This window comes from Arthrobacter sp. Edens01, from assembly GCF_001307035.1.
Lineage (GTDB): Bacteria > Actinomycetota > Actinomycetes > Actinomycetales > Micrococcaceae > Arthrobacter_B.
This window is the reverse complement of record NZ_LKIU01000005.1, coordinates 1,253,254-1,310,205: the sequence shown is the minus strand read 5'-3', so window position 1 is coordinate 1,310,205 and position 56,952 is coordinate 1,253,254. Positions and strand designations below refer to the sequence as shown.

Genomic DNA, 56,952 nt, shown 5'->3' with positions numbered 1-56,952 from the left:
GATCCGCTGACGCTTCCGCCCGAAATTACTGCACCGTTGGCCACGATCGAATCCACCGCGGTCCCGGGCTGGGACGAGGAATCCCGAACGAACTTTGCGGGCGGGGAAATGCTCTGCCGGGTGTAGATGGGCCACTGCAGGTTGTACAGGTTGAAGGACGGGACCGGGGAAATCAGGTCCATGTGCGCGTCGTAGTAGGAATCCAGGGTACCTACGTCACGCCAGTAGCGCTGGTCCCGTTCGGTGGCCCCGGGAATGATGTTCTCGGTGAAGTCGTAGACGTTTGCCTGGCCCCGTTCCACGAACCACGGGATGATGTCCCCGCCCATGTCGTGCTTGGTGATCAGGCGTTCCGCGTCCACCCGCAGGGCTTCAACCAGTGCGTCAGTGGTGAAGACGTAGTTGCCCATGGACGCCAGGAAGCTCCCGGGATCATCCGGCAGTCCGGGCGTGCTGGAGGGCTTCTCGACGAACGCCGCGATCCGGCCCGGATCGGAGGGATCAGTTTCAATCACGCCGAACTGGTCCGCCATGGCCAGCGGCTGCCGGACGGCAGCAACGCTGCACGGGGCTCCGGAGGCAATGTGGGCTTCCACCATCTGGGAAAAGTCCATCCGGTAGACGTGGTCCGCACCGATCACGACGACGATGTCCGGCCGCGCGTCGTCGATCAGGTTCATGGACTGGAACAGCGCATTGGCGCTGCCCAGGAACCAGCTCTTGCCCACCCGCTGCTGCGCGGGAACCGAGGCAACGTAGTTCTGGAGCTGCGTGGACAGCCGCCAGGTCTCTGAGATGTGCCGGTCCAGGCTGTGCGACTTGTACTGGGTCAGCACGACTATCTGCAGATAGCCGGAGTTGACCAGGTTCGACAGCGCGAAATCAATGAGCCGGTACTTGCCGGCAAAAGGCACCGCTGGTTTCGCCCGGTCAGCGGTAAGCGGCATAAGCCGTTTACCCTCGCCTCCTGCAAGCACTACGGACAGGACTTTCTTCGGTGCCATGTGTCTGCTCCTGACTGCTCCCGGGTTGCGGGAGAAACTGTTTTGCCTTGCCGGACTGGAAGCTTGCTGTCCATCACACTAGATCACCACGCGCGATGTGCACTACGTTGATCAAGTGCGAGTAGATATCGTTTCCAAGGAATTTCCCCCTGAGATCTACGGCGGGGCCGGAGTGCACGTCGCTGAACTCAGCCGTGTGCTGGCCAGCCGGGTTGACCTGCAGGTTCATTGTTTCGGTACGCCCCGGGAGGCCGATTACCACGGCGCCCGGGTCCAGGCATATCCGGTGCCTGCGGAGCTTGGCGCTGCCAATGCGGCGGTGCAGACGCTTGGCACCGACCTGGACATGCTGCAGGGGCTGGCGGGCACGGACCTGATCCATTCGCACACGTGGTACGCCAACATGGCCGGCCACCTGGGCTCACTGCTGTACGGCGTACCCCACGTCCTGAGTGCGCACAGCCTGGAGCCGCTGCGGCCCTGGAAAGCCGAACAGCTCGGCGGCGGTTATGCCTTGTCCTCCTGGGTGGAGAAGACAGCCTACGACGCCGCTTCCGCCATCATTGCCGTCTCCGAGGGGATGCGGAAAGACATCCTGCGCGCCTATCCGGAGGTCACACCCGGCAAGGTCCGGGTGGTGCACAACGGGATCGACACGGAGCAGTGGCGCCCCGAGCATGATCCGGAGGCAGTCCGCGCCCTGGGTATCGACCCCGATGCGCCGTCCGTGGTGTTCGTCGGACGCAACACGCGGCAGAAGGGCGTTCCCTACCTGCTTCGGGCCGCGGCCCTGCTGCCTGCCGGCGTCCAGGTTGTCCTGTGCCTGGGAGCGGCGGACACCCCGGAGCTGGCAGCTGAAACGGCAGTACTGATCGAGGAGCTCACCCGCTCCCGCACCGGCGTCGTGGTCATTGAGCGCATGCTGCCGCGCAGTGAACTCATTCGGGTGCTCAGTTCCGCAACAGTCTTTGCCTGCCCGTCCATCTATGAACCGCTGGGAATCGTGAACCTGGAAGCCATGGCCTGCGGTACCGCCGTCGTCGCCAGTGCCACTGGCGGCATTCCGGAAGTCGTCGACGACGGTGTGACGGGTCTTCTGGTACCGATCGAACAGGTGCAGGACGGAACCGGAACTCCGCTGGATCCCGAAGTCTTCGTCCGTGATTTCGCCGCGGCACTGACGGTTGTCGTCACAGACCCGGAACGCGCCCGGGAGATGGGGGAGTCCGGCAGGCAGCGTGCCGCCCGGCACTTCTCCTGGGATGCCATTGCCGAGGCGACCCTGAAGGTCTACCGGTCAGTGCTTCCCTAAGGATCCTTCCGAGCTGAACAAGCGAAAGACCCGGCATCCGATGCTGCACCGGATGCCGGGTCTTCCGCTTTCGAAGCGGCGGCTGTCAGCGCTTGCCCTTTGCTGCCTGCTTCCTGCGCTGGATCAGGATCTTCTCGTCCACCGGTGCAGCTCCGGAGGCCCGGAGCAGCCGCTGGTACTCCATTGATTCATCCTGGCGCTCCTTTTCGGCGCCCGTGGCGACGGCGGCACGCAGGTGCTCAGGCCCGTAGCCGAAGGCATTGACCAGGTCCATGGCATGCGGCCGGATCTTGGCGAGCAGGCGGTTGATGTACTCACCAAGCGTGCGGGCACGCTGTGAGGACAGCCGGCCGTGCATCAGGTACCAGGACAGGTTCTTCTCGATCAGGCCCAGGCCAAAGAGATCGCGCAGCCACGTCACCACCTGACGGGTTCCTTCGTCCTCAATGCGCTCCAGGCCGCGGGTGAATGCTTCCCACTGCAGCAGCTCGGCGTGTGCACGCGCGGCTTCGATGAGATCGTGCTGGTTCCGGTTGAACACAGCGGCGGCCTCGGCCTTGGGCAGCTTGCGGGCCTTCTGCAGCTCGCCGGCAACCTCGGCAACCATCGTGGCCACCCGGTCAGCCAGCAGGTCGTGCTGGGTGCGGGGATCGCGCAGCGCAATGGCTGACTTCTTCTCCGAACCGGTGTCGGCCACTGTCTGCACGATCTGCCGCAGGCCGGAACGGTGGAAGGTCCGCTCCGTCGCCTGTCCCACTACGTAGCGCGCCAGCACGCCGAAGTCGGCACCCTGGAATTCCTTCGCGTAGTCCGCCAGGAGGCGCTTGGCCACCAGCTGGAGCAGCACCGTGTTGTCGCCTTCGAAAGTGACGTAGATGTCCAGGTCCGCCCGCAGCGCCGTCAGCCGGTTCTCTGCAAGGAACCCTGCACCGCCCGTCGCTTCGCGGCACTCCTGCAGGGTGTCCAGCGCGTGCCAGGTGGAGAGCGACTTGAGGGCGGCGGCCAGGGTTTCCAGGTCCTGGCGGTTCTCGTCGGTGTCGTCGGCGCCGGAGAAGACGTCGTCGAACTTGGCCAGCAGCTCGTCGTGGGCAAAGGACGCCGCGTAGGTTGTGGCCAGCAGGGGCAGCAGGCGGCGCTGGTGCTGCTGGTAGTCCATCAGCACCTCTTCCACGGTGTCCGAGGCGCCGTTGAACTGGCGGCGTTCAGTGGCGTACTTGATGGCAATGTTCAGTCCGAGCTTCGAGGCGGCGACTGCGGCGCCGTCGAGGGAGACCCGGCCCTGGACCAGGGTGCCGATCATCGTGAAGAACCGCCGGCCGGGGCTATCAATGGAGGAGGTATAGGTGCCGTCTTCGGCAACGTCTCCGTAGCGGTTGAGCAGGTTGGTGCGCGGGATACGGACGTTCGAGAAGTGCAGGCGGCCGTTGTCGATTCCGTTGAGGCCGCCCTTGACGCCGTCATCCTCTCCGCCGACGCCGGGAAGGAAACCGTTCTCGTCGCGCAGCGGAACGTAGAAGGCGTGCACGCCGTGGTCCACGCCCTTGGTAATGAGGTGTGCGAAGACAACGGCAGCCTTGCCGTTCACGGCGGCGTTGCCGATGTAGTCCTTCCACGCAGCACGGAACGGAGTGTTGATGATGAACTCCTGTGCCGCCTCGTCATATTCGGCGGTGGTGGCAATACTGGAGACATCCGAACCGTGGCCGGTTTCGGTCATCGCGAAGCAGCCGGGGATTTCAAGGCTCATGATGCCCGGCAGCCACTTCTCATGGTGTTCGCGGTTGCCCAGGTGCAGGACTGCGGAGCCGAAGAGGCCCCACTGGACGCCGGCCTTGATCTGCAGGGAGGGATCGGCCACAACCAGTTCCTCGAACCCGGCGATGTTCCCGCCGTGGTTGTCCTGTCCGCCAACGTAGGCCGGGAAGGCGCGGTGGACGGCATCGGCGTCCACCAGGATCTTCAGCTGGTCCATGACCCGCAGCCGGTGCTCCGTGTGGGTCAGGCCGGCCGGGGTGTGCAGCGCGTCGGTGCCGGCGAGCTTTCGGGCCTGGAGCCGAATATCCTGCCACTTGCCCAGCAGGGCACGGCCGAGTTCCTCGACGTTGACCGTCGCCGAGTCGTCTTCGCGGATGACGGTGCTGGGGGGAAGCTGGCGCTGCGGGGTAGAGACTGATTGCGTCATTGCGTGTCCTTACTGGTCGGCGTTCGGCGCTGCGGAGGAATCCCCGCGGCTGCCATGCGCAGTGGTGGGTTCAGAAGCATCGGTGGTGTTGCGGGCGGGGGTGTCCCAGCCGATTCCGTCGAACAGCCATGCAGTCAGCTGGTCCGTCATTTCGGCTTCCGTGGGACGGTCGGGCTCGGGCGTGGCAAGCCACCGCTCTCCGGCTGCCCGAACCATGCCGAGAGCGGCTATGGGCCAGAAACCGGCTGCGGCCTGGGTCATCGAGCCGGAATCATGCCCTTCCAGGTACGCCTGCACGGCGTGGTCCATCATCTTGCTGATGTTGGCGAAGAAGTGTGAAAGCGCGACGGCGACGCCGGGTTCGCTGGTTCCCGGCGCTTCTCCGGCTGCGGAGCCGGTAACGAACGCGTACACGTTGGGGGAGGTCTGCGCCATCTGCAGGTACGCGGAGACCATGGCGCGCAGGCCCGAACGCGGTGAATCGGCACTGCGTCCGGCCGCGAGGATCTTGTCCTGCATCTGGTTGATGACCACTTCTCCCATGGCCTGCTGCAGCCCGGATTTGTCTCCGAAGTACCGGTAATACACGGACTTGGAGGTTCCGGAGGAGGCAGCGATCTCCTCCATGGAGGCCTGGGCGCCCAGGGTGTGCACGGCCCGGCGGGCAGCCCGGATCAGGGCCGTGCGGCGCTCGGTGCGGTGCGCTTCCCAGCGGACGGAGCGGCCGTCCTGGGAAGGTGTGTCTTGTTTCACTGCGGTGTTCACGATACCCAGCGTATCAGGTACGGTGGGTTACAGTAACTCTCGTCACACCACGACCCCCCAAGGAGACTGACGAATGGCTGCATCATCCACGTCCGCGCCGGCACCCGCCCCCGGCACCGGACCTGCCGTCCGCAACGCCGTCGTAATTGGCGGCAACCGCATTCCCTTCGCACGCTCCGGCGGTGCCTACGCCCACAGCTCCAACCAGGACATGCTGACCGCTGCCCTGGACGGGCTGGTAGCCCGGTTTGGCCTCCAGGACGAGAGGATCGGCACCGTCGCTGCCGGCGCCGTCCTGAAGCACTCCCGCGATTTCAACCTCACCCGGGAAGCTGTTCTCGGTTCGGCACTGTCGCCGGAAACCCCCGCCTATGACGTCCAGCAGGCCTGCGCCACCGGACTCGAAACCGTGGTCTCGCTGGCCAACAAGATCAAGCTCGGACAGCTCGACTCGGCGATTGCCGGCGGCGTCGACTCCGCCTCCGACGCACCGATCGCAGTCAGCGAAGGACTTCGCCGGGCACTGCTGGACCTCTCCCGGGCCAAGACCACCAAGCAGAAGCTCGCAGCCATCGCGAAGATCCGCCCGAAGGATCTCGCGCCCAACGCACCCACCACGGGGGAGCCGCGCACCGGACTGTCCATGGGAGAACACCAGGCGCTGACCACCGCCCAGTGGAAGATCACGCGTGAGAGCCAGGACGAACTGGCCTATAACAGCCACCGCAACCTTGCAGCAGCCTACGACCGCGGGTTCTTCGACGACCTCATCACTCCATACCGCGGACTGTCCCGGGATTCGAACCTGCGCGCGGACACCTCCATGGAAAAGCTCGCCAAGCTCAAGCCCGTCTTCGGCCGTGCCCTCGGCGACGAAGCCACCATGACCGCCGGCAACTCCACGCCCCTGACCGACGGAGCTTCCGTCGTCCTGCTTGGTTCCGAGGACTACGCACGCGAACACGACCTGCCGATGCTGGCCAACATCGTTGACGCTGAAGCCGGCGCGGTTGACTTCGTGCACGGCCGCGACGGCCTGCTGATGGCTCCTGCGTTCGCCGTTCCGCGCCTGCTGTCCCGCAACAACCTCACCTTCGCGGACTTCGACTTCTTCGAAATCCACGAAGCCTTCGCCGGAACTGTCCTCAGCACCCTGGCCGCCTGGGAAGACGACGAGTTCTGCCGCACCCGCCTGGGCCTGGACGCCCCGCTGGGCAGCATCGACCGGAGCAAGCTGAACGTCAACGGCTCCTCGCTGGCTGCCGGACACCCGTTCGCCGCCACCGGCGGGCGAATTGTTGCCTCGCTGGCCAAGATGCTGGCCGAGAAGGGATCCGGCCGCGGCCTGATTTCCATCTGTGCAGCCGGCGGGCAGGGCCTCGTCGCAATCCTGGAGGCACGCTGATTATGACGGACACCTACCTCTCGCTGGTCAACTCCGGCCTGACCAAGGAAATCGCCAAGAAGCTGGGGCTGCCCCGCCCGGCGATACTGCGGCGCTACCATCCCTCCAAACCCCTCATCCCCGGGCCGGTTCTGGTCCTGGGCAAGGGTGAAACGGCAGATTCGCTCTCCTCGCTGCTCCTCTCGTGGGACCAGGACGTCCGCAGGCACGCAACGCCCAGGGAAAAGCTCGGGGCAATCCTGATGGTGCTCGATGAGGCGGCAACACCCGAGGACCTCGGAGCCGTCAGCCTCGACGCCGGGGCCAGCCTGCGGGACCTGGCGGCCGGCGGGCGGATCGTGACCGTGTCCCGGCCAGCTGCAGAGGCCCAGGACCCGGCTGCCGCGGCCGCCCGGCAGGGCGTGGACGGCACCCTCCGCTCCCTCGCCCACGAACTCCGCGGCGGGTCCACCGCCAACGGGATAGTGCTCGCCAACGGCACCGATGCGTCCGCACCTTCAGTTGCCGCCGCCCTGCACTTCCTGCTGTCGGGCCGCAGCGCCTACGTCAGCGGGCAGTTCATCACCGTCGGCTCGGCTGCCGGTGAGATCCCGCAGGACTGGAACGCTTCCCTGGCGGGCAAGACAGCCGTCGTCACCGGCGCAGCCCGCGGCATTGGCGCATCCATTGCCCGTGTGCTGCACCGCGAAGGCGCCAATGTAATCGTGGTGGATGTTCCTGCCGCAGGTGAGCAGCTTGCGGCCGTCGCCAACGAAATCCACGGCACCGCCCTGCAGGTGGACATCACCCGCGACGACGCCGCCGACAGGATCCTGGCCCACGCCGCCGAACGCTACGGCAGGCTGGACATTGTCATCCACAACGCCGGAATCACGCGGGACAAGCTGCTGGCCAACATGGATGCCTCCCGCTGGGATTCAGTGATTGCCGTCAACGTCGCATCTCAGCTGCGGATGAACTCCCGGTTCCTGGAGTCGGAAACGTTCAGTCCCGACGGGCGGATCGTCTCCCTGGCCTCTACCAGCGGCATTGCCGGCAACCGCGGCCAGACCAACTACGCCGCTTCGAAGGCCGGCATCATCGGCATGGTCCGTGCAACCGCGCCGCTGCTGGCCCCGCGCGGCGGCTCGATCAACGCCGTCGCCCCGGGCTTTATCGAGACGGATATGACGGCGCGGATGCCCGCCCTCACCCGCCAGGTGGCCCGCCGGCTGTCCAGCCTGCAGCAGGGCGGGAAACCCGTGGACGTGGCGGAAGCGATTGCCTTCCTCGCCTCTGACGCCGCAGCAGGCGTCAACGGACAGGTCCTGCGGGTCTGCGGGCAGAATATGGTGGGGGCATGAGCGTCCAGGAACTCGAAGCCATCCCGGCGCTTGGCCGCCTCTACCTCACCGCTGCCTCAAACGCCGCGCGCAGCCGCATCTCGCCGTCCTCGGCCCCCAAGGAGCTCCCCGCGGCACGGCATACCGTGCACGGGGCGCGGGTGGACCTTTCCAGGCTGAGTGAGTTCCAGCGGCTGGTAATGCACTCTGCACAGGACACCCTCCCCTCGGGCTACGTCCACACGTTCGCGTTCCCCGTGGCCATGAGCGTCATGGCGCGCGAGGATTTCCCACTGCCGCTGCTGGGACTGGTCCACCTGCGCAACGAGGTGCAGCATTTCCGTCCCATCCACTACTCAGAGCCGCTGACCGTAACGGCCTGGGCAGAGAACCTGTCCGGACACCGTGCCGGCACCCAGGTGGACCTCATAGCTGAAGTCCGTGCCGGGGACGAGGTTGTCTGGACCGGACGATCGGTCTATCTGGCCAAGGGCGTGTTCCTGCCCAGGTTCGACCGGCCTGTGTCAACGGGGGAACGGACGGAGTTTGTTCCCCCGCTTCCCACCGCCCAGTGGCGCCTTGGAGCAGACGCGGGACGGAACTATGCCAGGGTTTCCGGCGACTTCAACCCCATCCACCTCAGCGCCCTGTCCGCGAGGGCGCTGGGACTGAAGCGCTCGATCGCCCACGGCATGTACATGGCCTCGCGCGTCATCGCAGAAACAGGTCCTGCCGTGCAGGAACCGTTCGAGTGGAGCATCGGCTTTGAGTCGCCGGTCTTCCTGCCTGCCTCCGTCAGCGTCCGCATCTCGGATGCCGGCGCCCCGGGGGAGCGCGGGACCACGAGTTTCCAGGGCTGGAACCAGCGCAGCCGGCGCCGGCACTTCCACGGCTGGGCGCGTCCGATTCCTGTGGGTGCCCCGTCCGAAGCGGGCTAGGCACGGCTGCTAAAGTTCCGGCCATGAGAACAACATCGCGCCTTGCTCACCGTGCCGCTGAACTGGACGCCGCTGATCCACTGTCCGGTTTGCGCGCGCGTTTCCTTGGCCACGATGATCCGGATGTGCCGGCCTACCTGGACGGTAATTCCCTGGGCCGGCCGCTGGCTGCCACGCTGGAACGGCTGAACGAGTTCGTTCGAAACCAGTGGGGCGGCCGGCTGATCCGTGGATGGGACGAAAGCTGGCTTGAACTGCCCCGCAGGCTCGGAGACGAACTGGGCCGCACTGTCCTTGGCGCGGCCCCGGGCCAGTGTGTTGTTGCGGACTCAACCACCGTCCTGCTCTACAAACTGGCCCGTGCCGCTGTCGAGGCAGGCGGCGACCGCACTGAAATCGTGCTGGACCGGGACAACTTTCCCACCGACCGCTACATCATGGAGGGCATCGCCGCCGAGTGCGGCCTTACCCTGCGCTGGGCAGAAGCGGATTACGACGGCGGGGTCTCACCCGAGGCGGTTGCGGAGGTCATCGGACCGCGGACGTCGCTGGTGGTCCTCAGCCATGTCGCCTACCGTTCCGGATACATCGCCGACGTTCCGGCCATCACGGACCTGGTCCACCGTGCCGGCGGGCGCGTGCTCTGGGACCTTTGCCATTCCGCCGGCTCCGTGCCGGCGGAGCTCGATGCCTGGAACGTGGACTATGCCGCCGGCTGCAGCTACAAGTACCTGAACGGCGGACCCGGCGCACCTGCGTGGGCCTATGTGGCCGCCCGGCACCAGGCGGACTTCCGCCAGCCCATCCAGGGGTGGCTGGGGGCGGGAGACCCGTTCGGCATGGCCCGGGATTACGTTCCGGCAGCCGGCATCCAGCGCGTGGTCTCCGGCACACCGCCGATTATGGGGATGCTGGCCATACAGGACATGGTGGCACTCATAGGGGAAGCCGGTATGGACGCGGTGCGGGCGAAGTCCGAGCTATTGACGGGCTTCGCAGTCGACGCCTTCGATGAAGTCCTGGCCCCGCTTGGCGCTGTGCTGGCCTCTCCGCGGGATCCTGCCCGCAGGGGCAGCCACGTCACCGTCGACCATCCCTCCTTCAGGGAGGTCACAGCGAGATTGTGGGACCAGGGGATCATCCCCGATTACCGTAATCCAAACGGTATCCGCCTCGGCCTGTCACCGCTGTCCACGTCCTTCGCGGAAACCTGGACCGGCATCGAAGCCATAGCTGCGGAGCTTGGGTCCAGGGCATAACCGCATTCGCACCCGGGGCCGCGAAGTCCGGTGCCTGGCTACTGCCCCGCCTTGACGCACAGGACCGGGCACGGTGCCTCGATCAGCACACGCTGTGCGGTGCTGCCCAGGAGGAGTTTCCCGACCGGTGTCCGGTGCCTGAGCCCAACGACGATCAGACGGCCATCCATGTGCTCCGCCGCCCGAAGGATCTCATCTGCAGGGTCATAGTCGCCCTCCGGGTGGAGGATCTCGAAGTCCTGCCCCGAGCCCCGGAGCTCCGCGGCGATGAGCTCCAGTTCGGTAGTGGCATCATCCCCGTGGCTGTGACCGTGTCCCAGGCCGCGGCCGGTGGTGCGTACGTTGACGATCAGCAGCCTGTCCTCCTGCAGCTTGGCTTCGCGGCGGGCGTGCGAAAGTGCTGCTGCTCCCTCAGGTGCGGGGACGTAACCAACTATGACGCTAGCCATGGAGTTCCTCCGGATCCGTAAAACGCGTGCGCTTGGCCTTGACCGCCCGGTTCCACAGCCAGGTGAAGAACCACAGCACCACGCCGATTGCCAGCAGCACCCCGGCGATCTGGTACTCGATCGGGTCCTGCGCCCACGGACCGATCAGGAAGGCGCAGCTGAGCGCTCCCACCCACGGCATGATGCCGGGGGAGCGGAACGTCCTGCGGGTCTGCCCCGGAGATTCACCCTCGACGGGGTCCGGCGGTGATTTTCGGAGCACCAGGCAGGCTATGTTCACCACCGTGAAGACGCAGAGCAGCAGCAGCGCTGTGGTGCCGCCAAGAGCCGAAACCGTTTCCGGTCCCATGGCGTTCGTGACCAGGATAATCAGGCCGATCGCCAGGATGGTCGTGAAGACGATCGACGCCCAGGGAGTCCGACGGCCCGGCAGCACGAGTGCCAGCAGCCGCGGCAGGACCTCCTGCCTGGACATGCCGTACAGCAGGCGGCTGGCCATCAGCATGTTGATCAGCGCTGTGTTGGCCACGGCGAAGATGGAGAGGAACGGGTAGAACACGTCAATGGGGAAGTCCGGCGCACCGGTCTGTACCACTTCCAGCAGCGGAGTCTGGCTTTCGGACAGTGTCCCTACCGGCACCACGGCCACGGCGGCGATGGACACCAGGAGATAGATGAACACCGTGATGCCCAGGCCGGTGAGCATGACCTTGGGGAAGATGCGGGCCGGGTCCCTCGTCTCCTCGGCCATGTTGACCGAGTCTTCGAAGCCGACCATGGAGAAGAACGCCAGCGACGTCGCCGCGGTCAGTGCCAGGAAAATCGACTTTCCGCCTTCCGTTTCGAAGACGACCACGCGGGAGAAGTCCACGTTGCCCTGGCCCATCGCCCAGAAGCCGATCCCAATGACGATCAGCAGCCCGGTCAGCTCCACCACCGTCAGGAACACGTTGAATTTGATGCTCTCGCCTACACCGCGCAGATTGACAAGGGCCAGCAGCAGCATAAAGCCGACTGCAATTGCAGTGACGCCAAACTGGCCCCATCCCAGGTCGAAGCCCACCAGGAAGTTCTCCGCCAGGAACTTCGCTGCTGTAGACGCCGAGGTGATGCCGGAGCAGAGGACCGCGAAAGTCACCAGGAACGTGACGAAGTGGATGCCGAACGCCTTGTGCGTATAGAGGGCAGCCCCCGCTGCCTGCGGATACTTGGTAACGAGCTCCAGGTAGGAAAGCGCAGTGATCGTTGCCACGGCAAAGGCAATCAGGATAGGCGCCCAGGCAGCCCCGCCGATCTCGCCGGCTATTCGTCCGGTCAGGGCATAGACCCCTGTGCCCAGAATGTCTCCGATGATGAAAAGCAGCAGCAGCTTGGTCCCCATGACCCTTTTAAGCTGCGGTCCGTCTCCGGGCCGCGGCGCGCCGCTGGTAGCCGTTCCCTCGCCTCCGCCGGGTGCGCTCATGCCCGGTATTCTGCGCGCGTTTGGAGTGGACCTGCAATGCGCCCTGCTGATTTCCGCGTGGCGGAGGGGCAATCAGCCGCCGGCTGCCGGACCAGGCTGGGAAGCCGGCAGGTCCGGCACCACACGAACCGTACGGATCCGGTGGTGGTCGACGTCGAGCACCCGCAGCCTGCCGCCGGGTGCCGGAACAGTGTCCCCGGGCTCTGCCATCCGGCCGAGCTGGTCGAGAATGTAGCCCGCCACAGTCTCGTACTGGCCCTCCGGTAGCTGCATCCCGGTGAGCCGGTCGAACTCCTGGAGGATCAGTCCGCCGTCGACCACCAGCTCGCCTTCGAGTGCAACGTGCTGGTCTTCCGGGTCCTTACCCGTGTCGTACTCGTCGTAGATCTCGCCCACTACCTCTTCCACAAGGTCCTCGAGCGTAACGATTCCGTCGGTGCCGCCGTATTCATCGGCGACGACCGCAATGTGGCTGTTCTCCCGGCGCATCCGTGACAGTGAGGGGACGACCGTCGCCGTTCCCGGAAGGAACAGGATGGGCCGGGCAATTTCTGCCAGCAGCATGTCCCCGGCCACCTCCGGGTCCTGCGCCAGAAGGTCACGGACGTGGACAAATCCCAGGACGTCATCCGGGGAATCGCCGATCACCGGATACCGGGAGTACGGGCGGACATGCACCCTCTCCCGGGCCTGGGCCAGTGTCAGGTCCGCGGGAAGGAATTCAACCTGGGGACGCGGACGCATAACTTCCTGCAGCAGCCGCTGCCCCGCCCCAAAGACGTCTGCGAGGATGCTCCGGCTCTCGTCGGCCAGCACTGGACTGGCTTTCACCATCTCCAGGAGCTCCTGCTGCGAGACGGGAACGTTCTTGAGGTCCGGATCCCCACCCAGGGCACGGACCACGCCATTGGTCGATACCGAAAGCAGCTTGATAACTGGACGCATGACCGCGGCGAACACTGCCAGCGGCGGCGCCAGTGCCCGGACAAATCCTTCCGCGTTCTGCATGGCCAGCCGCTTGGGCACCAGCTCGGAAAAGACGAGGGATAGGTAAGCCACTACAAGCGTCATGGCGATGAACGCCGTGGTCTGCGCCCCCGCAGCACCCAGGCCCCAGCTTTGAAGCACGGGGGACACGGCGGGTGCCAGGGCCGAAGCACCATACGCTGCGGAGAAGAATCCCGAGAGCGTAACCCCGATTTGGATGGCTGAAAGGAACAGATTGGGGTTGCGGGCCAGGTCAGCGATTCTCGCACCGCGCTTTCCCGACCCCTCCAACCGGAGAATTTGCCCTTCGCGAAGGGAAACAAGCGCCATCTCCGCCCCGGCGAAAACGCCTCCGAGCAGGATGAAGAACAGCACCAGAATGACGTTCAGGAGCGCGCTGCCGTCCATATGGCGAGGGTACCAAGGGGGAGGCCCGCGCACAGCAGCCGGGCGTTCAAGCCGGTGTGACGAGACGCACACACGCAATTGGAGACAAAAAATGCCCCCGGTCCGTAGACCGGGGGCATCCTCGATATCCTGGGACATCGATTTGTGCGCGGAGGGGGACTTGAACCCCCACCCTCAATAAGAGGACTAGCACCTCAAGCTAGCGCGTCTGCCATTCCGCCACCCGCGCTTAGGTGTCTTCCGAAGAGCGGTTTTTTGTTCCGTTTCTTCGTTTGCAACGGGAAAAACTCTAACACGGTTTCTGCGAGAACAACGAATCGGCAGAACCCGGGCCCAGTATTACGGGACTTGCTGCGGAACAGAGGGCCGCCGTCCGCGCAGGTAATCGCTAGGCTGGGGCCTAAACGCCGCCCAGCAAGGAGAGAGCCGCATGAGTATCCGTGCCGAAGACGAAGTCACACGCATCTGCCAGGAACTGATCCGCATCGACACCTCCAACTACGGCGACGGATCCGGGCCGGGTGAGCGTAAGGCTGCCGAGTATGTGGCGGCCCTCATAGAAGAGGTAGGCCTGGAAGCAGATGTCTTCGAGTCCGCGCCGGGACGTACGTCCGTGGTGACGCGGATGAGCGGCAGCGATTCCTCCCAGCCTGCACTGGTCGTCCACGGGCACCTGGATGTGGTGCCTGCACAAAAGGAAGACTGGAGCGTTGATCCGTTCAGCGGCGAAGAGCTCGACGGCCTGATCTGGGGGCGCGGCGCAGTCGACATGAAGGACATGGACGCCATGATCCTGGCCGTGATGCGGGAAATGGCCCGCACGGGAACCCGCCCCCGCAGGGACATCATCTTTGCATTCTTCGCCGATGAGGAAGCGGGCGGAAGCTACGGTGCAGGCTGGGCAGTAGAGAACCGTCCGGAGCTGTTCGACGGCGCCACAGAAGCGATCTCTGAAGTCGGAGGATTCTCGGCAACTATCGGAGGACGCCGGACCTACCTGCTGCAGACAGCAGAAAAGGGCATTTCCTGGCTAAGGCTAAAAGCCCACGGCAGGGCAGGCCACGGCTCCCAGATCAACACCGACAATGCGGTCACCCGGCTCGCCGGGGCCGTCGCACGCATCGGATCCCATGAATGGCCGATCGAACTCACTGACACGACGCGTGCCTTCCTCGACGGTGTGACGGAACTCACCGGGGTCGAATTCGACCCGGACAATCCGGAAAAGCTGCTGGCCGAGCTGGGGACCGTGGCACGGTTTGTGGGGGCGACCCTGCAGAACACCGCCAATCCCACGCTGCTGCAGGCCGGCTACAAGCACAACGTCATTCCCGGCACAGCGGAGGCGTTCATCGACGCCCGCACGCTGCCCGGACAGGAAGAGCACCTGCTCGAAGTCGTCCGTTCCCTGGCAGGGGAAGGCATTGATGTCTCCTACGAGCACAAGGATGTCTCGCTGGAAGTGCCTTTTGCCGGCGGCCTGGTGGATTCAATGGTCTCGGCACTGCAGGCAGAGGACCCCGGCGCACCCGTGCTGCCCTACACCCTCTCCGGCGGCACCGACAACAAGTCGCTGAGCCGGCTGGGCATCACCGGGTACGGATTTGCGCCGCTGCGCCTTCCCGAAGACCTGGACTTCACCGGCATGTTCCACGGGGTCGACGAACGTGTCCCGGTATATTCCCTGAAATTCGGCACCCGGGTCCTCGGCCGCCTGCTGCGCGGCTACTAGGACCAGCGAGACCCCTCTAAGGAAGGACAGAGCGTGAAATCCGCCGAAGACATCCTCACCCCCGACCTGCTTGAGCGGCTCCGCGGCCGGGCAGCGAAATACGACCAGGCCAACGCCTTCTTCACCGAGGATCTGGAAGACCTCCGCGAAGCCGGCTACCTGGCGCTTTTCTCCACTGCGGAGATGGGAGGGTCCGGCCTGGACATCCCCGGCGTCGTCGCCTGCCAGCGGCTTCTGGCGTCCGCGGCTCCCGCAACGGCACTTGCGGTGAACATGCACCTCGTGTGGTGTGGAGTGGCCCACCTGCTCTCACTGCGGGGAGACGACTCGCTGCGGTTCCTGCTCGAAGAAGCCGCAGCCGGGGAGCTGTTCGCATTTGGTGTCTCGGAGCCCGGAAACAGTGCCGTGCTTTTCGATTCCAAAACGGACGCAGTCCCTCAGGACGGCGGCGGGTACGCGTTTACCGGCCGAAAGATATTCACCAGCCTTTCCCCAGCCTGGACGCGACTGGGAATCTTCGGCAAGGACTCCTCCAACCCCGACGAGCCGCAGCTGGTGTTCGGCTTCGCGGACCGCGGCACCGGGGGCATCACCACCCTGGATGACTGGGACACCATGGGCATGCGGGCGTCCCAGTCCTGCACCACGCTGCTTGAGAACGCGGTGGTACCCGCGGGGAGGATTGTGCGTCACACACCGGTGGGGCCGCATTCGGACGCCTTTGTATTCGGGATATTCAGCCTTTTCGAGACGCTGCTGTCCGCCGTTTACGCCGGCCTGGCAGAACGCGCGCTGACGCTGGCGGGCGAGGCTGCCGGGAAACGCTCAGTGCAGGGACAGCCCGCTGCCCACGACCCGCACACCCGCTTCAGGGTTGCCGACGCGGCGATCCGTTTGGACGGGATCCTCCTCCAGCTCGACGCCGTCGCCCGGGACCTGGAGACAGGCGTGGACCACGGTGCGTTCTGGTTCCCCCGGCTCTCCGGCCTCAAGCTCCGTACGACTGATACGGCCCGGGGAATCGTGGAAACCGCCATGCAGGTGGCCGGCGGATCCGGCTACTCGAGGGGACAGGAGCTCGAGCGTCTGTACCGCGATGTGCTGGCGGGGATGTTCCACCCCTCCAGCGAAGACTCGGCGCACGATTCAATGGCCAAGGCAGTTCTGGGCCCGGTTCCCTAAGCCTGTCCCTATGCGGGTGCCGGGCCGGGTTCCGGAAGGACTATACCGTCCGGGTCACCCGCATGATCTTGCGGCGCAGCCAGTAGCGGTGGGTTCCGCCGCGGTAGATGCGGGTCCGCTGCAGCTCCCATTTGCCGTACTCGGCGTGGTCGGTGATTAGCCGGCGGGCATCAGGAAGGGACTCGTGGGGTCCTACGGAGAGGACCAGATACTCATAGTCCTTGGCGGGAGCGGTTTTGAACGAGACGTCTGGTCTCAGAATTTGTTCTCGCATTTCCATCCCATTTTGCCTCCTTTGGGGCTAACGTCTAGTCCATGAGCATAGATCCGCGCGTTGCACTCCAGTCCCTGGTTGCTGCCTTCGAAGAGCACCTCGCGGCTGCCGCCACCCGCCGCGGGGAGAAAGACCCGGCCGTGGAAGCCGCCTACCTGGCCATAGCGGACGCTTTCGAAGTCTATGAAGAGGTGCTTTACGACGCCTACGGCGAAGTGACGCCGCTCGAGATCTATGACGATGATGAGGCTGACGAGGATCTGCTGGACGAAGACGAAGAGCTCCTGCGCCGCAGCGGCCTCGACGGCGGGCCAGCTTTCGGCGCCGACCAGAATGGTATGACTTCCGGCACGGCGGCTGCACCTGACAGCCGGGAAACCTACCGGCAGACGGGCAGCGACCGCTAGCCACGGCCACGCCTGCCTCAGTGGCAGGTTCGGGTGCCCTAGAGTCGTAGGGTGAATTGGTTCGAAGCGATCTTCCTCGGTTTCCTTCAAGGCCTGACCGAGTTCCTGCCCATCTCTTCCAGCGCCCACCTGCGCATCGCCGGGGAACTCCTGCCCGGCGCCCAGGATCCGGGGGCGGCATTTACCGCCATTACCCAGCTGGGCACTGAAACCGCCGTCGCGGTGTACTTCTGGAAGGACATTGTCCGGATCGTCAAGGCCTGGTTCGGCTCCTTGTCCGGACGGGTTTCCCGTTCAGATCCTGATGCCCGGATGGGCTGGCTCATCATCGTGGGCACCCTGCCGATCGTGATACTGGGCCTGCTGTTCCAGGACCAGATCGAGTCCACGTTCCGCAGCCTGTGGATTGTCGCCACAATGCTGATTGTCTTCGGTGTGATCCTGGCGGTCGCGGACGCGGTCGGAAAACAGCAGCGCACGCTGGACCAGCTCACCTACAAACACGGCATTCTCTACGGGTTCGCCCAGGCGCTGGCCCTCATCCCCGGAGTTTCCCGCTCCGGCGGCACCATTACGGCCGGCCTGCTCATGGGCTACACCCGTGAGGCCGCCGCCCGGTATGCCTTCCTGCTCGCGATTCCGGCCGTCTTCGGCAGCGGCCTCTATCAGCTCGCGAAGTCCTGGGGCGATACCGGACCCTACGGGGGAGCGGAGACTGCCCTGGCGACCGTGGTGGCTTTTGTTGTGGGCTTCGTCATCATCGGCTGGTTCCTGCGCTACGTCTCCACCCGGAGCTACCAGCTCTTTGTCTGGTACCGCATCGGCCTTGGCGTGGCGATCTACATTGCGCTGGCCTTCGGCGTGCTGCAGCCGTAGACCGCCCGGTCCTGCCGCCCCGAAAATGAACCCCGCCTGCCAAGTAAGTAGAGTGATTACGTGATCGCCTGGAAATCCCGCCCCCTTCCTGAACTGCCCGGACATTCCCCTGAACTTGTCCTCTTTGACACGGCCCGGCGCCGCCCGGTGCCCGTCCGCCCCGGACCGGAGGCCGGACTGTATGTCTGTGGAATCACGCCGTATGACGCCACCCACATGGGGCATGCGTCCACCTACGTGGCCTTCGACCTCCTGAACCGGCAATGGCGGGACGCCGGCCACACAGTCAACTACGTCCAGAACGTCACCGACATCGACGATCCGCTCCTGGAGCGGGCCGAAGCGACCGGCGTGGACTGGACCGTCCTGGCCAAGGAACAGACGCAGCTTTTCCGTGAAGACATGGAAGCACTGAACGTCCTGGCACCGCGCAGCTACGTCGGCGCCGTTGAATCAATCGAATGGATCGTTCCGGTGGTCGAGGACCTGCTGGAACGCGGAATCGCCTACCGCGTCCCCGGAAACGGTTCAGAGCCCGACGGCGACGTGTACTTCTCGGTCGACGCGGCCCAGGCACTCGAGAAGGAAGCCCCGGATGCGTGGCGGCTCGGCCAGGTTTCGAACCTCACACCGGAACAGATGCTCCCGGTCTTCGCCGAGCGCGGGGGAGACCCGGACCGCCCGGGAAAGCGCAATCCGCTGGACGCCCTGCTCTGGCGCGTGGCCAGGACCGGCGAACCGCAGTGGCCCGGAGGATCCCTCGGCGACGGCCGCCCTGGATGGCACATTGAGTGTTCGGTCATTGCCCGCCGTTTCCTGCCGGCAAACTTCACGGTGCAGGCCGGTGGATCCGATCTGGTCTTCCCTCACCACGAGATGAGTGCGGGCCACGCCTACGCCTGCTCGGGAGAACCCCTCGCACAGGTCTACGCCCATGCAGGAATGGTGGGTCTCGACGGCGAAAAGATGAGCAAGTCACTCGGCAACCTGGTGCTTGTCTCCAAGCTCCGTGCCGAAGGCGTGGAGCCGGCCGCAATCCGCACCACACTGGCCGGACACCACTACCGCTCCGACTGGTTCTGGACTGGAGCGGACCTGGCACGTGCCGAAGAGCGGCTGAGCCGCTACCGCCAGGCGCTGGACCTCACCAACGCAGCTTCCGCGGAGCGCCTGCTGCAGCAGTTCCGCATGTCCCTTGCAGACGACCTGAACGCCCCGGCGGCCCTTGCTGCCGCTGATGAGTGGGCAGCCAGCCTCCAGGGCGCCGGCCTGACGCCGGAACCCCGGGGCGCACAGCTGGCAGCTGCGTCCTTTGACGCCCTGCTGGGGATTACCCTCCGCTAGACCTGACGGCCGGTGCCGGGCTCAGTCCCGGCGCCGCCGCTTGAGGTACCGCTCGAACTCCCGGGCAATCGATTCACCGGATGCTTCCGGCAGTTCCGCTGTGTCCTTGGCCTCTTCCAGCTGGCGGACGTAAGCGGCAATCTCCGGGTCTTCCGTAGCCAGGTCGTCGACGCCGCGTTCCCAGGCTTCAGCCTCTTCTGTCAGCACGGACGTGTCGATGGGCACCTGCAGGAGTTCTTCGATGCGGTGCAGCAGGGCCAGCTGGGCCTTGGGGGAGGGCGGCTGCCCCACGTAATGCGGCACAGCTGCCCAAAGTGAGAGTGTTGGGATGTCCGCGAGTGCGGCCACCTCGGCCAGGACACCGACGATCCCAATAGGACCCTCATATTCCGAGGGCTCAAGATCAAGATGGGACCGAAGGTCTTCCTCTTCACAGGTCGCCGTGACCGGGATGGGACGGGTGTGCGGCACATCGGCCAGCAGTGCACCGGCAAGGACCAGGCAGTCTACGTCCAGTTCCTTGGCCAAACCGATAAGTTCTGCGGTGTAGGCCCGCCATTTGTACGAGGGCTCAACACCGGTGACAAGAATCAGGTCAAGGTTCGATCCAGGCACTTCGGCCCGCGAGATCCGCGTGGTGGGCCACTTGATCCGCCGCTTGCCCGATGAAGTGCGTTCAATGGCAGGACGGGTGAACTGGAAGTCGTAGTATTCGTCGGCATCGATTCCGGCAATCTTCTCGCTGTCCCAGTACAGTGACAGGAAGTTCAGGGCGTCGCTCGCTGCCTCGCCGGCGTCGTTCCAGCCTTCGAAGGCTGCAACCATCACGGTGACCCGTTCGCCGGTGCCGCCGGCAAAGAAATCCTGGAGGCCCGCTGCCGGGCTTTTATCGGTATTACTCACGATTTCACCTTATGCCTCCGGCTGCACACTGTCAGTCCCGCACGCCGCACAAGCACGGGGCCCGCGCAATGAACCTCCGGCTGTGCCACGTAGACTTGCCTTATGCCCCTGCCTGGAACTTCAGTCCCCGGACCTGTGCCTGCGCTGCAGGCTGTGTTCTGGGACCTGGACGGAACGATCGTAGATACCGAGCCGTATTGGATTGAGGCGGAAAAGGAGCTGGTCCGCGAGCATGGCGGGACCTGGACCGACGAAGACGCGGAGGAGCTCGTAGGCCAGGCTCTGACCTACACGGCCCGCCGCCTCCAGCAGGCCGGGGTGGACCTGCCGGCCGAAGGCGTGATCACCGCGCTGACCGATCGGATCGCCCGGCGCGTCCGCCAAGAGGTCCCATGGCGTCCGGGGGCACGCGAGCTGTTGGAGGAGCTCTCCGCAAAGGGGGTTCCCTGCGCAATGGTCACCATGTCCACCGGCCCGCTTGCCCGCCTTGTAGCTGAACAGCTTCCTGCCGGAACATTCCGGCTGCTGGTCACCGGTGAAATGGTCAAGCACGGAAAGCCGCATCCCGAGCCTTATCTCCTCGCCTTCAACGAGCTCGCAGCCACCGTCCCGGGACTGTCGAAGGCACGGTGCGCAGCCCTGGAAGACTCTTATCCGGGCTACACATCGGCCCACGCAGCGGGCCTGCCCACGGTCTCCATCCCCCACTTCGTTCCCCTGCCCCCTGATCCGCAGAGACTTGAGTGGAAGACACTCGCCGGACGCTCGGTCCAGGACCTGGAAAACATCGTCTCCGCGCAGGCGGGGGCCCGCCCATGACTCAGGAACCTACCCGGACGCAGCGCAGCGAAGGCATTCCCCTGGGACGGATCGGCGGGGTGCCGGTAACCCTGGCATGGTCCTGGTTCATCATCGCGGTCGCCATTATCTTCCTGTTTGGGCCCCGTGTTGCCGCCGCGATTCCGGGCCTCGGCACCGCTGCCGCCTACGGCGTCGCTCTGGGCTATGCCCTCCTGCTGCTGCTCTCCGTCCTGGTCCACGAGCTTGCCCATGCCCTGACAGCAAAGGCCTGGAACTGGCCGACGCCAAAAATTGTGCTGACTCTCTGGGGCGGCCACACCCAGTTCGGCGACGTCCGCGCAACACCGGGCAGGTCGCTGGTGGTTGCTCTTGCCGGACCGGCAGCGAACTTCCTCCTGGCACTGATCGGCCTTGGACTGCTGCTCTTCCTGGAGCCGGGAACCGTGCCTCGGCTGCTGGCGGACATCTTCGTCTGGGCGAACCTGCTTGTTGCCGTCTTCAACGTCCTTCCGGGACTGCCACTGGACGGGGGCAGAATCGTGGAGACGATCGTCTGGAAGGCGACCGGCAGCCAGGACAAAGGCACCCTGGCGGCCGGCTGGGCCGGGCGGATCATCGCCGCAGCTCTGGCAGCCGCAATAGTGGTGCCTCCCTTCCTGCAGGGGAGGACCCCGGACTTCAGCCTCCTGCTCATAACCGCCCTGGTTTCCGGCTTCCTCTGGATGGGTGCCGGAGCAGCCATCACCAACGCCAGGATGCGGCTGCGGCTTCCCGCCGTCTCAGCCGCCGCGCTCATGGAGCCGGCCACCCAGGTGCCTTCCTGGACCGCCGTTTCAGAACTGCGGAGGCTGGCCGCTGCAGCCGGGCCGCGGACCGCACTGGTGCTCACCGCGCCAACCGGACACCCGGAGGCCGTCGTGGACAGGGGAGCGCTTTTCGCAGTACCGGACCACTTGGCTGACTCAACCCCGGCCGCTGCCGTGGCGCGTGCACTTGCGCCCGGGGCATACATCCCCAATGTGGCCAACGGGCAGGAACTGATCGCCTACCTTTCCAAGCTCGACGGCAGTGAGTACGCCGTCATTGACCGTGAGGGCACGGTGGTGGGCCTGCTGCGGCAGGAGACCGTCGTCGCCGCCATAACCGGACGCCGGCCGCAGGGCCGCCGCTCCTGACCCCGCCGGTGGAAGCGCGCTGCTCCTGCCGGCCAGACCCCGACCCCGCCTGACACGAAGGACAGCCCCCATGAACAATCCGGGTACCCCCGATTCACCCACCGCCCACGGCGCCGACATGCGCCGCGGACCCCTGCGGCCCGGCGAACGCGTCCAGCTCACCGACGAAAAGGGACGCCGAAACACCATCACCCTGACGGAGGGCGGGGCATTCCACACCCACCGCGGCTACCTCCCGCACGAAGCCGTGATCGGCGTACCCGAAGGCACCATCGTCACCAACACCACCGGCCACCAGTACCAGGTGCTGCGTCCGCTGCTCTCGGACTTCGTTCTCTCGATGCCCCGCGGTGCCGCCGTGGTCTATCCGAAGGACGCAGGCCAGATTGTCACCATGGCCGATATCTTCCCGGGTGCCCGCGTGGTGGAAGCAGGAGTCGGCTCCGGCGCCCTGAGCATCTCCCTGCTTCGTGCCGTGGGGGACACCGGATCGCTTCACTCCTATGAGCGCCGCGAGGAGTTCGCGGACATAGCCCGCGGCAACGTAGAGACCTTCTTCGGCGGCCCGCACCCCGCCTGGAACATCACCCTCGGTGACTTCCAGGACCAGGTTGTGCAGAACCAGGAGCCCGGCAGCGTGGACCGCGTGGTCCTGGACATGCTGGCGCCCTGGGAGTGCACCGATGCCGTGGCGACCGTCCTGGCTCCCGGCGGTGTCTGGATCTCCTATGTCGCCACCGTGACCCAGCTTTCCCGTACGGCTGAGGCAATCCGGGCAGACGGCCGCTTCACGGAGCCCGAAGGATGGGAATCAATGGTCCGTGGGTGGCACCTGGAAGGCCTCGCCGTCCGGCCGGACCACCGTATGGTCGCCCACACCGGATTCCTGCTTTCCGCACGGCGCCTGGCAGAAGGGGCCACCGGACTCGTGGCCAAGCGGCGTGCTTCAAAGACGGACTTCAGCCAGGAGGACCTGAACGCCTGGACGCCGGCTGCCGTAGGGGAACGCGAAGTTTCTGATAAGAAACTGCGGCGCGCGGCCAAGGATGCCAGTTCCACAATCCAGCGCGGCGCCCTTGCCAAAGCCGAGCGTTTCCAGGAGGAACACGGCGACGGAACGAACCCGGAGGACTAGCCGGGACCTTATCCGGGAAGCTGGGAAACGCAAGACCTCCCGGCCCGTGTATTGCGTGCGTCACTGCGTTATCGTCAAACGAAGGGACCTGAGCAATGAAGGCGGTCGGACAATGGTTGATGCGGAAAACACCAACGGTGCAGGGATGGACGGCGGCGGTCTGGAAAGCGGCTACGGCATGGCCAGTGCGGAGTCCCGGCAGCTGAATGTCCTGCGGGACAAGCTGCGGAATCTGGACCGCCAGCTGGCGTCCCTGACCCACAACAACGCACGTCTTGTAACCATGCTGGAGACAGCCCGGGCGGAGATCGTCCGGCTAAAGGACGCGTTGGAGAAGGAAGGGGCGACGCCGTTCAGCTTCGGCACCGTCCTTTCGGTGAACTCGCGCACGGAACCGGAACCCGGCATCACCACCACGGCCACCGTGCAGGAAAGCGTGGACATTATCCAGTCCGGGAGGAAGCTGCGGGTGGCTGTAAGCCCGCTGCTGGACCTGGGCCAGATTGTCCCGGGCCAGGAAGTGCTGCTGAACGAATCCCTCACAGTGGTGGCGGGGCTCGGGTTTGAAAAAGCGGGAGAGCTCTTCACAGTCCAGGAACTGCTGGAAGGCGATCGTGCACTGGTGGTGGGCCGGGCCGACGACGAGCGCGTCGTTCGGCTAAACGGTCCGCTGGTGAAGGAAAAGATCCGGGTGGGGGACGCCCTGACGGTGGACACGCGGATCGGCTACGCACTGGAGAAGATCCCCCGCAGCGAAGTGGAGAACCTTGTCCTGGAGGAAGTCCCGGACATTTCCTACTCGGACATTGGCGGGCTGGGCCCGCAGATCGAGCAGATACGGGACGCCGTCGAGCTTCCGTTCATGCATCCGGACCTGTACCGGGAACACGGGCTCAAAGCGCCCAAGGGCATCCTGCTTTACGGCCCTCCCGGCTGCGGCAAGACCCTGATCGCCAAGGCAGTGGCCCACTCACTTGCCGCGCGGGTCATGGAACAGACCGGCACACTGGGCACCCGGAGTTACTTCCTGAACATCAAGGGACCGGAACTGCTGGACAAGTACGTCGGCGAAACGGAACGGCACATCCGCCTGATCTTCTCCCGGGCACGTGAGAAGGCCTCAGACGGAAGCCCTGTGGTGGTCTTCTTCGACGAGATGGATTCACTCTTCCGCACCCGCGGCACCGGGGTTTCCTCCGACGTCGAAACCACCATCGTTCCGCAGCTGCTCAGTGAGATCGACGGCGTGGAGAAACTCGAAAACGTCATTGTCATCGGCGCCTCGAACCGTGAAGACATGATCGATCCGGCCATCCTGCGCCCCGGGCGCCTGGACGTGAAGATCAAGATCATGCGGCCCGACGCCGAAGGCGCAGGTGAAATCTTCGCCAAGTACCTCACACCGGACCTGCCGCTGCACCGCGACGACCTCGCGGAGCACGGCTACGACCCGGTGGCGACGGTCAAGGAGATGATCCGCCGGACGGTGGAGAAGATGTACGCGGAGGACAAGTCCAACGAGTACCTCGAGGTCACCTACGCCAACGGCGACACGGAGATGCTCTACTTCAAGGACTTCAACTCCGGTGCAGTCATTCAGAACGTGGTGGACCGGGCCAAGAAGTACGCCATCAAGGACTTCCTGACGCTCCATCAGCGCGGCCTGCGCATCGAACACCTGATGCGCGCCGTCGTCGACGAGTTCCGCGAGCATGAGGACATGCCCAACACCACCAATCCGGACGACTGGGCACGGATCTCCGGAAAGAAGGGTGAACGCATCACGTACATCCGCACCATCATCCAGGGCAAGGCCGGGCAGGAGCCGGGCCGGACCATCGAGACGACGGCCAACCCGGGGCAGTATCTGTGACGGTCCGGAGGGTAATGGGCACAGAGACCGAGTACGGGGTCCTGGCGCCGGCACTGCCAAACGCGAATGCCACCGTGCTGTCCAGCCAGGTGGTCAATGCCTACGCGGCCAGTGTCCGGGCAGGACACGGCAACCTGTCCGGCACGCGCTGGGACTACACGGACGAGGCACCGCTGAATGATGCCCGCGGGTACACGGTGCCCCGCACGGCGGCAGACCCCACCCAGCTGACGGACGCCCCGCCGGTGCTGGATGCCGAGCAGATCGCCATGGAAGGCGGCGGTCCCTCGGCCCTGTACGGGGAGGCTGAAGACAACTCCGTGCTGATGAACATGGTGCTTGGAAACGGTGCCCGTCTGTACGTTGACCATGCACATCCGGAGTATTCCTCGCCGGAGACCACCAACCCGCAGGACGCCGTGCTGTGGGACAAAGCCGGCGACGCCGTGGTGCTCACCGCCATGCGGCACATCGCCGCGACCCCTGGGTTTGCGCCGGTCCACCTGTACAAGAACAACACGGACAACAAGGGCGTTTCCTACGGTGCGCATGAGAACTACCTTGTTCCCCGCAGTGTGCCCTTTACCCGGCTGGTTGCCGGACTGCTCCCGTTCTTTGTCTCCCGCCAGGTGATCTGCGGGTCCGGCCGGGTCGGCATCGGGACGAGCAACCAGCGCAGGGGCTACCAGCTCAGCCAGCGGGCTGATTTCTTCGAAACCGAGGTCGGCCTCGAAACCACCATCCGGCGCCCGATCATCAACACCCGCGACGAGCCGCATGCTGTCGCCGAGAAGTACCGGCGCCTGCACGTGATCATTGGGGACGCCAACCTCAGCGAGGTCTCTGCGCTGCTGAAGGTGGGAACGACGTCGGCAGTCCTGTCCATGATTGAGGACGGCACGGCTCCCCAGATCGAGCTCCGGGATCCTGTAGGCGCGCTGCAGGCGATCAGCCACGATCCTTCGCTCACCACCCTGGTGGAGCTGAAGGACGGCCGGCATCTTACGGGGCTGGACCTGCAGGAAATCTATCTCGAAGCCGCCGCAGCCCACGCCCGGCGCGAAGGCGGAGCCGACGCCGCCACGGAAGACGTGCTGAGCAGGTGGAGTTCCGTGGTGGGCACCCTCAAGCGTGACCCGATGGCAGCCTCGGCACAGGTGGACTGGGTCGCGAAGCTCCGGCTGCTGCAGGCATACCGCGACCGCGACGGGCTCGACTGGAACGATGCGCGGCTTAACCTGATAGACCTCCAGTACTCGGACATGCGTCCGGAGAAGGGTCTCTACTACCGGCTGGCGGCGCGCGGCCAGATGGAACGGCTCTTTACGGACGAACAGATCGCCGCGGCAGTAACGCATCCGCCCGAAGACACCCGTGCGTACTTCCGTGGCCGGTGCATCACCCGTTTCCCCGCAGAAGTGATCGGTGCAAGCTGGGACTCCATCATCTTCGAACTGCCTTCCCGGCGCCGGCTGCAGCGCATTCCCACCCGGGAACCGCTCAGGGGAACCAGGGAACTGACGGGAGAGCTGTTCGACGTTTCCGCGGACGCGGAGGACTTTGTCACCCGACTCCTGACCGGTCCGGAGCCGACCGTGGCACCATAGGACGTAGGTCACATTCGCCAGCAAGAAAGGGCACGCATCATGGCAACCCAGGACCGCAGGAAAACCGGATCACGTCCGCAGGAAGTCGAAGAAACCGAAGAAGTTCCAACTCCCGCGGGAGAACCCGCGGAGCAGTCTTCCGCCCAGACCGAAGGTGTTGACGATCTCCTGGATGAGATCGACGGCGTGCTTGAGAACAACGCCGAAGAGTTCGTCCGCGGGTTCATCCAGAAGGGCGGGCAGTAGCGGATGACGCCAACGGATCCTGCGCACACGATGGCCGCGGCAGCGGGCTCATCATTCAGTGAACACCTCAGCCGCCACCATCCGGAGCTGCTGCCTTCGGCCCGCAGGCTCGGAACAGCCCCAGCAGGATCGGCTTCCGCGGCGGCGCCGCAGGCCACCACGATCGTCTCCCTCACCTATGCCGGCGGCGTCCTCATGGCGGGGGACAGGCGGGCCACGATGGGCAACATGATTGCCAGCCGCCACATCCGCAAGGTTTTCCCGGCGGACACCTACTCTGTGCTCGGCATCGCCGGCACCGCAGGCCTGGCGCTGGACATGATCCGGCTCTTCCAGGTGGAGCTGGAGCACTACGAGAAAATCGAAGGCACACCGATGAGCCTGGACGGCAAGTCCAACCGGCTCGCGGCCATGGTCCGGCAAAACCTGCCGCTGGCCCTGCAGGGGCTGGCAGTGATCCCGTTGTTTGCCGGATACGACACCGAACGGCACACCGGACGGATGTTCTCCTACGACGTCACGGGCGGGCGGTACGAAGAGTATGAGCACCACAGTGTGGGCTCCGGTTCCGTCTTCGCCCGGGGGGCGCTGAAAAAGCTTTGGCGGCCCGGCCTCGACCAGGACGAAGCAGTGCGGATTGCCGTTGAGTCACTTTACGACGCAGCGGACGACGATTCAGCTACCGGTGGTCCGGACATGGTCCGGCAGCTCTGGCCGGTGGTCTACGTGGTGAACTCGGCAGGAATACGCGAAATCCCGGAACGTGAACTTCACCAGCTCGCCGAAGAGCTGGTTACACGCCGCTCCATAGCCGGACGGGAGGCGTAGCAAATGACGCAGCAGTTCTACGTTTCACCCGAACAGCTGATGAAGGACCGGGCAGACTTTGCCCGGAAGGGGATCGCACGGGGCAGGTCTGTGGTGGTCCTGACCTGCCGCGACGGCATCGCGTTCGTGGCTGAGAACCCGTCTCCGTCACTCCACAAGCTCGGTGAGATCTACGACCGGATCGGGTTCGCCGCCGTCGGCAAGTACAACGAGTTCGAGAGCCTGCGGCAGGCCGGGGTGCGGTATGCCGACGTACGCGGCTACTCCTACGCCCGCGAAGACGTTTCCGCGCGCGGCCTGGCAAGTGTCTACGCGCAGAGCCTCGGTTCGGTCTTCACCGCCGAGGGCAAACCCTTCGAAGTCGAACTCGCCGTCGCCGAGGTGGGCAGGGAACCCTACTCCGATCATCTCTACCGCCTGACCTACGACGGATCGATCGCAGACGAAAGCAACTACGTGGTGATGGGCGGCCAGGCCGAGATCGTCAACGACTCCCTGGCCCGCACCTGGTCTCCGGACACGCCCTTCAGCGAAGCTATCCAGATTGCGGTAAGGGCCCTGTCCGCCACCCGGCAGGCACCCGAATCGGCGCCGGCACCGGACACGGAACCGGCGCCGGGAACCGAACTGCTCGGAGCGGGGCTGCTGGAAGTTGCAGTCCTGGACCGGGACCCGCTCTCTACCCGTGGAACCGTCAGGGCTTTCCGCAGGATAGGAACCGTTGAGCTGGACCGATTGCTGTCCAGCGCGGAAGGAGACTGATGGAGCGCAGGATCTTCGGCGTTGAAACCGAATTCGGTATTGCCTATTCGGGACCGGATTCCCGGCCGCTCTCACCGGAAGAGGTTGCACGCTACCTCTTCCGCAAGGTCGTGAGCTGGGGGCGTTCCTCGAATGTCTTCCTCACCAACGGATCCAGGCTGTATTTGGACGTTGGTTCGCATCCCGAGTACGCAACCGCAGAATGTGACGACGTAGCACAGCTGATCGCCCATGACCGCGCAGGCGAGCTTATCCTTGACGACCTCGTGGACGAAGCCGAGGAACGCCTCGCAGCGGAAGGGTTCAACGGAAGCGTCTACCTCTTCAAGAACAACACGGACTCCGCCGGGAACTCCTACGGCAGCCACGAGAATTACCTGATACCCCGGCGGCTTGAGTTCTCCCGCCTTGCGGACATCCTCATCCCGTTCCTCGTGACACGCCAGCTGCTTGTGGGTGCGGGAAAGGTGCTGCGGACCCAGTCCGGTTCGCTGTACGCCTTCTCCCAGCGGGCTGACCACATCTGGGAAGGCGTTTCTTCCGCCACCACGCGTTCACGCCCCATTATTAACACCCGCGACGAGCCCCATGCCGATGCTGAGCACTACCGCCGGCTGCACGTGATCGCCGGCGACTCCAACATGTCCGAAACGACTTCCATGCTGAAAGTCGGCTCGGTGGACCTTATGCTGCGCATGATTGAAGCCGGCGTAATCATGCGGGACCTGCGGCTGGAGAACCCAATCCGCAGCATCCGGGAAATCTCGCACGACCTCACCGGATCGGCGCCCCTGAAGCTCGCCAACGGATCAACCATGACAGCCCTCGAGGTACAGCGCATCTACCTGGACCGGGTCACTGACTTTGTGCAGGACAACGGCCCGCACAACCGGTACGTCCCCCGGATCCTGGATCTTTGGGGACGCGCACTGGATGCAGTCGAGACCGGGGATACGTCAGGCATTGACACGGAGATTGACTGGGCCATCAAGAAGAAACTGGTGGACCGCTATGCCGCACGCGCCGGGTTGGACATGGGATCGCCCCGGCTGGCCCAGATAGACCTCACCTACCACGACATTTCGCGGAAGCGCGGCCTCTTCTATCTGCTGCAGTCGCGGGGCGAAACGGCGCGCGTGGTGGACGACAGCGCCGTAAAGGAGGCGGTAGATGTTCCGCCGCAGAGCACCCGGGCAAAGCTCCGCGGTGACTTCGTCCGCCGGGCTAAGGCAGCCAACCGCGACTTCACTGTGGACTGGGTGCATCTGAAGCTCAACGATCGGGCCCAGCAGACGGTCCTGTGCAAGGATCCGTTCGCTGCCGTGGACGAGAGGGTAGAGGCGCTGCTGTCCACGCTCTAGGAACCTCTCAGGTGAAGGCGTTAGGGTTGGTCTTGCTGCCCGGTCCGGGTGCGGGTATGCCCCGCACTGTCCGCTGCCGGCAGAGACTCATTGTCCGCCACTGAAAGAAGTACTGTGCGAAAAGTACTAGCTCTGCTCCTGCCCGCCCTGCTCATGCTCACCGCATGCTCCGGAAGCGGCAGCAGCGAACCGCTCTCCTCCGTAAAGGTCAGTTCCAACGGTGACGGTGCTGTCCCGACTGTGGAATTTGATACCCCGCTGACGGCCGAAGAACCGACGCTGGTTCGGGTCAACGACGGCGACGGCGAGGAGCTGGCTGAAGGCCAGACTGCTTCCGTCCGGCTGGTGGTCCTTGACCCCGAAAGCGGTGAAGCAGGCCAGGAGACGTACACGGCCGAGGCTGCCGAAGACATTGCCGTGGATGACAGCCTTAAGCAGGGCAACGAACAGATGTACGACGCCCTTGTTGGCGCCCCTGTCGGTTCCGACTTCGCCTACTACGTGCCCGGCAACGAACAGGCCGGCACAGCCACGCAGTTCATCGTGTTCACCCTCACCGACGCACGGGACGTTCCCACCCGCGCCTGGGGCTCCGACGTTGACCCGGTTGAGGGCCAGCCCACCGTTACCCTCGACGACGACGGCAAGCCGTCCATCACCATTCCCGAGGGCGACGCTCCCACCGAACTCATTGCCCAGGAACTGAAGAAGGGCGACGGCCCCGTTGTCGAAGCCGACGACACCGTGACTGTGCAGTACCACGGCGTGAAATGGTCCGACGGCTCGGTCTTCGACTCCAGCTGGGAGCGCGGCGCACCCACGTCCTTCGGCTTGAACCAGGTCATCTCGGCCTGGACCGACGGCCTGGCCGGCAAGACGGTGGGCTCACAGATCCTGATCGTCGCACCTCCTGCCACCGCCTACGGCGCCAACGAGGGCAACGAACTCCAGAACGAGACCCTGGTCTTCGTCGTCGACATCCTGGAGACCAAGTAACCGGACAATCCGGATAAGATTGCTGGCAGTCCCATAACGAAGGAGTTCCATGTCATTCGGAAAGCGCGAATACGACCGCCAGAAGCCGGAAATCGATTTCCCGGCACACGACGCCCCCACTGACCTCGTCATCGAGGACATCATCGTCGGCGACGGCGCAGAGGCCAAAGCAGGGGACACCGTCTCCACCCACTACGTCGGGGTGGCCTTCTCCACCGGCGAAGAGTTCGACGCATCGTGGAACCGCGGCGCTCCGCTGGATTTCAAGGTTGGCATCGGCCAGGTCATCCAGGGCTGGGACCAGGGCCTGCTGGGCATGAAGGTCGGCGGACGCCGCCGCCTCGAAATCCCGGCACACCTGGCTTACGGTGACCGCGGTGCAGGATCGGCGATCGCCCCGGGTGAATCCCTGATCTTCGTCGTGGACCTCCTCGGAGTCCGCTAGGGCCAGAGCGAAGCTGTTCCGCAAAGGACGGCCGGGCGCGTCATTCCAAGACCGCCCGGCCGTCCTTTGCGCGTATCCGGGGCCCGCGGCGGTAGATTATCCCTGTGTCCCCGAAATCAGCTGAAACCCGCACCGAGCGCCTGCTCAACCTGGTCATAGCCCTGCTCTCCAGCCGGCGGGGCTTCACCAAGCAGGAACTCTTCGAAGAAATCGAGCTCTATTCCGAGGCCGCTACGCCGCAGGCAAGGGAGAAGCTCTTTGACCGGGACAAGGCCTTCCTGCGCGAGCAGGGCATTCCTGTGGAGTCGTACAGCGATGATCCGCTCTACGAGCAGGACAACGCCGCGCAGCGCTACCGGATCCGGAGCGAGGAGTACCGGCTCCCCGAAGTGTCCTTTTCTCCCGCCGAATCGGCAGTCCTGGCGCTGGCCGCCCAAATGTGGGAACAGGCTGCCCTCGGATCGGCAGCTGCCCGTGCCCTGCGCAAACTGAGGGCCCGGGGTGTGCTGGCCGAAGACGCCGCCTCAAGCCCGGTGCAGCCGGCCATCCGCACCGAGGACCCGAACTTCACACCCGTCTTCCGTGCTGTCACGGACCGCACCGCCATCTCCTTCGGCTACCGGACCTCCAACGGACAGGAATCAACCCGGAAGGTGCAGCCCTGGGGGATGGGCTCCCGTTACGGCCACTGGTACCTGGTCGGCTGGGACACGGACCGCAACGCCGAGCGGTGGTTCCGGCTCTCACGGATGACCAGTGCCGTAAAGGCTGTGAAGCAGAAAAACGGAGAGGGCTACAGCGTTCCTGCCGGCTTCGACATCCACGCGTCCCTGGCTTCACTGGACACCGTGTTCAGTCCCCAGTCCGCTGCCGTGGACGTACGCTCCGGCGCCGGAGCGGAACTGCGGCTGCGCGCCGCGGAACCGCAGGAAAGCGTGGAACTGCCTGAGCCGCGGGCCGGCCGTGACCGCCTCTGGTTCACAGTGACCGACCTTGAGACCCTTGCCTCCGACGTCGCAGCGCTTGGCGAAAGCGCGGAAGCCGTCCATCCACCAGCCCTTCGGACGGCCGTAGCCGAAGCACTGACCCGCGCATCCGTGGCGCAGGAAGCCCCCGTGCCGGAGTTCAAGGCACCCTCCGCCCCCCGGGGACAGGCTCCGAAGACGCCCGGAGCCCAGGACCGGCTGAGCAGGCTGCTGGATCTGGTGCCCTATATCCTGGCCAACCAGGGCGCCGACATGGCTGAAACCGCGGCGAAGTTCGGCGTCAGCCAGGAACAGCTGGCCTCGGACCTCAACCTGCTTTTCGTCAGCGGTCCCAGGTACTACCCCAACGGGCTGATGGACGTGAACTTCGAGACCGGCGACATCTACATCGACAATGCCGAGAACCTGTCGCAGCCGGTGCGCCTGAGCATGGAAGAGGCCGCTGCCCTCGTAGTTGGCCTGGACACCCTTGCTGCCCTGCCCGGTGCTGCACCCACAGACGCCGTCGCCAGCGCCCACGCCAAGCTGACCGAAGCCGCGGGAACCGCCGGAACCGCCGGAAACTCGCTCGCTGCGGAGCTGCTTCCCGGCGGCGCACCGCCCCGCCTTCTTGCCGAGCTCAGGACGGCGATCAGCGACAACAGGCGGCTGGCCATCCGGTACGTCGTACCCAGCCGGGACGAAGTCAGCGAGCGGCTGATCGACCCCCGCCGCATCTTCTCCGACAACAACGTCTGGTATGTGGATGCCTGGTGCGAACGCGCCCAGGCAGGACGCCTCTTCCGGGTTGACCGGATCCTTTCCCTCGCGGACGCCGGTGCCTCCCCTTCGGACGTTCCCGGGCCGCAGCCGCGCTTCCCGGAGAACCTGTTCACGCCGGCGGAGTCTGACGAGTTTGTCACAATCCGTCTCACACCAGATGCCGCCTGGGTAGCAGATGCCTACAGCGCGCAGATGCGCACCAGCCTTGATGACGGCGGCCAGGCCGTTGTGCTGCGCACGGGCAGTACCGGCTGGATCCCCGGCTTTATTGCACGTCTGGCCGGAGGCGGCGCCGTTCTTGAACCGGCTGACCTGCGGGCCGGCACCCAGGATTGGCTCGCCTCAGCCCTGGTGAACTACGCATGAACCCGGAATGAATCCCTTCCGGTCGCGGCCCGTCGCGTCGCGGGTTCGCTCCGGCGCTCCACTATGCTGGAGACATGCCTTGGTGGTCGTGGATTTTGATTTGGGTTGCACTCACAGCAGTGGCCCTGCTCTTGTATGTCCTGATCGGCTACCGGCTCTTCCGCAAGTTCATGGCGGTCCTGAGCGAAGTGCAGGCAGCCGGTTCCCGGTTGTCCTTCATCTCCGCAACGGCACCGGCCGCTCCGGAGAAGGCGTTCCAGCCCGCAGTTTTCGCGGACCCGGAGGAAGAGCGGCGTCGATATGACGAGGGTAAGGCCGTCCGGAAGGACGCCCGCCGCGAACGCCGGGTCCAGCGAAGGATCCAGCACGGCCAACCACGCGCGTGGCGCGACATTCCCGGACTCTGACATAGAATGCACGTAAACGAAAGGACACCGGCATGCGCCTAGAAGGCTGGCACATTGTCATCATCATCGTTATCGCGATCCTGCTCTTCGGTGCGCCGAAGCTGCCCGGGCTCGCGCGCAGCGTTGGCCAGTCCCTCCGGATCTTCAAGTCCGAGGTACGCCAGATGAAGGACGAAAACACCACATCCGGTGCCGACGGCGATCCGGTGGAAGGCCGCGTGGTCAACAACCCCGGCACCTCCGCGCCTCACCAGGGACCGGCTGCAGGCCACACTCCGCCGCCAGGACCAAACACCGGCAGCGGTAACCCGCCCGCCAACCCCTAGCGGCTGTGGCGCTTAAACGGGGGCGCAAATCCAACCCTGAAGGGCGGATGGCCCTCAAGGAGCATCTGAGGGAGTTCCGCAACCGGCTTTTTAAAGCGGCTATCGCAGTCGTCCTGGGCACGGTTGGCGGCTTCTTCCTCTACATGCCTGTGTTCAACGAGCTCACGCGTCCGGTGCGGGAGCTGTCCGAGGAGCAGGGACGCCTTGCCACGATCAACTTCGACGGCGTGGCTACCTCCTTCGACCAGATGATCCAGGTCTCCGTCTTCATCGGCGTGCTGGTTTCAAGCCCCTTCTGGCTCTACCAGCTGTGGGCCTTCATCACCCCAGGCCTGAAGACGAAGGAGCGCCGGGCGGCACTCGGCTTCCTGTCCGCGGCAGTTCCGCTGTTCCTCGCCGGAGTCTGGCTCGCCTGGCTCATCCTGCCCAACGCCGTCGGAGTCCTTACAGACTTCACACCGGAGGGCGCGGCCAACGTCATTACCGCCTCGGTCTACCTTGCCTTCGTGCTGCGGCTGCTGCTGGCCTTCGGCATTGCGTTCCTGATTCCCGTTGTCATGGTGGGAATGAACCTGCTGGGCCTGCTAAGCGGCAAGACGATCGTGAAGTACTGGCGAATCACGGTCTTCATCATCTGTCTTTTCGCAGCCATGGCCGCTCCGGGCGGCGATGCGCTGAGCATGTTCTATCTGGCCGCCCCGCTGCTGGTTCTCTTTGCCGTAGCCGTCGGCCTGTGCTTCATAAATGACAAGCGGCGGGTGCGGCGCAATGCGGCCCGTGAAGCGGCAGTATCCGCGGAAGCGGACAAAGCCACGAGCATCCAGGACCTCTAGCTTTCCCTGCCCGGAACCGTGGCCGGGACCGGTTCGCATTCCGCGGGGGGCGAACGGTACCGGCCACCGTCTAGGCTGGAGGTATGACATCCCCGTCTGAACGGTATCTTGCCGCCAAGGAACGCACCGGCCACGCACGAACCCGTTTGGGAATCTTCGAGCAGTCACTGGGCTTTGACCTCGATCCCTTCCAGCTGGAGGCCTGCCGGTCCGTGGAGGCCGGCCGCGGAGTCCTGGTTGCCGCACCAACAGGCGCCGGCAAAACGGTAGTTGGTGAGTTCGCCGTGTACATGGCACTCGAACGCGGACTCAAGGCCTTCTACACCACGCCCATCAAAGCGCTCAGCAACCAGAAGTACACCGAGCTTGCGGCGTCCTACGGATCCGAAAACGTCGGCCTTCTCACCGGGGACACCAGCATCAACCCGGAGGCGCCCGTGGTCGTCATGACCACCGAGGTCCTGCGCAACATGCTTTACGCCAACTCGGAGACCCTGGACGACCTGGGCTACGTGGTCATGGATGAAGTGCATTACCTCGCTGACCGGTTCCGCGGAGCCGTCTGGGAAGAGGTCATCATTCATCTCAGCTCCGACGTGCAGCTGGTCTCCCTCAGCGCCACGGTCTCGAATGCCGAGGAGTTCGGCGCCTGGCTGGACACCGTCCGGGGCGACACCGACGTCGTAGTCACTGAACACCGCCCGGTGCCGCTGTGGCAGCACGTGATGGTGGGCCGGGAAATCCTGGACCTCTTCGCCAACGACGTCACCTTCGACGAGGCCGCAGGGGACAACAGTGCAGCAGAGGGGGCGAAAGACCGCATCAAGGTGAATCCCGAGCTGCTGGAGGTGGCCCGAAGCGAGTCCCGCATGAACCACCGCGGGCGCTGGGGCGGCCCTCGCTCCGGAACCGGCGGCCGCAAGCCCGCCAACGTCAGGGGAGCCTCCGCAGGGCACACGATGACCCGGACACCCCGCGCCTCCCGCCCCCAGGTAATCAGCCAGCTGGACAAGCGCGGCCTGCTGCCCGCAATCACCTTCATCTTTTCCCGGAACGGCTGCGACGGCGCGGTGCGGCAGTGTGTGGACTCTGGCCTGGCACTGACGAACGAGGCCGAGCGTGCCGTCATTGCACGCACCGTAGACGAAGCAACCCAGGACATTCCCGAGGACGATCTGGAGATCCTTGGCTTCTGGACCTGGCGTGAGGGCCTGATCCGCGGTTTCGCGGCGCATCACGCCGGCATGCTGCCCACGTTCAAGGAAGTAGTGGAGAAACTGTTTGCCGCCGGCCTGGTCCGGGCGGTATTCGCCACGGAGACCCTGGCCCTGGGCGTGAACATGCCCGCACGCTCAGTCGTGCTGGAGAAGCTGGACAAGTTCAACGGCGAGGCACACGTCGATGTCACGGCGGGGGAGTACACCCAGCTCACCGGACGCGCCGGACGCCGGGGGATCGACGTAGAGGGCCACGCCGTCGTGCTCTGGCAGCCGGGCACCGATCCCGCCGCCGTCGCCGGCCTGGCCTCGCGCCGGACCTACCCGCTGAATTCGTCCTTCCGGCCAACGTACAACATGAGCATCAACCTGATCGCCCAGTTTGGCCGGGACCGTGCCAGGGAAATCCTTGAATCCTCCTTCGCGCAGTTCCAGGCCGACCGTTCCGTGGTTGGCCTTGCCCGTCAGGTTCGTTCCCGCGAGGAATCCCTTGCCGGCTATGAGAAGGCAATGACCTGCCACCTGGGCGATTTCACGGAGTACGCCGGTCTCCGGCGCCAGCTCTCCGACCTTGAACACACTGCGTCCCGGACCAGGGCACGAAGCCAGCGCAGCGCAGCCGCAGCTTCCCTTGAGACGCTTCGGCCGGGCGACGTGGTGGACGTTCCCGGCGGCAGGAACCCGGGCTTCGCAGTAATCCTCTCCCCGGATTCCGAGGCCCGTGAACCGCGGCCGACCATCCTGACCGAGGACAAACAGATCCGGCGCCTGCACGTCCAGGACCTCGACGGGCCGGTGGACGTGGTCTCCCAGATCCGGATCCCGAAATCGTTCAATGCACGGGCCCCGAAGGACCGGCGGGACCTGGCTTCCTCACTGCGGAACGCGCTCCGGGAACACCGCCCGCCGCGCACCGCAGGGGGCCGGGGCGCCTCCATGCACGCAGCCGGTTCGGAGCGGCAGGAGCGTGCGATTGCCGAGCTTCGGCGAAAGATGCGGGCCCACCCGTGCCACGGCTGCAGCGACCGCGAAGACCACGCGCGCTGGGCCGAGCGGTGGTGGAAGCTGCGCCGTGAGACGGACAACCTGGCGGCCCAGATCCGGGGCCGGACCAACACGATCGCCAAGACTTTCGACCGCGTCAGCGGCGTGCTGGAGCACTACGGCTATGTGCGCCCGGATGAGCAGGGAGTACTGCAGGTCACCCCGGCCGGCAGCAAACTGCGCCGGATTTACGGCGAAAAGGACCTGCTTGCTGCCCTTGGCCTGGAGAACGGCGCTTTTGACGACGTCGATGCCGTTGAGCTGGCGTGCCTTGCCACAGCGCTGGTGTACCAGCCGAAGCGTGAAGAACGCGGGCTGCGTCCCAAGATGCCCAGCGCCGTCCTTGACGGGGCAGTGGACATCCTGATCCGCCAGTGGTCCGAGCTCACCGACCTCGAGGAGGCCGAGAAACTTCCCGTAACGGGCGAGCCGGAACTGGGACTGGTCTGGCCGATGTACAAGTGGGTGCGCGGGAAGCACCTGCAGGTGGCCCTCAACGGGACCGAGCTCGCTGCCGGAGACTTCGTGCGGTGGTCCAAGCAGGTCATTGACCTGATCGACCAGCTCGCCAAGGTCCCGGATATTCCTGCGGACCTCCGCCGCCGCTGCCGTGACGCGATCGGCCTCATCCGCCGCGGCGTCGTCGCCTACTCCGCCGTCAGCGAGTAGCGGCACAGCCGCTCCTCGTCTCCTTCGATACAAACCGCACGATCCATAGAACAGGTGAGTCCTTGAACAGCACGGCCCCGGCCAATGCCCTGACCCTTTACCGCAACGGCTCGGTCTACAGCTCAGCAGACCCGTTCGCGACCGCCATGCTGGTTGACGGCGGAACCGTCGCCTGGGTCGGCTCGGAGCAGGCCGCCACGTCCATCCAGGACGACCAAATGCAGGTGGTGGACCTGCAGGGCGCCCTCGCCGCCCCCGGATTCGTCGATTCCCATGTCCACCTAACCGAGACCGGTCTTGCCGCCTCGTCCCTGGACCTCACGGGCGTGCACAGCCTCGACGGGCTGCTCGACGCCGTCGCAGCAGCTGCTCACGGCTCGCTGGGCCTGATCATCGGGCACGGCTGGGACGAGTCCGCCTGGCCTGAAGGCAGGGTCCCGACAGCAGCCGAACTCGACCGCGCTTCAGGCAACCGCCGCGTTTACCTGGCCCGGGCCGATGTGCACTGCGCCGTGGTCTCCGGAACCCTGGCTGCCGAGCTTGGGCTGGCCCGCCTGGACGGCTGGGAAGACGGCTTCGTCACCGGCGGTGCCCACGAAGCAGCCCGGGCGGTATCCCGCAGCCTTTCGCTCTCCGAGCGGGCCCGCTACCAGCGCACGGCCCTTGATCTGGCTGCCTCGCGAGGCATCGTGGCCGTGGCCGAGATGGCCGCACCGCACATTGCACCGGCAGAGGACCTGCGGCAGCTCCTTGGCCTGGAAGGCAGCATGCCGGATGCCCCTGCACCGCAGGTCCTCCCGTACTGGGGGCAGCTGGCACAGAACGAGGCCGAGCTGGCAGAGATTACGGAGGCCTTCGGCGGCCGGCTGCTGGGCCTGGCAGGAGACCTGAACATCGACGGGTCCATCGGTGCGCGGACAGCCGCACTGCGCTCTCCCTACAGCGACGCGCCGGAGACCTCCGGCAGTGTGTACCTTAGCGCCGAACAGGCAGCACGCCACCTGGAGCTGACCACCCGCGCGGGCCTGCAGGCCGGGTTCCATGTCATAGGCGATGCGGGCCTGGACACCGTTATTGGTGCCCTTCGTCTGGCTGCCGCGGCCGTAGGGGAGCAGGCACTGCGCGCTGCGCACCACCGCCTGGAGCATCTTGAGCTAAGCGACGACGCCGCCGTGGCCGAACTGGTGCGGTACGGCGTCACAGCGAGCATGCAGCCTTCCTTTGATGCTCTTTGGGGCGGGGACGGCGGCATGTATTCCCAGCGCCTGGGGGAGCGCAGCACGTCGATGAACCGGTTCGCTGCCCTGTTCTCTGCCGGGGTGCCCGTTGTGTTCGGTTCTGACGCGCCCGTAACCGGTCTGGATCCCTGGCGGACCGTCCAGGCCGCAGTGATGCATAACAGTCCGGCCGAGCGGATCTCAGCACGGGCGGCCTTCATCGCCCACACCCGTGCCGGGTGGCGCGCTGCCGGCACGGGAAACCCCATGCTGGGCCAGCTTGCACCCGGAACTCCGGCGTCCTTCGCCGTATGGGAGGCTGACGAGCTGATGGTGCAGACTCCAGACGCCTCAGTTGCTTCCTGGAGCACCGATCCCAGGGCGGGTACACCGCTCCTGCCGGCCCTGGACACTGCCGAGCTGCCCCGCTGCCTGCAGACCGTGCACCTGGGGACGGAGCTATACCGGGCACCGGATTTTAGCTAGGCCCCCGAAAAACTTTCCTGTCTCTGTCCCGGAATAACAGGGCTCTGACCTGCGTGAACGCATGAGTCACCTAGTCAGGAAACATGTTGACACTTCGTGCTCAGGACGTAGTCTAGACACACCGCGGCACGGTCCGGCATTGCCGGTACCAAGGTGCCACGGCCCGGGCACTTCGTGTGTGGGGGTGATGGCTCTTCAGACCCTTATGCGGTGCAGGGCCATCTGTTGCAACACATAGGGACAGGTTCATCCGTCAGTAGAAAACAGGTCCGGAGGCTCCGGAACTGGCCCGAAGACGGCGGAACCTGTCCCTTTGTGCGCCCGGCGCCGAAACCGCCCAAGGGCAGTACCTGGCGAAGCTCCCATATACTGGTAATCCTGCCTTCGTCCGCAGTACCCCCTCCGAGCCGCGATAAGCGCGGCTCGTGTTCGTTGAAAGGCCTTTGAGTGCGCGTTCTCACCATCATCCCCACATATAACGAGATCGAGTCGCTGCCCAAGACGCTGCAGCGGCTGCGCACCGCCGTCCCGGATTCGGACGTCCTGATTGCCGATGACAACAGTCCCGACGGCACCGGTGCCTATGCAGACCAGCAGGCGGCCCTGGACCCCAAGGTCCACGTCCTGCACCGCAAGGGCAAGGAAGGCCTGGGCGCAGCGTACATCGCAGGATTCCGGTGGGGCCTTGAAAACGGCTACGACGTCCTCGTGGAGATGGACGCCGACGGTTCACACAAGCCTGAGCAGCTCCCGCTGCTGCTGGAGGCTTCCGCCGCCGGAGCAGACCTCGTCATCGGTTCCCGCTGGGTCCCCGGAGGTTCAGTGGTGAACTGGCCCCTGCACCGCAAGCTGCTTTCCCGTGCAGGCAGCACCTACTCGCGGCTGATGCTTGGAATCCCGGTTCGGGACATCACAGCCGGATACCGCGCCTTCCGCCGCAGCACCCTCGAGAAGCTGGACCTCTCCGCGGTTGAGTCCGTGGGCTACGGCTTCCAGGTAGACATGACCTTCCGCGTGGCCCGTCTGGGGCTTCGGATAACCGAGGTGCCCATCACGTTCGTGGAGCGCGAGTTCGGGGCGTCGAAGATGAGCGGCAACATTGTCTTTGAAGCAATCGCCAACGTCACCAAGTGGGGCCTGTCTGCCCGCTGGGAGAAGCTCACCAAACGGGGTTAGACCCTGGCGGCTGCAGGCCCGATGATCCTGCAGCCGGATACGGCGAAGGCCGGCAGCCCGGGGGCTGCCGGCCTTCGCCGTATCAGTTCAATGCGCGGTATCTACTTGGAAGCCGTACGTTCCCCGCGGCGCTCACGAAGCTTATCCAGGCGGTCCTGGAGAATGACTTCGAGTTCTTCGATGCTGCGGCGCTCCAGCAGCATGTCCCAGTGCGTACGCACCGGCTTCTCATTGCTGGTGTCCGGCTTCTCACCGTCAACGAGCAGGGCTTCCTTGCCGGTCTTGGATACCCAGACCGGGGGAACCTCTGCCTCGGCAGCAAAGGTCACGAACACGCGTTCGCCGTCCTCGCAGCGGTACTCGACACGCTGGCGTGGAGCCGGCTCGACGCCGGATTCAGTCTCCATGCTCTGCGCACCCAGTCGCATACCCCGCAGGCTACGATCGCTCATTTTTTCTCCCTCATCAGTTCGAAAGACCCACCGGGTCCATCAGTAATGCCCGCTGCCCCAGCAGGGCAGCCGCTAAAGCTCATGCCGGCTGCGCACCGGACCTCATCCGTTTCAACGCGGCAGCCGCTAATCCTGTTCCCGGGAAACGCCAGCACCCCGGCAAACAGTCAATTATAGCGGCCGCCGCGCCGATCAGCGACCGGGGGACTAGGAAGCGGTGTCCCCGGTGCCCACCCGCAGCTCAGCGGGGGAGCCGGCTGCAGCAGGATTGGCCGCGCCGGCGGATCCGTTGCTCTCCGGCGATGCCGGAGCCGCCCCGGCCTTCAGGTCAGGGAGGTAGTCGCCCAGTGCCGATCCGACACCCCGCAGCGCCTCTCCAAGTTCGCTGGGGATGATCCAGAGCTTGTTCGAATCCCCCTCTGCCAGTTTCGGCAGCGTCTGCAGGTACTGGTAGGCCAGCAGCTTCTGGTCCGGGTTGCCCTTGTGAATGGCGTCAAAGACCTTCTGGATTGCCTGGGCTTCACCGTCAGCCCGCAGGATCGCCGCTTTGGCGTCGCCTTCAGCCGCAAGGATGGCTGCCTGCCGCCGGCCCTCAGCGGTGAGGATCTGGGACTGCTTGGTGCCCTCGGCGGTGAGGATGGTGGCGCGGCGTTCACGCTCGGCGCGCATCTGCTTTTCCATCGAATCCTGGATCGACAGGGGCGGCTCGATCGCCTTGAGCTCAACCCGGGAAACACGGATTCCCCAGCGTCCGGTGGCTTCGTCCAGGACTCCGCGGAGCTGGCCGTTAATCCGGTCGCGCGAAGTGAGCGCTTCTTCCAGGTTCAGTCCGCCAACCACGTTGCGCAGCGTTGTGGTAGTCAGCTGTTCAACTGCGTGAATGTAGTTGGCGATTTCGTAGGTCGCTGCCCGGGCATCAGTGACCTGGAAGTACACAACGGTGTCGATTGACACAACCAGGCTGTCCTCGGTGATGACCTGCTGCGGCGGGAAAGACACAACCTGTTCGCGCAGGTCCAGCAGTGGAAGCAGACGATCCACGAAAGGGATCAGGATGTTCAGGCCCGGATTAAGCGTCCGAAGGTACTTGCCCAGGCGTTCGACGACGCCGGCACGGGCCTGCGGAATGATCCGGATGGATTTGACGAGGATGACCAGGACAAAAATGACCAGGACAGCCAGGATGACTAGCAGGACGGTGGTTTCCATATTCCCCCTTGCATTGCGGCCGGAATGCAAGTCGCAGTCCAGCCTGGTTCTCACCCCGCACTGCGGAGCTTTACGGGGGTCCCGGACCGTGGCCGGGAACCCGTTGTGGATCTAGTGGTGTCCGGGACGGCCGCCGTCGGAACCCCGGTCCTCTGAGTGGATCCCGCCGGAGCGCAGCGGCTCAACCACCGCCGTCGCACCCTCGATGCGGGTCACGGCAACCTGCTCACCGGCCGGCAGCAGCGATCCGTCTCCGGAGCGGGCAGTCCAGGTGTCACCGCCGATTTTCACGGTGCCTGTGCGGGAACCGACGGGCTCAAGCGTGATGGCGGCTTCGCCGATGAGCCGCTCAATGTTTGAGCGCTGCTCTTTGGTGCCCGTCTTCAGGTGTTTGAGGGCTGCCGGACGGACCAGAACGATCATCAGCAGTGCAACAACGCAGAAGACCACGACCTGGAGGAAGAGCGGTGCCGAGAGCACAGCCGCGAGCATGGCCGCCAGGGCGCCCACCGAGAGCATCGCGAAGAACAGGTCAAGGGTCAGGGTCTCGATGGCTGCGAACCCCAGGAAGAGCACCAGCCAGAGGACCCAGCCGTATGCTACGAGCCAGTCGTACAGTTCCTGCATGGTCTTTCCCTCCGGCTCCGTTTATACCGGTGCCGGTAACGTGAGCCGTCCGGCGCCGGGCGGATAGGGTAGTTGCGGACTTTTGGCTTATTCTGCCTGATAAACCGCCGTTTACCTAGGCGCATCCGACAGCAGGCGAGCCGCTGCCGGGGCAGATCAGCCGGCTGCCGCCTCCGCTGCCCGGAACTGCTGGACCGCAAAGGAGGCCGTCACGGCCAGGGGGAAGTCAACGCCGTCGAGCGTTTTAGACAGCTCAAGGGAATCCACATGATGTGCCGAGGGGCCCATCATGACTGCGTTTTGCACATCTGCGCGGTCCAGCTCCATGCGGTACTGGACGTGTTCCGTCCGGCCCGGCGCAAACGAGGGGCCGAGGGACCTGGCTACCCGCATTTCCTTCTCGTCCGCGATGTCCAGCATTCCCGTGAGGGCACGGATTTGCTGCAGGTGCTCCGGCATGGGCGTGACCACCAGCAGCATCCCGCCGGGAGCCAGTACCCGGCGGAACTCGTTCGGGTTCCGGGGCGCGAAGACATTCAGCAGTATGTCTGCGGCACCGTCCGCCAGCGGCAGCGTCCGCCAGACGTCCCATACCAGGGCATAGCCTCCCGGCAGTGCACGGGCGGCCCGCCGCAGGGCGAACTTTGAAATGTCCAGGGCCACGGCTTCCGATGCATCCACCGTTTTCCGGACTTCGTTCAGGTAGTAGCCCGTGCCTGCTCCGGCATCTAGCAGGACAGGGCGCTCCGCAGCCTCGGCTGCCAGTAAGCCAAGGCGCCGCGCCAGGGGAGCATAGTGGCCGGCAGCCAGGAAGTCGCAGCGGGCCTGCACCATTTGAGCCGTATCAGCCTGGAACTTGGTGCCGGCTCCGGTGAGCAGGTTGAAGTATCCCTGCCGCGCGGCGTCGAATCGGTGCCCGGCGGGGCAGCTGAGCCGGCTGCGCGCCTCGTCCGGCAGAAGCTCGCCCCCGCAGTTGGGGCAGGCGAGGAGGCGGCGTTTTCCGGTGGGCATACCTCAATCTTAGGCTCCGCCCACCCGGGCCGACGCAGCGGCATGGGCAGGAGGACCAAAGGGTGCTTGCTAGGCTCAGTTTTATGAAACCCAGTGATTTGGATCTCCTGAACTCCGTCTCCGAACCGGCCCTGAGCCCGGATGGAACCCGCGCCGTCGTCTCCGTGCAGCGCCCCGACTTCGCAGCCGATGCCTATGTTGGGCAGCTGTGGAGCGTAGCACTGGACGGCTCAGCCCCGCGCCGGCTGACCCGGGGATTCAGTGACTCCAGCCCCCAGTTTTCCCCGGACGGATCAACACTCGCCTTCCTGCGCTCTGCGCCCGGCGGCCGGCCGCAGCTTTACGCCGTCAGCGCCGACGGCGGCGAACCGGTACAGCTCACCGACCGCCATCTGGGCGTTTCCTGGTTCCGGTTCTCCCCGGACTCTTCCCGGATTGTCTTCTCCTCCCGGGAGCCGGAGAAGGGCCGCTACGGTACGCTCGACGGCGTTTCCGGCGGCGCAGAGGATCCCCGTCTCGTTACGACCCTGAATTACCGGATGAACGGCGCCGGGTACACCCGGGACAAGTTTGTACAGGCCTTCATCCTGACGCTTCCTGACCTCGCTGCTGAGCCCTTCGTCACTCCGGCGGGGAGGGCCGCGGAAGGCGCAGAAAAGAAGTCCGGCGGCCTGCCTGAGTCCGTCAAGCTGACCAGTTGGGAGGCCGACGTCCAAAACCCGGTGTTCAGCGCCGATGGCTCTTCTGTCCTCTTCACCGCGGCCCTGCATGAGGACGCGGACACGGACCTGGTCACCGACGTTTACGAACTGCGCGCCGATGGAACGGGGGAGCCGCACCGGCTGACCAACCTCGCCGGCAGCCGCCTCACCGCGTCCTCACCCCTTCAGAGCAGCGACGGCAGGTGGCTCTACTACCTGGGGCAGGATCTCTCCGAAACCGGCCTGGACTTCGTGGCACGCAATACCGCCCTCTTTGCAGCGCCGATGGCCGACCCGTCCGCTGCCGTACGGCTGACCGAACCCGAGACCACCGACCTGGCCGGGGGCGGGATCGTGCCCGCAGACGGAACCGATGTCCTGGTGTTCAACCTGGACAGGGGAGGCTGCGAGCTGCTGCGCGCCGGCCACTCCGGCGAAGTGCGTGCCCTTGTGTCCGGGCCGCGCGTTGTTACCGGTGCTGCCTGTGCATCCGGCACCGTTGTGGTTACCTTCACCGATCCGCAGACCGCCGGTGATGTGGCTGTGGTTGATCCTTCCGCGCCGGATTCCCTGCGTGTCCTGACCGACTTCTCAGCCGGGTTCAGGGAACAGGCGGGTGTGCTGGACCTGCACGAGGAAACCCATCCGTCAGCGGACGGATATCCGGTCCATGGCTGGGTTGTCCTGCCCGAAGGCGAAGGTCCGCATCCGGTGCTGCTGAACATTCACGGCGGCCCGTTCTCCCAGTACGGGTGGGGCCTTTTCGATGAGGCTCAGGCCTACGCCTCAGCCGGGTACGCGGTGCTGATGTGCAATCCACGCGGCTCCTCGGGTTATGGGCAGGAACACGGGCGGGCCATCAAGGAAGCCATGGGAACACTGGATCTCCAGGACGTCCTCGGTTTTCTGGAGGGCGCGCTTGAAGCCCATCCGGAACTCGATGCCGGCCGTCTCGGTGTCATGGGCGGTTCCTACGGCGGCTACCTGACTGCCTGGACAATCTCCCAGGATCATCGCTTTACTGCAGCAATCGTCGAGCGCGGCTTCCTGGATCCGCTGTCCTTCATCGGTTCCTCAGATATCGGCTGGTTCTTCTCGGCTGCCTACACCGGTTCCGATCCCGGCCATGTCCTGTCCCAGAGCCCGTTTGCCCAGGTGGACAAGGTTCGGACTCCCGCCATGGTTATCCATTCCGAGGAGGATCTGCGCTGCCCGGTGGAGCAGGCCCAGCGGTACTACACGGCGCTCAAGCTCCAGGGCGTACCTACCGAGATGCTGCTTTTCCCGGGGGAGAACCACGAACTGTCCAGGGCAGGTACGCCCTGGCACCGCCGCCAGCGCTTCGAGCACGTCCTCCGCTGGTGGGCCAGGTGGCTCCCGACCAAGGCGAACCCGGGCGATGAGTCTGCCGGGGCGGCAAGCGAGCCGGCGGCCGCGCGGGCCTAGGCTACCGGGATGGAAGGGCCCGGTGCATCCTGGGCTAGAACCCCAGGACGCGCCGGGCTTCGTCGATTTCCGGCGCCGCCCAGCGGATGTACTCAGCGTTGGAAGTGAGTGAACGGGTCATGACCTTGTCCACATAGACGACGCCGTTGAGATGGTCGGTTTCGTGCTGGACGATCCGTGCCGGCCATCCGGAGAAAGTGCGCTGCTGCACGTTCCCCAGCTCGTCGTCGTAATCCAGCCGCACGGAATGGTGCCGTTCCACCACGCCCTGATAACCCTCGAAGGACAGACATCCCTCGTAGAAGGCGGCAGTCCTGCCGTCCAGGGGTTCGTAGCGCGGATTGATGATGGTGAAGAAATCCAGCGGCGTGCGTTCCCGGACCTCAGCAGCTTCCGGATCCGGGGCGTAGGCGTCTTCCAGTACAGCCAGCCGCAGCGGTATTCCGATCTGGGGTGCTGCGAGTCCGACGCCGGGGGCATGGTGCATGACGCGGCGCATCAAGGCGGTCAGTGCCTTGAGCTCCTCAGGGTCCAGCTGTCCGTCGAAGGGGACAGCAGGCCGGCGGAGCACCGGGTGCCCCAGCTGGACTATGGGTACCAGCTCCTCCTCGAGAATCGGCAGGACCAGGGAACGTATGGCAGCAGGAGACTCTGCTGCACCGGATTCGTAGATCACGGCTCCATTTTAGGGTCCCGCGGAACCCTGGCCGGCAGCGCAGCCCTTCCGGAACGCAGAAGCTGCCCGTATCAGGTGCGATACGGGCAGCTTCAGTCGTCTTTGTGCGGGGGAGAGTCTTAGCCCTCGCAGTCCACGCAGTACTTGTCGCCGTTCTTCTTCTCCAGGGCGATCTGGGAGCGGTGGCGGACCAGGAAGCAGGACATGCAGGTGAATTCGTCTGCCTGTGCCGGGACAACCTTGATCAGCAGTTCTTCACCGGAGAGGTCCGCGCCGGGGAGGTCGAACCCGTCGATGGCGTCAGATTCCTCGACGTCGATAACTGCCGTCATCGCTCCGCCGCGCTGCTGGGCCTTCAGCCCCTCCAAAGAGTCCGTGGGCTGGTCTTCTTCTTTGACGCGGGGTGCATCGTAATCGGTAGCCATGTGTAGTGCTTTTCTCCTGAAATCGTGGGGGGTTCGAGCGTAGATCATATAGCCGAAGCCGTCTAACACACCAAACGGCTTCTGAATAGGTCCAACTGTGAAAAAAATAGATAACCCTGATGATCTGCTCCGGCACCGGGAGACCACCCAGGCCGCAGGACATCACGCATCCAGGGAAGCAAGCCCTCGTCCATCAAGGGCCAACAGCCGCCTTTCAGCGGAATCTCCAGCATCTTTGCAGGTCAACGCCACCTACAACGAAGCACCCCGCCGATTTGTTCCCGCCGGACAGACAGGCGTTATGTAAACCTGTCCACGGCCGCGCAGCTGGCTGCGGGGGAGATTATGTCAACCCAAGAACGCGGACGCGAACACGGCGAACATGAGCAAAAACACGTGAGGTACCTCGTGCGAAATCCTTGCCTGCGCAGCACGGATCGCTTTGCGGCGCGCCAAAAGCATTTGGCCGGATCAGGCCCGGCACAACCGCGGCCGCGTTACGGAGAGGATCGGCACTTGGCCCAGGGGTTGGTACAAACGCCCGGGGGGACTCCTTTCAGGCCCCTGCCTCGTTCGCCGATAATCTACATTATGTCAACTAGCGTTTCGGAAGGGGTCCCCCGGCGGCACATTCACACGGCAGATTTCCATTCTGCCCCGGCAGGGACGCAAGCGCTCCGCAGCCGCTATACCACGCGGAAACCGGGAGTAGTCTCGAAGTATGACTACACGTACTTATATCGTCACCGGGTCCGCCTCCGGCATTGGCGCAGCCACTGCGCAGCTGCTGAAAGAACGGGGCAACACCGTCATTGGTGTTGACCTGCGCAATGCCGAGGTAGAAGCCGACCTCAGCACCCCCGAGGGACGCCAGATCGCCGTTGACCGCGCCGTGGAGCTTGCCGGCGGCACCATAGATGCCGTCATTGCCTGCGCCGGCATTTCTGCCCCGGTTCCGCTGACGGTCTCCGTCAATTTCTTCGGAGTCACCGAGTTCCTTGACCGCCTCGCCCCGGTACTGGCACGCAGCGAGGCCCCGCGCGCCGTCGTAGTCAGTTCCATGGCCTCGCTGCAGCCCAACTCCCCCGAGCTGGTCGATGCCATGCTGGCCGGAGACGAGGCCCTGGCCCGCCAGATCGGACAGAAGCTTGCCGACCAGGGTCCGCAGATCGGATACCTGAACTACCCGTCCTCCAAACGTGCCCTCAGCCGTTGGGTCCGCCGCGCTTCGGTCAGCGATCTCTACGCAGGCAACGGCATCCCGTTGAACGCCGTTGCACCGGGCACCGTGCTGACCGCAATGACCAAGGAGCTCCTGGCCACGCCCGAGGGCGTCAAGATGGTCGACGAAAACGTGCCGATGCCGCTAAACGGCCACTCTGAGCCCGTTGTCATCGCCCGGCTCCTTGCCTGGCTTGCCAGCGAAGAGAACTCCCACCTCGCCGGCCAGACCATCTACTGCGACGGCGGCGCAGACGCCACCCTGCGCGGCGACGACATCTGGCAGTCCTAGCCCACAGCGAAATGCCGGTCCGCACCCTTCATTGGGGTGGACCGGCATTTCTATGCCGCGCCGGTCGCTAAGCCGTAGCTTGGAAGTCGGAGCGGACCGGAACCGTTTTTTCCCCGGTCACCGTATCCAGGAAATTGAGCGTCTCCGCCAGTGCCATCCGCGCTTCCCGCAGCTGAAGCTTGAACTGGTATTCATGTCCCAGGGCAGGCTTGTGGTCCTTGGGCCAGAACCTGCGGACCACCGGGACGCCCAGTTGCTCGAGCCTGTCAGCCAGCGGCTTGGACTGCTGTTCGGTGAGGTAATCGCCGTTGCCGCCGGATATGAATGACGGCGGGAATTTGGCGCTGACGTGGTCGACGATCGACATATGCTCCGCTGCGGGAGTGGAGGCCCAGTCCTTGCTGCCGGTGTAAGCCCAGAGCGCGGTCCGGAAGCCCCAGCCCAGCGGACCGGTTAGCTTCGACATGGTCTTCAGATCGTATACACCGCAGAACAGGAGCATCCCGCGAAGATGTTCCGGTGCTGCGGCCGGGGTTACCCCGGTCCGGCCGGCGTAGTCAGGGTCCGTGATGATCAGTGCCAGCTGCGCGGCCAGCTGGGCCCCGGCAGAATCACCGGCCAGGACAATCCGGTCCGGATCAAGGCCGTACTCCCCCGCATGTTCCCGCAGGTATCCGAGCGCCTGGTTCAGCTCGATCACGGCCTGGGGGTAACTGGCTTCGGGAGAAATTGAATATCCGGCCCCGGCTACCGCGTAGCCCTGGCCGGACAGGATTTCCAGGTATGGAGCAACGTTCTCCTTGGAGCCGGATATCCACGCGCCTCCGTGCACCCAGACAACCACGGGATGGGGACCGTCACCGGTGTCCATGGGCAGGAAGAGGTCCATGGACTGGCGGCCGCTGCGGCCCAGGTACGGAAGCGAGCGGTGCGCCCTGACTCCCCCGGACGGAACATGCTTTCGAAGCGTGCGCAGCTGGACCTTGCCGCCGCTTGAAAACACTCCGCGGATAAACAGTGCCGAGGGTCTTGGATCTTTATGGATAGCTGTTGCGGCCAGTGTTCCGGCTGCGGCTACGGCTCCAGCCATGAACCCTGCTGCCGCCAGGGGCAGAATCTTCATTTTTTCAGGGTAGGACGCTGCCCTGAATGCATCCCGGCGCGATTCCGCTTCACCCCGGGGCACGCCGGCGGCCGCAGTGTGCGACTTCACCGGCGGTTGTGCCCGGCACGACATTGAGCGCAGGCACCGGCGCAGTAAGGGTGTTCCTTTCCCCACGCCCGCCCGTAGCGAAGATCATGGCTCTCCGGTTGGAAACAGGCCGCCGGGAGAACGCACACTAAAAACTAGTGCAGGCATCGCCGGAGATCCTGCCGAAAGGGGTACGTCGCAATGCGCAAAATAAACGCCGGCCGCAACTGGCTTATGCACCAGGTGCCCGACGGGCTGCTGGGCAAAGCCGCCCGGCTGACCAAACCGGTTCAGGGAGCCCTCATGCTTCTGCTGGCCGCAGCTGCAGTCCTGGCCCAGCTGCTCTGACGCTGCCCTGTCATCCAGGTAACCGGGCATCCTGCACGCGCTGAGCCCAACTCCCCCGACTGGACACCCGTACTCCGCGTCAACATTTCTGGACTGAGTCCAAATTTGAGCAATTCCTGCGGGAAACTTTCGATTACTCGAGTATTTCCGCTGTAAAAATGGCGACTGCAAGCGGTGCTACAGACGCCTAGAGGAAGGCTCCATGCTCACGGATCAGGAACTGCCCAACGCCGGCTACTTGAAAGTGGTCCAGCGGAAGACAGCAGAGAAATCATCGGACCGGGCAACCATTGCCTGCGTCATTCCGGCATACAACGAAGAGGACACCATAGTCGATGTCCTCAACGCACTCCTGAAGCAGACACGGCTGCCGGACGTCATCCATGTGGTCATCAATAATACCGATGACGAGACGTTCTACCTTGCCAGGGAGTTCGCCGGGCCCCACGAACACACGTACCAGGACCTCACCTTCCAGACCGAGGTTTTTGTCCACGACATCGGCGTCAATACGGACAAGAAGGTCGGCGCCCTCAATTACGGCTTCAGCCAGGTCTGCGACGACTACGACTACTTCCTCGGAGTGGACGGGGACACGATCCTGGATAAGCACGCCGTAGAGCACCTTGAGAAAGAGATCCTCAGCGATCCCCGGGTCGGCGGCGTCTCGGCGATCTACACGGTCGCCGAGACGAAGAAGGGCATGATCGCCAAATACCTCACAACCGGGCAGCGGGCGCAGTTCGCCGCCTTCAATATGGACAATCTGCTGCGGGGCCGGAACATGGCGGTCCTTGGCGGCCAGTGCTCCATCCTGTCGATGGATGCCCTGAAGAACGTCATGGTGGACAACCGCCAGGCCACGCCGTGGGTTAAGGACTCAGAGGTTGAGGATTCGCTGCTCTCACTGCAGATCAAAAGCATCGGCTACGCCACCAAGATTTCAGCCCGGGCCCGTGCCTCAGTGGGAGGCATGGAGACCCTGCGGGCACTGGACGGCCAGCAGGTGAAATGGAACTACGGGGCAATCGACCTCATGTGGCCGGGACAGCGGAGCAATACACCGGGCCAGCCGCTGCACCCGAACCTGCGGCTGCGCTGGAGCGAGAACGTCTCCATGCTGTTCAATATCGTCACCCGAATGGGTTTCATCCTGCTGCTCGCCGCCTCGCTCAGCATAGGTGCCTACGTCTTCTACTGGTTCTGGCTCATCCCGCCGCTGGTTGCCGTGCTCCTTAATTTCCGCATCGCTCTGTCCCTCAAGGACCGGAGCGCACGGGATATCGCCTTCGCGTTACTCGCGGTCCCGGCTGAGCTCTACCTTTGGCTGCGAATCGGTCATTTTGTCCGCGCCTGGGCCAAGTTCTTCTCCAAGCAGCAAACCGACAACTGGGCCGCACAGGCCCGGGCGGAGCGGGGCGCAGGCTACGGTTTCCTGATGCCCGCCCTGGTGGCCCTGGTCATCATCGCGGGCCTGACCTTCGCGTGGCTCAACCTTCCCGGTGGCGTGCAGTCCGCCGTGCTGGCCATCGGCTGGCCGATCCTGTACATCACCACGCTTGTCCAGACGCTCTTCATGCTGCGCAAGGCACTGCGCCGGCACCGGGGGTTCAAGGTATGACGGGCGTAAACCGCCGGGCATCCAGGGCAGGACGGATCATAGGCATTGCGGCCGCCGCGGCACTGATACCGGGACTGCAGGCGTGCTCAGTCCCCGGGTTCCCAGGCAGCAGCGACTCCTCGGAAAGCCGTGCAGAAACCCGGGAACCGGGACCCGCGGCAGAAAACGAACTGGCGGAGGGTTCCACCAGCCACCGCCTCGGGGCGGCCTCGCACACTCTCGTGCTGGACTACTGGACCAACGAGGACCCGGCCGGCTGGACATCTGAATCCTCACCGATCATCAACGTGAGCGTGAAGATCGACGGCGCGCCGGGTCCGGGAGCCGTCCGGGTCACCCGTTTCAATGCCCGGGTGGACGCCCTCGGCATGGAGCTCACAAATGATCAGGGAAGCTTCGCACTTGAACCGCCGTATGCCTACACATCCGGCTTTGCGCTCCCTGCCAACCCCTCGGCCGCAAGCACTACGGTTCTGTTCACCATCGACCTGCTGACCGAAACGGAACCGGGAAGCGGGGTGTTTACCCGGCAGACGGTCCTGGACACACTCACCGTTGGCTACTCAGGCGAGGCGCCCGGCGCCGGGACCGAGCCCGAGGGGTAAAGCGGCCCCCGTCGTTTTCCCGTAACCGCTTCTGGGCGCGGCCGGGAGTCGCTACTGTGGGGGACTCCAGCCGTGCGTCAGAGGAGGCCGCCATGGAATCCGTACCAGGCATCAATCCCGCTGTTCCGCCCACGGGGCCCGGCTGCGTGGAGTGCACTGAGGCCGAAGGGTGGTGGTTCCACCTGAGGCGCTGCGCTGAGTGCGGCCATATTGGCTGCTGCGACACATCACCGGGCCAGCACGCCACGGCCCACGAACAGGCCACCGGGCATCCGGTTATCCGCAGTTATGAACCGGGTGAAGACTGGTTTTACAGCTATCCGCAGGATGCCGCAGTCACCGGACCGCAGCTGGCCCCGCCCCAAGCGCATCCGGCAGACCAGCCCGTGCCCGGGCCGGCCGGGCGCGTCCCGCCGGACTGGATGAGCCACCTGCACTAGGACCGTCACGCACCGCCCTTTTTGAGACGCCCACCGGGTTGCGTACTGCCGCGCAGCACGCCAAAGCGCAGCGACAGCCAGGCCAGCCCGCCGACTGGTATCGGCAGCCAGAAGTTGAGGATCCGCCAGGACAGGACCGCCAGGACAGCCGCATCGTTGGGTGCGCCGAATCCGGCCAGAGTGGGCACAAGGACTCCTTCGACCAGTCCCACTCCCCCGGGAGTCAGCGGCGCCAGGGCCACCAGATTCGCCAGGGAATAGGCAATGAGCAGCTCGCCGGGCCCCAGGGCGTGGCCAAAAGCTGCCAGGAACGTCCACAGACAGGCGGCATCGAAGCCCCAGTAACAGACCGAGAGGACCAGCGCCCGGACCAGGCGGCGCGGATCGCTGCGGAACATGGCGGTTTCAGCTGCCATGGTCCGCACGAAGCGTTCTGCCGAATCGGGCTTGATGATCCGGACCAGCCGCGCTGTTCTGCGTGCCACCCGAACGGCCGCGTCCAGATGACGGTCCAGCACCGAGAGCACACCGAGGCTCAGGGTCAGGAGCACCAGCACTATGATCCCCGCCGTGACGAAGTACCGGTTGGTCCGCACCTCACCAAGCGCGGTGAGCACTCCAACCCCGAACAGGACCCCGAGTACCAGGTTGGCTCCGACAACCTGGACCATGGCAGCGCTCAGCGCATTCTGGGGCCGCACGCCCGACCGGGTCAGGAGCTCGTACCGCAGTGCGGCGGAGGTCGTCCCGCCCCCGGGTACAACGTGGTTGACGGCTAGGTCGCTCAAGTCGATGCGAAGCAGGGTGAAGTACCGGGGCTTCACCGACCCCGGAAGCACTACGGAAGTCAGTGCGCTGTAACAGCAAAGCGACAAAGCCTCCAAGGCCACCGCCGCCACCAGCAGTACCACCGGCAGGCGCTGCAGGGCACTGATGACGTTCTCCGAGCCGAGGATCTGCGGCAGCACCGCATATTCGAACACCAGGAGCATGATGACGGCGACGCTGATCCACCGCACCGCCCGGGAATGCCGCAGGCGGTGCCATGCTTCCCGCACCCTGGTCACGTCTCAAGCACAGCAGAGGCACATGCCTCTCCGATAGCCAACGGGGTTCTTCGGGCCGCATAATGCCCCGCCTGTTTGGCAGCGTGAGATCATAGTGACATGATGTTGGTATGTTCCTGACTAAGCGTCAGCAACTTACATACCCAAACAATCAAGGGGTTTCACATGTTCCTAGCGCTGCGCGAACTGCGTTTCGCTCGGGCCCGGTTCGGATTAATGGGCGGCGTCATCGCCCTCATTGCCGTTCTGATGGTCCTTCTCTCCGGCCTGTCATCCGGGCTCGTAAATGACGGGGTGTCCGGCCTTAAGGCCATGCCGGCATCGGCCATTGCCTTCAACGAAGGCACCAAAACCGACAATGCCTTCTCCCGCAGCATCGTTGATCCTTCCCAGGCCGAAGCCTGGAGCACCCAGGAGGGTGTAGAGGAAGTCACCATGCTGGGTTCCACGATCGTCAACGGCGTCACCGAAGACGGCACCCAGGTTGACCTGTCCCTCTTCGGCATCGACACCGGCTCTTTCCTCGCCCCGGCTGTGGGTGACGGACGGGCCATCCAGGCCGTCAACGAAATCGTTGTCTCCCCCACCGCGGAAGATGCCGGGATCGAACTCGGTTCCGTAATCACACTGGACCGCCTCGACGTTGAACTCACCGTTGTCGGCTACACCGACAGCCAGGCCACCTTCGGCCACGTCGATATGGCCTACCTGCCGCTGGAAACCTGGCAGTACATTGCAAGCGGACAGTCCCAGCCCGGCGCACCGGCCGAGGCCGACATTGCCGCCCTGGACTTCGACACCGCCAGCGCCCTCGCCATCAAGGCTGAAGACGGCGCAGAGCTGGACTTCGCTGCAGGTGACGCCGCCGCAGGGACTGTCACCTCCACCCTCAAAGACTCCTTCGACGCTTCCCCCGGCTACACCGCCGAGACGATGACACTGGAAATGATCCAGGTTTTCCTCTACGCAATCTGCGCGCTGGTTGTCGGAGCGTTCTTCACCGTGTGGACGATCCAGCGCAAGCACGAGCTGGCAGTACTCCGCGCCGTCGGAGCCTCCACCGGCTACCTGCTGCGCGACGGCATTTTCCAGGCCGTCGTAATCCTGGTCCTGTCCACCGCCGTCGGCGTCGCCGCAGGCCTTGGCATGGGAGCATGGCTCTCCGGCAGCGCCATGCCGTTCGCACTTGAGGCGGGCCCCATCACCACCGCAACGGCTGTGACAATCATCATGGGCATCCTCGGTGCTGCAATAGCCATCGTCCGAATTTCCCGGGTTGATCCCCTGGCTGCCCTAGGAGGACAGCGATGAGCACACAGACTCACACCTCCGGCGCAAAGGTCAGCACCCGCGGCCTGCGCATCGAAAACGCCAACATGGCTCTGGGCGACGGCGAAAGCACCGTCCAGGCCCTGGACAACGTATCCCTGGCCGTCGAGCCGGGCGAGCTCGTCGCCGTCGTCGGCCCCTCAGGAGCGGGCAAGTCCTCGCTGCTCGCAGTAGCCGGTGCGCTGGCCACTCCGGACAGCGGGCTGGTAAGCGTGAACGGCACGGACATCTCCACCCTCAGCAAGGCTGCCAAGGCCCGGTTCCGGCTGGAGAACATCGGTTTTGTATTCCAGTCCGGCAACCTCATCCCTGCCCTCACGGCTTCCGAGCAGCTGGAGCTGATTCACCGGATGGCAAAGATGAAGGGGAAGTTCAACGCCAAGCAGCTGCTCGACGCCGTGGGCATGGGCCACAAGCTCGACAGCCGCCCCGACCAGCTCTCCGGCGGAGAACGCCAGCGCGTAGGCATCGCCCGCGCACTGGTCTCCAAGCCCACGGTGCTCCTGGTGGATGAGCCCACGGCTGCCCTGGACCGCAAGCGGAGCCAGGACGTAGTGGAGCTTCTCGCCCGGGAAACCCATGAGTTCGGGGTTGCTACTGTTATGGTTACCCACGACCATGACGTCCTCCATCACTGCGACCGGGTCGTAGAGATGGTCGACGGCCGGCTCGCAAGCTAGATACTGCACGAACAGGAGGGCTCTTTGCCCCGCATTACCGCGCCGACGGTGGCTGAACACCGTGCCGCACAGCAAAGGGCCCTCCTGGACGCCGCGAGGACGCTCCTGGCACGTACCGGCGAAGCGCCAAGCATGGCTGAGGTAGCAGCCCTCGCAGGGCTCGCACGGCCCAGCGCCTACCAGTACTACAAGTCCCGCACCGACCTGCTGAATGCACTGGTAATGGACGTCTTTCCACGCTGGGCACAGCGCGTAGAGGACGCCATGAGCGCCGAAACGGAGCCGGCCGACCGGATCCTTGCGTATGTCCTTACGAATATCGCCCTGGTTGCCGAGGGCGAACATGCCGTTGGCAGCGCCCTGGCATCCGTGGCACCCAGCGAGGAACTCGACGCCCAGAGCGCCCGCATGCACCAGGCGATCCTGGACCCGCTGGTAGGAGCCCTGAAGGATCTCGGCGCCGAAGACCCGCACAGCACTGCCGAACTCATCAATGCCATCGTGCACACCGGAACCCGCCTCCTGGAGTCCGGCAAGGACCTGCAGCAGGTCGGACGCCTTGTCCGCGAACTCCTTGTGCCTTACATCCGCGAACACGGCGGCGGCACTGCCGGAGCCGGCCAGTGAACCGCGGAACCCGGCTCTGGCCCGTCCAGCTGGCCGCCGACGTCGTACTCATCA

General features: G+C 64.9%; 53 protein-coding genes, 1 tRNA gene and 1 pseudogene (2 of these 55 cut by a window edge). 38 read left to right on the top strand and 17 right to left on the bottom strand.

Annotated features, from left to right (window positions below):
- Nucleotides 1–1,004 carry the 5' portion of a glucose-1-phosphate adenylyltransferase gene (gene glgC / locus AO716_RS12265; RefSeq protein WP_055241109.1) on the bottom strand. 241 nt of this gene lie to the left of the window's left edge, so 1,004 of the gene's 1,245 nt are visible here — the first part of the coding sequence; it begins with the start codon at nt 1,002–1,004; the stop codon falls past the left edge of the window.
- A 115-nt stretch (nt 1,005–1,119) separates the two neighbouring features.
- On the opposite strand from glgC, the gene glgA reads away from it, so the two are divergent.
- A complete protein-coding gene (gene glgA / locus AO716_RS12260; RefSeq protein ID WP_055241107.1) occupies nt 1,120–2,316 on the top strand; it encodes a glycogen synthase in 1,197 nt (398 codons plus the stop codon).
- A gap of 85 nt (nt 2,317–2,401) precedes the next feature.
- Here the strand turns inward: glgA and AO716_RS12255 are convergent, their stop codons facing one another.
- Complete coding sequence (locus tag AO716_RS12255; protein ID WP_055241106.1) at nt 2,402–4,498, bottom strand: acyl-CoA dehydrogenase; 2,097 nt, start codon at nt 4,496–4,498, stop codon at nt 2,402–2,404.
- A gap of 9 nt (nt 4,499–4,507) precedes the next feature.
- Complete coding sequence (locus AO716_RS12250; RefSeq protein ID WP_082413530.1) at nt 4,508–5,263, bottom strand: TetR/AcrR family transcriptional regulator; 756 nt, start codon at nt 5,261–5,263, stop codon at nt 4,508–4,510.
- Nucleotides 5,264–5,336: 73 nt separating this feature from the next.
- Here AO716_RS12250 and AO716_RS12245 point away from each other — a divergent pair, with 73 nt between their 5' ends.
- The 4 genes from AO716_RS12245 (at nt 5,337) to AO716_RS12230 (ending at nt 10,187) form a co-directional block, all read left to right on the top strand.
- Complete coding sequence (locus tag AO716_RS12245; RefSeq protein WP_055241102.1) at nt 5,337–6,668, top strand: acetyl-CoA C-acetyltransferase; 1,332 nt, start codon at nt 5,337–5,339, stop codon at nt 6,666–6,668.
- A 2-nt stretch (nt 6,669–6,670) separates the two neighbouring features.
- Nucleotides 6,671–8,011: a 3-oxoacyl-ACP reductase gene (locus AO716_RS12240; protein ID WP_055241100.1), complete on the top strand. Its 1,341-nt coding sequence runs from the start codon at nt 6,671–6,673 to the stop codon at nt 8,009–8,011.
- Nucleotides 8,012–8,253: 242 nt separating this feature from the next.
- Entirely contained in the window at nt 8,254–8,928 is a 675-nt protein-coding gene (locus tag AO716_RS12235; RefSeq protein ID WP_414826580.1) for a MaoC family dehydratase, read from the top strand.
- 23 nt (nt 8,929–8,951) lie between these two features.
- Nucleotides 8,952–10,187 carry a kynureninase gene (locus AO716_RS12230; protein ID WP_055241096.1) on the top strand — a complete coding sequence of 412 codons (1,236 nt, stop codon included), beginning with the start codon at nt 8,952–8,954 and terminating at the stop codon, nt 10,185–10,187.
- A 38-nt stretch (nt 10,188–10,225) separates the two neighbouring features.
- On the opposite strand, the gene AO716_RS12225 is transcribed toward AO716_RS12230, so the two are convergent.
- The 4 genes from AO716_RS12225 to AO716_RS12210 form a co-directional block, all read right to left on the bottom strand.
- Nucleotides 10,226–10,636 (bottom strand): universal stress protein, encoded by a 411-nt coding sequence (locus tag AO716_RS12225; protein WP_055241094.1) that lies wholly within the window; start codon nt 10,634–10,636, stop codon nt 10,226–10,228.
- Nucleotides 10,629–12,098, bottom strand: a complete 1,470-nt coding sequence (locus AO716_RS12220) for an APC family permease (protein WP_082413529.1) — start codon at nt 12,096–12,098, stop codon at nt 10,629–10,631. The genes AO716_RS12225 and AO716_RS12220 overlap by 8 nt, the downstream gene beginning before the upstream one ends.
- Nucleotides 12,099–12,170: 72 nt before the next feature.
- On the bottom strand, nt 12,171–13,493 hold the full coding sequence (locus AO716_RS12215) for a hemolysin family protein (protein WP_055241090.1): 1,323 nt from the start codon (nt 13,491–13,493) through the stop codon (nt 12,171–12,173).
- Between the two features lie 145 nt (nt 13,494–13,638).
- Nucleotides 13,639–13,722: transfer RNA gene (locus tag AO716_RS12210), tRNA-Leu, on the bottom strand.
- Between the two features lie 201 nt (nt 13,723–13,923).
- Here AO716_RS12210 and AO716_RS12205 point away from each other — a divergent pair.
- Both AO716_RS12205 and AO716_RS12200 read left to right on the top strand, forming a co-directional pair.
- Nucleotides 13,924–15,225, top strand: a complete 1,302-nt coding sequence (locus AO716_RS12205; RefSeq protein ID WP_055241089.1) for a M20/M25/M40 family metallo-hydrolase — start codon at nt 13,924–13,926, stop codon at nt 15,223–15,225.
- A 33-nt stretch (nt 15,226–15,258) separates the two neighbouring features.
- Nucleotides 15,259–16,407, top strand: coding sequence for an acyl-CoA dehydrogenase family protein (locus tag AO716_RS12200; RefSeq protein WP_055241087.1), 1,149 nt, complete (start codon nt 15,259–15,261; stop codon nt 16,405–16,407).
- 40 nt (nt 16,408–16,447) lie between these two features.
- Here AO716_RS12200 and AO716_RS12195 read toward each other — a convergent pair whose 3' ends face one another.
- Nucleotides 16,448–16,681 (bottom strand): DUF5703 family protein, encoded by a 234-nt coding sequence (locus AO716_RS12195; protein WP_055242232.1) that lies wholly within the window; start codon nt 16,679–16,681, stop codon nt 16,448–16,450.
- Nucleotides 16,682–16,722: 41 nt separating this feature from the next.
- Here AO716_RS12195 and AO716_RS12190 point away from each other — a divergent pair.
- The 3 genes and pseudogenes from AO716_RS12190 to mshC form a co-directional block, all read left to right on the top strand.
- Nucleotides 16,723–16,962, top strand: a pseudogene (locus AO716_RS12190) (hypothetical protein); the annotation flags it as partial.
- A 177-nt stretch (nt 16,963–17,139) separates the two neighbouring features.
- Nucleotides 17,140–17,964, top strand: a complete 825-nt coding sequence (locus AO716_RS12185) for an undecaprenyl-diphosphate phosphatase (RefSeq protein WP_055241086.1) — start codon at nt 17,140–17,142, stop codon at nt 17,962–17,964.
- 60 nt (nt 17,965–18,024) lie between these two features.
- Nucleotides 18,025–19,308, top strand: coding sequence for a cysteine--1-D-myo-inosityl 2-amino-2-deoxy-alpha-D-glucopyranoside ligase (mshC, locus tag AO716_RS12180; protein ID WP_055241085.1), 1,284 nt, complete (start codon nt 18,025–18,027; stop codon nt 19,306–19,308).
- A gap of 21 nt (nt 19,309–19,329) precedes the next feature.
- Here the strand turns inward: mshC and AO716_RS12175 are convergent, their stop codons facing one another.
- Entirely contained in the window at nt 19,330–20,211 is an 882-nt protein-coding gene (locus AO716_RS12175) for a PAC2 family protein (RefSeq protein WP_055241084.1), read from the bottom strand.
- A gap of 102 nt (nt 20,212–20,313) precedes the next feature.
- Between AO716_RS12175 and AO716_RS12170 the strand changes: the two genes are divergently transcribed.
- The 18 genes from AO716_RS12170 (at nt 20,314) to AO716_RS12085 (ending at nt 40,929) form a co-directional block, all read left to right on the top strand.
- Complete coding sequence (locus tag AO716_RS12170) at nt 20,314–21,030, top strand: HAD family hydrolase (RefSeq protein ID WP_055241083.1); 717 nt, start codon at nt 20,314–20,316, stop codon at nt 21,028–21,030.
- Nucleotides 21,027–22,187: a site-2 protease family protein gene (locus tag AO716_RS12165; protein ID WP_055241082.1), complete on the top strand. Its 1,161-nt coding sequence runs from the start codon at nt 21,027–21,029 to the stop codon at nt 22,185–22,187. Before AO716_RS12170 ends, AO716_RS12165 begins: the two co-directional genes overlap by 4 nt.
- Before the next feature lie 70 nt (nt 22,188–22,257).
- Nucleotides 22,258–23,322 carry a tRNA (adenine-N1)-methyltransferase gene (locus tag AO716_RS12160; RefSeq protein WP_055241081.1) on the top strand — a complete coding sequence of 355 codons (1,065 nt, stop codon included), beginning with the start codon at nt 22,258–22,260 and terminating at the stop codon, nt 23,320–23,322.
- A gap of 145 nt (nt 23,323–23,467) precedes the next feature.
- A complete protein-coding gene (gene arc, locus AO716_RS12155; protein WP_055242229.1) occupies nt 23,468–25,195 on the top strand; it encodes a proteasome ATPase in 1,728 nt (575 codons plus the stop codon).
- A gap of 14 nt (nt 25,196–25,209) precedes the next feature.
- Nucleotides 25,210–26,802 carry a depupylase/deamidase Dop gene (gene dop, locus AO716_RS12150; RefSeq protein WP_082413528.1) on the top strand — a complete coding sequence of 531 codons (1,593 nt, stop codon included), beginning with the start codon at nt 25,210–25,212 and terminating at the stop codon, nt 26,800–26,802.
- A 39-nt stretch (nt 26,803–26,841) separates the two neighbouring features.
- Nucleotides 26,842–27,048: a ubiquitin-like protein Pup gene (locus AO716_RS12145; protein ID WP_055241079.1), complete on the top strand. Its 207-nt coding sequence runs from the start codon at nt 26,842–26,844 to the stop codon at nt 27,046–27,048.
- 3 nt (nt 27,049–27,051) lie between these two features.
- The gene (prcB, locus tag AO716_RS12140; RefSeq protein WP_055241078.1) at nt 27,052–27,876 is read left to right on the top strand and encodes a proteasome subunit beta; all 825 of its coding nucleotides are present in this window, start codon (nt 27,052–27,054) and stop codon (nt 27,874–27,876) included.
- Between the two features lie 3 nt (nt 27,877–27,879).
- Nucleotides 27,880–28,638, top strand: a complete 759-nt coding sequence (gene prcA / locus AO716_RS12135) for a proteasome subunit alpha (RefSeq protein ID WP_055241077.1) — start codon at nt 27,880–27,882, stop codon at nt 28,636–28,638.
- Nucleotides 28,638–29,999, top strand: a complete 1,362-nt coding sequence (gene pafA / locus AO716_RS12130; protein WP_055241076.1) for a Pup--protein ligase — start codon at nt 28,638–28,640, stop codon at nt 29,997–29,999. Before prcA ends, pafA begins: the two co-directional genes overlap by 1 nt.
- 114 nt (nt 30,000–30,113) lie before the next feature.
- Nucleotides 30,114–30,995 carry an FKBP-type peptidyl-prolyl cis-trans isomerase gene (locus AO716_RS12125; protein ID WP_055241075.1) on the top strand — a complete coding sequence of 294 codons (882 nt, stop codon included), beginning with the start codon at nt 30,114–30,116 and terminating at the stop codon, nt 30,993–30,995.
- Nucleotides 30,996–31,044: 49 nt separating this feature from the next.
- Nucleotides 31,045–31,440: an FKBP-type peptidyl-prolyl cis-trans isomerase gene (locus AO716_RS12120; RefSeq protein WP_055241074.1), complete on the top strand. Its 396-nt coding sequence runs from the start codon at nt 31,045–31,047 to the stop codon at nt 31,438–31,440.
- 104 nt (nt 31,441–31,544) lie between these two features.
- The gene (locus AO716_RS12115) at nt 31,545–33,554 is read left to right on the top strand and encodes a helix-turn-helix transcriptional regulator (RefSeq protein WP_055241073.1); all 2,010 of its coding nucleotides are present in this window, start codon (nt 31,545–31,547) and stop codon (nt 33,552–33,554) included.
- 119 nt (nt 33,555–33,673) lie between these two features.
- Nucleotides 33,674–33,961 carry a hypothetical protein gene (locus tag AO716_RS12110; protein WP_235472078.1) on the top strand — a complete coding sequence of 96 codons (288 nt, stop codon included), beginning with the start codon at nt 33,674–33,676 and terminating at the stop codon, nt 33,959–33,961.
- A 32-nt stretch (nt 33,962–33,993) separates the two neighbouring features.
- Entirely contained in the window at nt 33,994–34,287 is a 294-nt protein-coding gene (gene tatA / locus AO716_RS12105; protein WP_055241071.1) for a Sec-independent protein translocase subunit TatA, read from the top strand.
- A gap of 47 nt (nt 34,288–34,334) precedes the next feature.
- Nucleotides 34,335–35,120 (top strand): twin-arginine translocase subunit TatC, encoded by a 786-nt coding sequence (gene tatC / locus AO716_RS12100; protein ID WP_055241070.1) that lies wholly within the window; start codon nt 34,335–34,337, stop codon nt 35,118–35,120.
- 83 nt (nt 35,121–35,203) lie between these two features.
- Nucleotides 35,204–38,050, top strand: a complete 2,847-nt coding sequence (locus tag AO716_RS12095) for a DEAD/DEAH box helicase (protein WP_055241069.1) — start codon at nt 35,204–35,206, stop codon at nt 38,048–38,050.
- Between the two features lie 62 nt (nt 38,051–38,112).
- Nucleotides 38,113–39,753, top strand: a complete 1,641-nt coding sequence (locus AO716_RS12090) for an amidohydrolase (RefSeq protein WP_235472077.1) — start codon at nt 38,113–38,115, stop codon at nt 39,751–39,753.
- A gap of 447 nt (nt 39,754–40,200) precedes the next feature.
- A complete protein-coding gene (locus AO716_RS12085) occupies nt 40,201–40,929 on the top strand; it encodes a polyprenol monophosphomannose synthase (RefSeq protein ID WP_055241067.1) in 729 nt (242 codons plus the stop codon).
- Nucleotides 40,930–41,030: 101 nt separating this feature from the next.
- Here the strand turns inward: AO716_RS12085 and AO716_RS12080 are convergent, their stop codons facing one another.
- The 4 genes from AO716_RS12080 to AO716_RS12065 form a co-directional block, all read right to left on the bottom strand.
- The gene (locus AO716_RS12080) at nt 41,031–41,381 is read right to left on the bottom strand and encodes an RNA polymerase-binding protein RbpA (RefSeq protein WP_055241066.1); all 351 of its coding nucleotides are present in this window, start codon (nt 41,379–41,381) and stop codon (nt 41,031–41,033) included.
- 207 nt (nt 41,382–41,588) lie between these two features.
- The gene (locus tag AO716_RS12075; protein WP_055241065.1) at nt 41,589–42,590 is read right to left on the bottom strand and encodes an SPFH domain-containing protein; all 1,002 of its coding nucleotides are present in this window, start codon (nt 42,588–42,590) and stop codon (nt 41,589–41,591) included.
- A 111-nt stretch (nt 42,591–42,701) separates the two neighbouring features.
- Entirely contained in the window at nt 42,702–43,208 is a 507-nt protein-coding gene (locus AO716_RS12070) for an NfeD family protein (RefSeq protein WP_055242228.1), read from the bottom strand.
- Nucleotides 43,209–43,373: 165 nt separating this feature from the next.
- The gene (locus AO716_RS12065) at nt 43,374–44,228 is read right to left on the bottom strand and encodes a putative RNA methyltransferase (protein WP_055241064.1); all 855 of its coding nucleotides are present in this window, start codon (nt 44,226–44,228) and stop codon (nt 43,374–43,376) included.
- A gap of 83 nt (nt 44,229–44,311) precedes the next feature.
- Between AO716_RS12065 and AO716_RS12060 the strand changes: the two genes are divergently transcribed.
- Nucleotides 44,312–46,375, top strand: a complete 2,064-nt coding sequence (locus AO716_RS12060; protein ID WP_055241063.1) for an alpha/beta hydrolase family protein — start codon at nt 44,312–44,314, stop codon at nt 46,373–46,375.
- Nucleotides 46,376–46,409: 34 nt separating this feature from the next.
- Here AO716_RS12060 and AO716_RS12055 read toward each other — a convergent pair whose 3' ends face one another.
- Both AO716_RS12055 and AO716_RS12050 read right to left on the bottom strand, forming a co-directional pair.
- A complete protein-coding gene (locus tag AO716_RS12055; RefSeq protein WP_055241062.1) occupies nt 46,410–47,051 on the bottom strand; it encodes a peptide deformylase in 642 nt (213 codons plus the stop codon).
- Nucleotides 47,052–47,170: 119 nt separating this feature from the next.
- Complete coding sequence (locus AO716_RS12050) at nt 47,171–47,476, bottom strand: DUF4193 domain-containing protein (protein WP_055241061.1); 306 nt, start codon at nt 47,474–47,476, stop codon at nt 47,171–47,173.
- Nucleotides 47,477–48,197: 721 nt separating this feature from the next.
- Between AO716_RS12050 and AO716_RS12045 the strand changes: the two genes are divergently transcribed.
- Nucleotides 48,198–48,989 (top strand): SDR family oxidoreductase, encoded by a 792-nt coding sequence (locus tag AO716_RS12045; protein ID WP_055241060.1) that lies wholly within the window; start codon nt 48,198–48,200, stop codon nt 48,987–48,989.
- A gap of 67 nt (nt 48,990–49,056) precedes the next feature.
- Here the strand turns inward: AO716_RS12045 and AO716_RS12040 are convergent, their stop codons facing one another.
- Complete coding sequence (locus AO716_RS12040) at nt 49,057–50,112, bottom strand: alpha/beta hydrolase (protein ID WP_160317931.1); 1,056 nt, start codon at nt 50,110–50,112, stop codon at nt 49,057–49,059.
- Nucleotides 50,113–50,382: 270 nt separating this feature from the next.
- On the opposite strand from AO716_RS12040, the gene AO716_RS17470 reads away from it, so the two are divergent.
- The 4 genes from AO716_RS17470 to AO716_RS12025 all read left to right on the top strand — a co-directional run bounded on the left by AO716_RS17470 (nt 50,383) and on the right by AO716_RS12025 (nt 53,195).
- Nucleotides 50,383–50,529: a hypothetical protein gene (locus AO716_RS17470; RefSeq protein WP_154578113.1), complete on the top strand. Its 147-nt coding sequence runs from the start codon at nt 50,383–50,385 to the stop codon at nt 50,527–50,529.
- A 202-nt stretch (nt 50,530–50,731) separates the two neighbouring features.
- Nucleotides 50,732–52,150, top strand: coding sequence for a glycosyltransferase family 2 protein (locus tag AO716_RS12035; protein ID WP_055241058.1), 1,419 nt, complete (start codon nt 50,732–50,734; stop codon nt 52,148–52,150).
- The gene (locus AO716_RS12030) at nt 52,147–52,755 is read left to right on the top strand and encodes a hypothetical protein (RefSeq protein ID WP_055241057.1); all 609 of its coding nucleotides are present in this window, start codon (nt 52,147–52,149) and stop codon (nt 52,753–52,755) included. The genes AO716_RS12035 and AO716_RS12030 overlap by 4 nt, the downstream gene beginning before the upstream one ends.
- A gap of 92 nt (nt 52,756–52,847) precedes the next feature.
- Complete coding sequence (locus AO716_RS12025) at nt 52,848–53,195, top strand: UBP-type zinc finger domain-containing protein (RefSeq protein ID WP_055241056.1); 348 nt, start codon at nt 52,848–52,850, stop codon at nt 53,193–53,195.
- Between the two features lie 5 nt (nt 53,196–53,200).
- On the opposite strand, the gene AO716_RS12020 is transcribed toward AO716_RS12025, so the two are convergent.
- Nucleotides 53,201–54,262 carry a lysylphosphatidylglycerol synthase transmembrane domain-containing protein gene (locus AO716_RS12020; protein ID WP_055241055.1) on the bottom strand — a complete coding sequence of 354 codons (1,062 nt, stop codon included), beginning with the start codon at nt 54,260–54,262 and terminating at the stop codon, nt 53,201–53,203.
- A gap of 165 nt (nt 54,263–54,427) precedes the next feature.
- Here AO716_RS12020 and AO716_RS12015 point away from each other — a divergent pair, with 165 nt between their 5' ends.
- The 4 genes in view from AO716_RS12015 to AO716_RS12000 are tightly spaced (at most 24 nt apart) and all read left to right on the top strand, a layout consistent with a single transcriptional unit that may run on beyond the window.
- Nucleotides 54,428–55,573, top strand: coding sequence for an ABC transporter permease (locus tag AO716_RS12015; protein WP_055241054.1), 1,146 nt, complete (start codon nt 54,428–54,430; stop codon nt 55,571–55,573).
- Complete coding sequence (locus tag AO716_RS12010; protein WP_055241053.1) at nt 55,570–56,271, top strand: ABC transporter ATP-binding protein; 702 nt, start codon at nt 55,570–55,572, stop codon at nt 56,269–56,271. The genes AO716_RS12015 and AO716_RS12010 overlap by 4 nt, the downstream gene beginning before the upstream one ends.
- Nucleotides 56,272–56,295: 24 nt before the next feature.
- Nucleotides 56,296–56,898 carry a TetR/AcrR family transcriptional regulator gene (locus tag AO716_RS12005; RefSeq protein ID WP_055241052.1) on the top strand — a complete coding sequence of 201 codons (603 nt, stop codon included), beginning with the start codon at nt 56,296–56,298 and terminating at the stop codon, nt 56,896–56,898.
- Nucleotides 56,895–56,952, top strand: partial view of a DUF3054 domain-containing protein gene (locus AO716_RS12000; protein WP_055241051.1) — the start only. 347 nt of this gene lie beyond the right edge of the window; only the first 58 of its 405 coding nucleotides appear in the window; it begins with the start codon at nt 56,895–56,897; the stop codon falls past the right edge of the window. Before AO716_RS12005 ends, AO716_RS12000 begins: the two co-directional genes overlap by 4 nt.

What these genes read in the sequence shown, in the direction of transcription:
- AO716_RS12255 (WP_055241106.1), bottom strand. Translation starts at nt 4,498, where the DNA reads ATGACGCAATCAGTCTCTACCCCGCAGCGCCAGCTTCCCCCCAGCACC.
- AO716_RS12245 (WP_055241102.1), top strand. Translation starts at nt 5,337, where the DNA reads ATGGCTGCATCATCCACGTCCGCGCCGGCACCCGCCCCCGGCACCGGA.
- AO716_RS12240 (WP_055241100.1), top strand. Translation starts at nt 6,671, where the DNA reads ATGACGGACACCTACCTCTCGCTGGTCAACTCCGGCCTGACCAAGGAA.
- AO716_RS12235 (WP_414826580.1), top strand. Translation starts at nt 8,254, where the DNA reads ATGAGCGTCATGGCGCGCGAGGATTTCCCACTGCCGCTGCTGGGACTG.
- AO716_RS12230 (WP_055241096.1), top strand. Translation starts at nt 8,952, where the DNA reads ATGAGAACAACATCGCGCCTTGCTCACCGTGCCGCTGAACTGGACGCC.
- AO716_RS12225 (WP_055241094.1), bottom strand. Translation starts at nt 10,636, where the DNA reads ATGGCTAGCGTCATAGTTGGTTACGTCCCCGCACCTGAGGGAGCAGCA.
- AO716_RS12220 (WP_082413529.1), bottom strand. Translation starts at nt 12,098, where the DNA reads ATGAGCGCACCCGGCGGAGGCGAGGGAACGGCTACCAGCGGCGCGCCG.
- AO716_RS12215 (WP_055241090.1), bottom strand. Translation starts at nt 13,493, where the DNA reads ATGGACGGCAGCGCGCTCCTGAACGTCATTCTGGTGCTGTTCTTCATC.
- AO716_RS12205 (WP_055241089.1), top strand. Translation starts at nt 13,924, where the DNA reads ATGAGTATCCGTGCCGAAGACGAAGTCACACGCATCTGCCAGGAACTG.
- AO716_RS12195 (WP_055242232.1), bottom strand. Translation starts at nt 16,681, where the DNA reads ATGCGAGAACAAATTCTGAGACCAGACGTCTCGTTCAAAACCGCTCCC.
- AO716_RS12170 (WP_055241083.1), top strand. Translation starts at nt 20,314, where the DNA reads ATGCCCCTGCCTGGAACTTCAGTCCCCGGACCTGTGCCTGCGCTGCAG.
- AO716_RS12165 (WP_055241082.1), top strand. Translation starts at nt 21,027, where the DNA reads ATGACTCAGGAACCTACCCGGACGCAGCGCAGCGAAGGCATTCCCCTG.
- AO716_RS12160 (WP_055241081.1), top strand. Translation starts at nt 22,258, where the DNA reads ATGAACAATCCGGGTACCCCCGATTCACCCACCGCCCACGGCGCCGAC.
- arc (WP_055242229.1), top strand. Translation starts at nt 23,468, where the DNA reads ATGGACGGCGGCGGTCTGGAAAGCGGCTACGGCATGGCCAGTGCGGAG.
- dop (WP_082413528.1), top strand. Translation starts at nt 25,210, where the DNA reads ATGGGCACAGAGACCGAGTACGGGGTCCTGGCGCCGGCACTGCCAAAC.
- AO716_RS12145 (WP_055241079.1), top strand. Translation starts at nt 26,842, where the DNA reads ATGGCAACCCAGGACCGCAGGAAAACCGGATCACGTCCGCAGGAAGTC.
- prcB (WP_055241078.1), top strand. Translation starts at nt 27,052, where the DNA reads ATGACGCCAACGGATCCTGCGCACACGATGGCCGCGGCAGCGGGCTCA.
- prcA (WP_055241077.1), top strand. Translation starts at nt 27,880, where the DNA reads ATGACGCAGCAGTTCTACGTTTCACCCGAACAGCTGATGAAGGACCGG.
- pafA (WP_055241076.1), top strand. Translation starts at nt 28,638, where the DNA reads ATGGAGCGCAGGATCTTCGGCGTTGAAACCGAATTCGGTATTGCCTAT.
- AO716_RS12120 (WP_055241074.1), top strand. Translation starts at nt 31,045, where the DNA reads ATGTCATTCGGAAAGCGCGAATACGACCGCCAGAAGCCGGAAATCGAT.
- tatA (WP_055241071.1), top strand. Translation starts at nt 33,994, where the DNA reads ATGCGCCTAGAAGGCTGGCACATTGTCATCATCATCGTTATCGCGATC.
- tatC (WP_055241070.1), top strand. Translation starts at nt 34,335, where the DNA reads ATGGCCCTCAAGGAGCATCTGAGGGAGTTCCGCAACCGGCTTTTTAAA.
- AO716_RS12095 (WP_055241069.1), top strand. Translation starts at nt 35,204, where the DNA reads ATGACATCCCCGTCTGAACGGTATCTTGCCGCCAAGGAACGCACCGGC.
- AO716_RS12080 (WP_055241066.1), bottom strand. Translation starts at nt 41,381, where the DNA reads ATGAGCGATCGTAGCCTGCGGGGTATGCGACTGGGTGCGCAGAGCATG.
- AO716_RS12075 (WP_055241065.1), bottom strand. Translation starts at nt 42,590, where the DNA reads ATGGAAACCACCGTCCTGCTAGTCATCCTGGCTGTCCTGGTCATTTTT.
- AO716_RS12065 (WP_055241064.1), bottom strand. Translation starts at nt 44,228, where the DNA reads ATGCCCACCGGAAAACGCCGCCTCCTCGCCTGCCCCAACTGCGGGGGC.
- AO716_RS12060 (WP_055241063.1), top strand. Translation starts at nt 44,312, where the DNA reads ATGAAACCCAGTGATTTGGATCTCCTGAACTCCGTCTCCGAACCGGCC.
- AO716_RS12050 (WP_055241061.1), bottom strand. Translation starts at nt 47,476, where the DNA reads ATGGCTACCGATTACGATGCACCCCGCGTCAAAGAAGAAGACCAGCCC.
- AO716_RS12045 (WP_055241060.1), top strand. Translation starts at nt 48,198, where the DNA reads ATGACTACACGTACTTATATCGTCACCGGGTCCGCCTCCGGCATTGGC.
- AO716_RS12040 (WP_160317931.1), bottom strand. Translation starts at nt 50,112, where the DNA reads ATGAAGATTCTGCCCCTGGCGGCAGCAGGGTTCATGGCTGGAGCCGTA.
- AO716_RS17470 (WP_154578113.1), top strand. Translation starts at nt 50,383, where the DNA reads ATGCGCAAAATAAACGCCGGCCGCAACTGGCTTATGCACCAGGTGCCC.
- AO716_RS12035 (WP_055241058.1), top strand. Translation starts at nt 50,732, where the DNA reads ATGCTCACGGATCAGGAACTGCCCAACGCCGGCTACTTGAAAGTGGTC.
- AO716_RS12030 (WP_055241057.1), top strand. Translation starts at nt 52,147, where the DNA reads ATGACGGGCGTAAACCGCCGGGCATCCAGGGCAGGACGGATCATAGGC.
- AO716_RS12025 (WP_055241056.1), top strand. Translation starts at nt 52,848, where the DNA reads ATGGAATCCGTACCAGGCATCAATCCCGCTGTTCCGCCCACGGGGCCC.
- AO716_RS12015 (WP_055241054.1), top strand. Translation starts at nt 54,428, where the DNA reads ATGTTCCTAGCGCTGCGCGAACTGCGTTTCGCTCGGGCCCGGTTCGGA.
- AO716_RS12010 (WP_055241053.1), top strand. Translation starts at nt 55,570, where the DNA reads ATGAGCACACAGACTCACACCTCCGGCGCAAAGGTCAGCACCCGCGGC.